Genomic DNA, 57,671 nt, shown 5'->3' with positions numbered 1-57,671 from the left:
GCTGGCGGCATGCCGCTGCACGGCAAAACTGCCCTCGTGGGTACGCACATGTTTCCAGGTTAAGTTGTCGATCACTTCACCCAGCGCATCGTCATCGCTGTGCTCGACCTTGTAGCCATCGAGCTCGGGATGACACAGCCGGGCCTCGCCGTCGGTTCCCACCACCGGCACCAGCTCATCGACCAGACGCACGCGCTGCAACGTTTTACCCAGCGCGGCGCCGCCGGCCATCAACAGCGCATTGGCCGCGACATTTTCGGCCACGCCAAACAGGTGGTTCAAGGCACCTTCCCGGTCGCCGATCTGCCAGTCCTCGTACCCCTCATAGACCTCCTTGACGATATCCAGCGCCGCCACGCCCAGCATGGCAAGGCCAAGCCCGGGCACGAACAGTGCGGCCAGATTGAGCAGGCCCAGGCCTGCGTTCCGATAGCCTTCAAGGCGCTCACTGCGGCTGCGCCGGTCCTCATCGTCGGTCGGTACCGCCAGCACTCGTGCATCGGCCAGGATCTTCCCTACCTGGTCCTGGCGCAGACGGACGAACAGCTCACCCTCGACCTCCAGGTTTCGCCCGTCCAGTTCGAGGGGAGTCTTGTCGGCCAGCAAGCCCGCAAGCACCCGTTCGAAGGCAATTCGATCGGACTGGGCGAGGAAGCGCTGAAAGAATGCCGGGTAACCGGGCTGGCGAAACCGTCGGGCAAGCGCCTGATACAAGGCGCCCCACGAGGAATGCCGGCTGACTGCGCCCTGGGGGTCGCCCGGGATCCAGGCGATCACGCCGTCCAGCGCCGCGTCTGGCGCGGGGCTTCGGCGCACTTCCAGGGTGACCACGCCGATCACCCGCTTGCCCAGAAGATAGAGCTGACGGGCAATCAAGACCGTGGGCTCGGCGGGTACCAACGGCGTCTGCGCAAGCAGCGGTCGCAGCTGGCGGCCGCTCAAGGCATCCAGTTGCCCTTTGCCCAGCGCCAGTTGCACGGCGGCATCGAAGTTGGCGCGCTGTACCGCTTCGAGCTGTTGCTCGACACGTTGCCGGGCAGCGGCGTCCTCCGGCTCGAAGTGCGTCTTGAGATAGCGCTGGTACTGGCCGCCGACATCGAGCCGACGGCACAACCAGGCGTATTGCTCAGGCTTGAACGCCTCGATCACGTCGCCCAGATCATCGGTCAGCCGGGTATCGGCATGGAACGCCTTGGCATCCAGTTCATCCTCGCTGAAATTGTGCAGTGCAGCAGCCAGCAGAGTCTGCTCGGAACGGTGTGTCCGCCAGGTCAGCGGCAAGCTGGCCACAGCAGGAACGACCACCTCGCGCCAGACGCTCAGAAGCTTGGCGCCACGCACATCGATCTGTTCATCGGTGATCAGCGTCATGGCATCGTCGAGCAGATTCTCGGCAAAGTCCTCCAGCGGCGTGATCACCCCGAGCAGCTGTTGCAGGTGGTGTTGGACTTGCTGCTGAAGCACAAGGGCCTGCTGCAGCGTAACGCGTTGCTCCTGGGACAAGCCGGCAAGCCAGGGCGGCATTCGTTGGGTGATAAGTGTATCGACGGTGACATGGGGAATGAAGGGATTGTGCATGGTGTCCTCCGAGAGCTAGAGGTCCGCAGGACACCATGCCTACCACGGCTACAGGGCCTATATAACGCTTGGCTGTCCTCAGCCGGGATGACGCTGCCAAGCCGAGTAGGTCAATTCGAAGATCAATGCCCGCTGTGCCTGCTCACGCGCCTGGGCGACCTGATCGATGGCCGCCAGGTACTCACCGTCCGTAAGGTCGTCAGTGGCCTCGAGCAACGCCTCCAGGCGCTCGTGGAAGGGTCGATCGACCGCCTCGAACTGCGCGCCACAGGTGCCCCGCAGGTGCACCTGCCAGAACTCGCGGTGAGTAAGGGACTCGACCAGGCGCGGTCCTCGCTCGGCCACCAGCACCTGGGCGCGGACCTGGCTGAGCTGCTGTGCCGTCACCCCGGCGCTGCTGGCGTAGCGCATGCCCTCTGGTTGCGCGGGCAGGCTCAAGGGTTCGGCCAGCCCGACGCGATAGGCCATGCGCACCTCGACGTCGTCAACGAACGCGCCACGCTGCCATCGGTCCTCGATATCCAGCGTTGCCAGGCGCTCCACCTCATCCAGGCGGAACAAGTCACGCCCCAGGCGCAGCAAGTCCCGTTCGGCCCTGGCGCCGGTCACGCCCTGGGTGCGCTGGTGCACCAACGCCAGCACTTCCAGGTGGCTGAAGTTGAGCGCCACGCTGTCGCTGCAACTGCGCGGCCGTGCCGCCAGCTCGAACACCGCCTGGCGCAACTGGCTGTCCTGTTCGCAGGCCTCGATCACACGCCAGACACGCTGGCGCAACTCGACCGGCTGATCGCGAAAATCGGCCGCGCCGCGCAGGTCGCTGAGCAGCCTGAGCAATCCGGAACTGAAAGGTTGCTGGGCCAGGTTGTCCCATTGCCCCTGGCGTACGCCGCGAATCGAATGCTCCAGTCCCTCCAGCCATACGTCGCGCGCGCCCGTTTCGGGCTGGAAGTGGCGAAACAACCGATGCAAGAGCCCCTGCTCACCTTGCAGGAAGGTTTCCAGGCGAGCGAGGCTGGCGGCCGACAGGGGATTGTCGTGCAACGCGATGCGTTCCAGGCGTCGCCTTGGCAGCTCGAACAACGCGCTGTCCAGATCGACGATCAGATTGTCGCGCAGATCCGCATATTCAAGCCCACCCAGCCTCGGCAGGCTTGGCGGCACCAGGGTGAGCCCGGTGGCACGCAGATGGACCTGACGCAAGCGGCTCAGTGGGGCAAGCGTCGGCATCTGCTCGATAGGATTGCGATTGAGGTTGAGTACTTCGAGCTGGCTCAGCCGACTGATCGCGAGATCGGCCTGATCGTTCCAGCGAATCTGGTTTCCAGAGACGTCGAGTTCGGCCAGCTGGCTCAGCTCGCCAATGGCGTCTGGCAGCGCGGTCAGATGGTTGCCGCTGAGATCGAGCCGACGCAGGCCGGAAAATCGCCGCAGCCAATCACCGCTGATTTCTGCAAGTTCAAGGTGCTGCAAGACCAGGTGCCGTACATGCGCGAAATCGACCCCTTCGGGCAGTGCCGGCAGCGAATGCAGCAACTCGCCTTCGAGCAGTAGCGCATAGCCGCCTTGCACCACCGGTATTTGCCGGCGCCAACAACGCAACAGCCGGGCGGCGATTCGATGACGAGCCTGGGCCTGCTGCGCGTCAGCTGCCGTGCGCTGCCAATCCGTCAGCGCCGAGCGCAGCCCCTGTACCTGCTGATGCAACGCGTTCATGTGGCTCCAGAGGTTGTCGCCGGCGAGCAGGCGCTCGGTGATGTAAGCCTGCAACTGGGCGTCATCGAGCGTCGGAAACACCTGCCGAATACCCTGCGCCAGCGCCTGGCGACTGGACTCGCCGCGACCGCTCAACGGGTACCCGAGACGCCCGTCGCCCCAACGCAGTGGCGGTCGCACACCGGTACCCACCGCTGCCTGGCCGATCCAGCCAGCGGCTTGATCGCGACGGATCGAGGCCTGGTGGAGCAGGTATTGACCCAGCGCCTGCGCGCTGGCGGCATGCTCGCCAAGCTGGGTGCTCTGCGTCGTTTGCAGGTGCCTCGACAATGCCTGAAGCAAGCTGTCGCCGGGCGAGGCCTCGGCAAGCCCCTGGCCTGTCGCATCGGCGGCCAGGTACCCCTCCGGTCGCTTGAGGATCAAGCGTATCTGCCCGGACGTTGCGCCACAGTGAGCCAGTAACGCGCCGCCCTTGAAACCGTCACGAATTTCCACTCGCACATCGACCGCCCAGGGCGCCAGATGGTCGAGCAGCGCCAAGGTCAATCGTTCGCTGTCCTGGTTGAGCGAGCGACCCTGCAACATGCCCTCGCAGGCCTGGTCCAGGCGGCTGTCACGCAGTTGCCAGCGCGCCTGCTCCGCCAAGGCGAGTGGCACTTTGCGCTCAGTGCGCAGGGTACGCAGCTCGGAACCCGTGGCCCCTCGAAGCAGGGCGTGGGCGGCACGCCGTGTGAGGCTGGGGAAGTCACGTCGCAACACCGATTCGCCTGCCAGCGCAGGCAGATCGAGCGCCAGCCCGTACTGAAGTGCCTCTGCGCTCAATGCTGGCCAGCGGGCACGCAGGCGCAAGCGCTCCAGGCTGTCGAGCAGGCGCGCAGGGGGTTCGGCCTGCTCGAGCAACAAGCGCCGCAGTCGGGCGACGTCGAAGCCTGTGACCTGCAACAGCGCCTGTGCCTCGGCATCAGTGATCTCGATCAGCTCGCCCCCCAGACGCCTGCACAACTCAACTGGCGTATCCCAGCTTTGCGGCACCTCGAGGGCATGCCACCACACCTCCACCCCATTGCTTTCGAGTGACGGCGCATGGGCCCCGGCGCGATGCGGATGCCTGATGCGCCAAGGCTCGCCAGGCCTTGTGCGCACGACCGCGTAGCGCCCCTGCTGCAAGGTCAGTGAACGCCGGTCCCCCTCACCCACCAGACGCCCGGGCACATGGCCTTCATCGGGCAATCGATAGTCGCTCAAGGTACCGTCACATAGCTTCACACGCCCGTGCTCGGTAACCACCGGGCGCAGCCCGTCGACGAAGGCACTGCGCACCAGCAGCGAGCTCAGCAGTTGTTCGGAGCCGGTATTCAGGGCCCCCATGGCCAAGCCCTCGGCGACGCCGAACAGATGGCCCAGTGCCGCTTCGCGATCACCCAGTTGCCAGGCCTCATACCCTTCGTAGACTTCATGGACCACCTGCAAAGCGGCGATGCCCAGCAACACCTCGCCCAGCCCCGGCACGAACAATGCCGCCAGCCCCAGCAGGTCGAGGCCGGCCCCCAGATAGCCCTGCAAGCGCCGATCACGGGCCTGGCGATCCTCGTCATCGGTGGGCACGGCCAGCACGCGGGCATCGTCCAGCAGCTTGCGCACCTGCACTTGGCGCAGGTAGCCGAACAGCGTGCCTTGCACCTCACGTGCCCGCCCATCCAGGCGCAGCACCGGCGCGTTGCGATCAGCCTGCCGGCGTGCACCAAGGCTCAGCTCGAACGCCAGGCGCTCGGGCTCATCGATGAAGCGCAGGATGAAGCGTGCATAGTCGGCGTCGCGCAGGCGCTGGCCGAGGATCTGGTAGAGCGACTCCCAGGTATCGGCGCTCAGCAGCGCGCCTTGGGGGTCATCCGGCAGCCAGGCGATGACGCCCAGCGTGTCGACACCGCGGCGCACCTCATATGCCGCCACGCCGTGAAGCGGGCGCCCCAGCAGGTACAACTGACGCAGCCCCAGCACCTCGGCGGTGGTCGCCACGACCGGCTGCTTCGAAAACAACGGCAGCCAGCGCAGGTAAGCGGTGTCGTCGATGTCCCCCTTCAGGTGGGCCAGACGCACCGCCACCTCAAGGCCGGCGCGCAGTTGCTCCTCCATCAGCCGATTGACCAGGATCCGCGCGTAACCACCCGACTCGCCCGGCACATCGACGGGGCGCAGGCGCTGCTTGAGATAGGTCTGGTAGCGGCCTCCCAGATCCAGCCGGCGACAGAGCGCGGCGAAAGAGCTGGCCGCCAACGCCACCGGATTGCCAGCGCCATCGAGCACGCGCGACCCGGTGCCAAGCCCTCCGTCCTGCGCTTCACTCTCCGAGAAGTTGTGTAACGCGGCGGCCAGCAGACTCTGGGTTTGCTGGTGGGTACTGATCGGCAAAGGAAGACTGGCAGGCACCACGGGTTGCACTTCGGTCCAGACCCGCAGCAATCGGCAGGCACGCACGTCCAGGGACAGGCCGCTGGCCTCGCGCAAGGCCTCCACCAGCAGCGGTTCGGCGAATGCATCGATCGCCTGCAACACACCCAGTTGCTGATCAAGCGCATGCTGCGCGCGCTGTTGAGCCTGCAGGCTCTGGTGCAGCGCCCGCCGATGGGTCGTGGAGGCGCGGGTCAACCACGCCGGCAATGTCTGCGCGAGCAGCGCGTCGTTCGAAACGGGTGACGGGAATAAGTGGGGCATGATGTCCTCTGCGTGATTGCAACCAGGAAGCAGAACATCACCCCACCGTCGATCCCGTGCGCTACATACTGCTGGCAACCGCCGCGTCGGTCAGTTGCCGGCGCAATGCCGCCTGGGCGGCCTCATGCTCGCGCACGACCGGCTCGATCGCCTCCAGGTAAGCCTGCTCCGGCCCGTTTGCGGCCTCGTGCCAAAGCTGCTCCAGACGCGCGTGGAACGGCGCGCTGACCTCGTCGAAACGCTCGGCGTACTGCGTGCGCAAATGATCTGTCCAGAAATCCCTGCCCTGCAACGACTCGCTCAGTGCCTGTGGAGTTTCCGCCGCCAGCACCGTGTGCAACGCCTGGTCGATCTGCGCGGCGCTGACCGCGCGGCTCTGTTCGTAACGCACGGCCTGCGGCTGATCGGGCAAGCCGAGTCGTTGTGCAAGACGGGTTCGATAGGCCAGGAACACCTCGACGTCATCCGGTGCCGCTGGCCTGGCATCGCCCGGCAGGTTGCCCCAGGCACGCTCGGCTTCCTGGTAATGCGTGCTGGCGATGCGTTGCACCTGATCGAGACGGAACAAGGCCCTGCCCTCCTGCAACAGCTCCCGCTCGACAGTTGCCCTGTCTCGACCAGCCGTGCGCACCGTGATGCGTACGCGCACTTCCAGGGCCGCGAGGATCAGCAAAACCTGATCGGCACAGCTGCGCGGGCCGGCGGCCTGCTGAAAGACCGCCTGGCGGATCTGCCCGTTCTGCTCGCAACGCCTGACGATCTGCCAGATCCGCGCCCTCAAGGGCGCGGGCCTGCGGCGAAACTCCAGCGAGTGAGCAAGGTCCGCCAGCAGACGAAAGAAGTCATCCGAGCCAGGGGCGGCACGCAGGCGCTCCCAGCGGCCCAGGCGCGCCGCCCGCTCTGCCCCGGAAAGCTCACCCAGCCAGCGATCGCGCACGGCAGGGTCGGCTTCGGCATGCGGCCGTTGCGCTGACTCGGGTGCTTGCAAGGCCTCGGACAGGCGCCGGGCGCTATCCGGCTGCAGCGGGTTGTCATGCAGGGCAAGACGCTGCAGACGTTGGCGCGGCAAGCTGAGCAACTCGTCATTCAGGCTCTGGATGCGGTTGTCACGGTAATCGGCGCTTTCCAGCAACGCTGGACGACCTGCCGGGCCGGGCAGCGCCGGCAACGCGCAACCGCGCAGCGAGTACTCCCGCAGCCTGTGCATGCTACCCAACGCGGGCTGGCGCCCGAGCGGGTTGCGACTCAAGTCCAGACGACGCAGGCTGGCCAGCCCCTGCAGGCGCCGATTGCCCGCTGGGTCCAGGACGATACGGTTGTCACCCAGGCGCAGATCCTCCAGCTGCGTCAGCTCGCCAAGCCCCTCCGGGAATGCCGTCAGCAGGTTGTGCCGCAGGTTCAGCAGGCGCAGGTTCGGAAAATGCCCGAGGAAGCCTGCCGGCAAGGCGTCCAGCGCCATGTTTCGCAGCGTCAGCTCGGTGATGTGCGCGAAGGCCAAGCCCTCTGGCAACAGCGGCAGACCGCCGAGCACTTCGCCGTCGAGCGACAAGCGATGCCCGCCTTGCGCGGCTGTCGACGACTTGCGCCGCCAGCAGCGGCGGATGATGTCGCCGACGCGGCGCCGGCGCAGCATTCGCGCAGCGCCCACAGGCTCTCGGCTCCAGCCGTCGAGCGCGGCCCTGAGGGCATCGAGCTGCCGCCGCAGTTCGGCCACTTGCTGCCACAGGTCGATACCCTGCTGGCGCAGACTGGCCCGATACGCTTGCAGCTCGGCGTCGTCCAGTGTCGGGAATACCTGCCGCACACCCCGCATCCAGGCTTGCCGGGCGCTTTCGCCGCGACCGCTCAGCGGGTAGCCAAGGCGTCCGTCGCCAAGCCTCATGGGCGGGCGCAGGCCGGCCCCGACCGGCGCCAGGCCGATACCCCGGGCCGCCAGCCCGCGATGCCTGGCGGCGTGCCGCGCCAGCGCATCGAGCATCTCCCCGTGGCTGCCCAATTGCTCCCGCTGGTCGCTGTCGAGCCAGTGCCAGAGGGCCTTGCCAAGATCGTCCGTTTCTTGCGATGCCGGCAGCGGCGCAGCGTGCTGATCAAAGCAGCGATAGCCGCGCTCACCGCGCACGACCAACCGGAGTTGCCCCGCCTCGAGGGCTCCCGTATGGGCCAGAAGGTTTCCACTGACGCTCGCATCACGTATTTCGATGCGCACTGACGGGGTCACAGGTGCCAGGTCTTCGAGCATCGTCAAGGCCAGCCGCTCAGCATCCACACCGGGCACCCCAGCCCGCAACGCCGCACAGGCTCGGTTCAGTCGCCCGTCGCGCAGCAGCCAGCGCGCCTGCTCGGCAAGCGCCAGGGGTACCCGCTGTGTTTCGAGCAGGCTCGCCAGCTGCGCGCCAGAAGCACTGCGCACAACCTCCGCCGCCGCCCGCTGTGTCAGCCCGGGGAAGTCGCGCAGCAGTAGCTGTTCGATGGCGTCCGGCTCGGCTTGCTGCGCCCGCAGTTGCAGCTCGAACGCCTCGCCTTGCAGCGCCGGGAAACGCTGGTGCAAACGCAGAAGGGCCAAGGCATCGAGCAGCAGCGATGGCGCTGCAGAACCTTCCAGGGCCAGTCGACGCAGTTGATCGGTGCGCAGCCCCGTGTCCTGCGCCACGGCATCCGCTTCTGCATCAGTCAGCGAACCCAGCTCGGCACCCAGGCTACGCAGCAGAGGCCCCGGCGCCGGCCCATGGCGTGCGGCTTCGAGCTCATGCTGCAAGCCCGACAGCCTCACCCCTTGCGAGGGCGTCAGTACCGGCGACAGGCCATCGACGAACGGGCGACGCGGCAACAGCTTGCCGAGCGCATGACCGGCGGCCCCCACGGCGAGGCCGCCCGCGATCAGCCCTGCAACATCGAACAGATGCTCCAGTGCACCAGCACGGTCGCCCACCTGCCAGTCCTCATAGCCTTGGTAGATATCCTGGGTGAGCTGCACTGCAGTCACCCCCAGCATCACGACACCCAGCGCTGGGACGAACAGGCTGACCACCCCCAGCAGGTCCAGGCCCGCTTCGGCGTACTCGCGTATCCGCCGATCACGCGCGGCGCGGTCTTCATCGCCTGTAGGAACCGCCATTACCCGAGCATCATCGAGAAACTTGGCAAGCTGGCCTGCCGCCAGATGCTCGAACAGATCCCCTTCGCTCGCGGTGTGGCGCCCGTCCAGTTCGGCAGGCGTGAGCGGGCCGGCGGTGGCCAGGGCCGCGAGCAATGCACGGTCGAAGGCAACCCGGTCGCGTTCGGCGATGAAGCGCTTGAAGAACGAGCGGTAAGCGGGGTTGGCCAGGCGTCCCGCCAAGGCGGTATACAGCGCGGTCCACGAGGGGTGCCAGGTGCACGGGCTCAGCGGATCGTCCGCGATCCAGCTGAGGACACCCTCGAACTCGCCGGCCCGGCGCACCTCCACGATGGCCAGGCCAATCACACGCATGCCCAGCAGGCGCAGCTCGTGCGGCCGAGGCTGAAGTTCGCCTGGCTCGTGCAATGACGCCCAGTGCGCCAGGGCGGTGTCACCCAGCCGTCCACGCAGGTGTTCAAGGTACACCGCAGCCTGCAGATTGGCCTTGAGCACCTCGGCGAACAGCGCTTGGGCCGAGGTACTGGCCTGACCGTCCGCCAAGCCGGCGTGCAGGTGGGCCTGATACTGCGCGCCAAGATCGAGCTCGCGGCAAACCCGTGCGAATTCGGCGGGGCTCAGTGGCAATGGCGAGCCTGTGGCATCGAGCACATCACTGTGTGCGGAGAACTGCTCGTGCGCTGCAAAGTTGTGCAGCGCCGCACTCAGGAGCGACTGGCGCGACTCCAGGCGGTGATAGCGCAAGGGCTGACGACCGGGTATCGGATGCGGCTCAGGCAACAGCGCCACACGCCGCAACTGGCTGCGTCGCACGTCCAGGCGCTTGCCGACCAGCTGATACAGGCGCTCGATCAGCAACCGCTCGGCAAATGCCTCAAGTGGCTCGATAGCCTGCAAGCGCCGACGCAAGCGGGCCTGGGCCTGTTCCTGGGCCAGCAGGGCGGCCCGCAGGCGTGCCTGCTGCTCAGGCGTGGCGCTGGTCAACCAGGCGGGTAGTTGCCGGGCGATCAGCGTATCAATGGAATCGTCTGGAAAATCGGTCATGGGGCACCTGTGGTGGGAAGTACAGGTGCCAGCCAATCAGCAAGGCGGCGTACGCTGGCGGTAATGCTACATGGCGCCACGCCGTGCATGAGCCTGGCCAGCCATGCTCTGCTTGCAACATTTCGATGCAGTTGCATGACGCAAAGCGCCACCGGCATCGTTAAAATGCGCGCCTGGCGTGTGCTGCGTGCGCCCGGGAGCCTTCCCGAATACGGAGAACATTCATTTGTTTTCCGTGAGATCCGTCCATGTTGCACGCATGCCAGCATTTCCCATGGCCTGTCCCGTTCCGTGTCTGCACGGTATGGGGTTTCGCGCCGTTTTACCCATCCTTCTTCTCGTCCATCGCCGCAGTGGCCCGTAACCTTCGGAGCCAGCACCTCGCCGTGCCCGTCGTTCGCCGCGCCCCTGCTCTGGCGAGGGCGACGCCATGAACGAGGAACCCCGCATGAATGCACCTCTCACCTCCCTCCAGCAGCGCTCCGTGCTGCGCCGCCTGCTGACCAGCGAAGCGGCCGGCGGCGTCCTGCTGATGATCACCGCCGCCCTCGCGATCATTCTGGCCAACAGCCCCGGCGTCGATGCCTACCAGCACCTGCTGCACTGGCAGGTAGGCCCCACCCTGACCGACAAGCTCGGCCCGATGACCGTCCACCACTGGGTCAATGACGGCCTGATGGCCGTGTTCTTCCTGCTGGTGGGCCTGGAAATCAAGCGCGAGCTGGTCGACGGCCGCCTGGCCAGCTGGGAGCAACGCCGCCTGCCGGCCTTGCCGGCGCTGATGGGCATGGCGGCACCGGCGCTGATCTACCTGGCGGTGTCGAACGGCCAGCCAGGGCTGGCCAGCGGCTGGGCGATCCCTGCCGCCACCGACATCGCCTTCGCCGTCGGCGCCCTGGCGCTGCTCGGCCGCCATGCGCCGCTTTCGCTGAAAGTGATGCTGGTGTCGGTGGCGATCATCGACGACATGGGCGCGGTGGCGATCATCGCGGTGTTCTACACCTCGTCCATCGACCTGCTGGCGCTGGCCGGTTCCGGCGCTGTGGTGGCCTTGCTGCTGACCTTGAACCGCCTGCGCGTGGTCGCGTTGTGGCCGTACCTGCTGGCCATCGTCGCGCTGTGGTACTTCACCCTGCTGTCAGGGGTGCATGCCACCATCGCCGGTGTGGTCGGTGCGTTGCTGATCCCCTACAGCGCTGGCGCAGGCCAGCCGCTCGGGGCCAGCCCGTTGCTGCGGCTCGAGCATGCGCTGGCGCCATGGGTGGCGTTCCTGATCGTGCCGGCGTTCGGCTTTGCCAATGCCGGTGTGTCCTTCGGCAACCTGGGGCTGGCCGAGCTCTTCGCCCCGCTGCCCCTGGCGATTGCCCTGGGCCTGTTGCTGGGCAAACAACTCGGCGTGTTCGGCGGCGTGCTGCTGGCGGTCAGGACCGGCCTGGCCAGCAAGCCCCAGGGCGCCAGCTGGCTGCAGATCTACGGCGTGGCCATGCTCTGCGGCATCGGTTTCACCATGAGCCTGTTCATCGGTGAACTGGCGTTTCCAGGCCAGCCGGAGACAGTCGACGCGGCGAAGATCGGCATCCTGTTGGGGTCATTGCTGTCGGCGGTGATCGGCTGCCTGATTCTGCGCTTTGCGCCGAAGCCTGCCTGAGGGGCCGTGCGCCAGGGGACAGCGCCGCGCCCACCTGCCGGGTACGCGTCAGCCGGTCACTACGCGCCGCGCGTCCCGGCGTACCGCCTGCGGCGGCACGCCGAATCCGCGCATGAACACCTCGCGCATGTGCCGGCGGTCCCGGAAGCCGGTTTCCCTGGCCACCACATCCAGGCTGTGCCGGCTCTGCTCGATCATCACCCGGGCGGCCTCCAGGCGCAGGCTTTCCACGGCCTTGGCCGGTGATTGGCCGGTTTCGGCGGTAAACACACGGGTGAATTGCCGGGCGCTCAAGTGCGCGACCTCGGCAAGCTCCTCCACGCTCAGCGGCCGACTGAGGTGCTTGCGGGCGTAGTCCAGCGCGCTCTGGATACGGTCTGATTTGGGCGACAGCGACAGCAGCTCGGAATGCTGGGATTGCCCGCCGGAACGGCGCTGGTGCATGACCAGCTTGTGCGCCACCGATCGGGCCAGCTCGGCCCCCAGGTCCTTCTCGACCATGCCCAACGCCATGTCCAGGGCGGCGGTCATGCCGGCGGAGGTCCAGATCGGGCCATCAACGATGAAAATCCGGTCTTCCTCCACGTCCACCTGCGGGTACAGCTCGCGCAGCCTGGGCGCGTAAGCCCAGTGGGTGGTTGCGCGCCGGCCGTCCAGCACGCCGGCCTGAGCCAGCACGAAGCAGCCGGTGCACAGGCCGGCGGTGCGACGCGCACCGTCGACGAAGCCACGCACGCTGGCCAGCACCGCGTCTTCGGGCGGTGTCAGTGGCGTCAGCGTACCGGTGACCATCCAGGTGTCGGCCAGGCCCGGCGCGCCCAGGGGCAGCGTGTCGATATACATCCCCAGGGAGGAGCGCACCGTACCGCCATCGATGGAGAAGTTCTGGATCCGGTAGACCTCTTCGCCCGCCACGATGTTGGCGAACTCGAACACGGCTTGCGTCGCCAGGGACATGACCTGGAAGCCTTCGGTAATCAGGTAGCCGACCCGGTGCATCGTGAAGCGCCTCTGGTTGATGTCTTTAAACCATACCCTATGCGTCATTTAAGACACAGGTCGCATTCTGCATCATGGCACCACACCCCAGCAACGGAGCATCACCATGACGCAGCAATTCAAAGGCACCGCGCTCATCACAGGCGCTTCCTCCGGCATCGGTTCGATCTACGCAGAGCGCCTGGCCCGCCGCGGCTACGACCTGGTACTGGTGGCGCGCAACCGCGAGCGGCTGAACGCCCTCGCCGACCGGCTCACCAGCGAAACCCGGCAGAACGTCGAAGTATTCCCGGCCGACCTGGCCAACCCCGACGACCTGGCCAGGGTCGAGCGCAAGCTGCGCGAAGATGCCAGCATCAACGTGCTGGTGAACAACGCGGGCATCGGCACCCACACCAGCCTGCTGGAGAGCGACGTCGAGCGCATGGCCGAGATGATCAGCCTCAATGTCACCGCCCTCACCCGCCTCACTTACGCGGCCGTGCCTGGTTTCGCCGCCCGCCAGCAAGGCGCAGTCATCAACATCTCGTCCATCGTCAGCCTGGCACCAGAGCTGCTCAACGGCGTGTACGGCGGCAGCAAGGCCTATGTCACGGCATTTACCCAGGCGCTGAACCAGGAGCTGGCGGGCAAGGGCGTGCAGGTCCAGGCGGTATTGCCTGGGGCCACCGCGACCGACTTCTGGCAGATCGGCGGCTTGCCGCTGGAGAACCTCGACCCCGCCATCGTGATGTCGGCCGAGGACCTGGTGGATGGCGCGCTGCAGGATTTCGACAACGGCGTGCTGATCTCCCTGCCGTCGCTGCACGACCTGCAAGCCTTCAACCAGTACCAGGCCAGCCGCCAGGCCCTGTTCGACAAGCTGTCCAGCAACCGGCTCGCCCCGCGCTACAGTGCCAAGTGAACCCTTCGAAGGAGAGCGCTACATGACTCACCTCTTGGCCAGGCCCCTGCCGCTGCTCGTACTGCCCGGCAAGGCGTGGCCATGTGAAGCGCCCGACCACGACGCGTCAAACCATTTTCACTCCGGGCAACTACGTCTTGCGCGTTTCAGGCTGTTTAGCGTCTGAATCGACTCCCAGCACTTGCCCCCACTTTTTCAACACCCTAGAGGAAGCGCCAATGAAGGCCGTCGTTTACACCCAACCCGCTTTGCCGATCCAGGATCCGCAATCGCTGTACGACGCGGAACTGCCCAAGCCAAAACCCGGTGCACGGGACCTGCTGGTCGAAGTCCAGGCCATCGCCGTCAACCCGGTCGATACCAAGATCCGCGCCAGCCGCGGGGGTGAACACCCGCAAGTGCTGGGCTGGGATGCCGTTGGTGTCGTCCGCGAGGTCGGCGACCAAGTGACGTTGTTCCAGCCGGGTGATGAAGTGTTCTACGCCGGGGCCATCGACCGCCCTGGCAGCTACAGCGAATTCCACGTTGTCGACGAACGCATCGTCGGGCACAAGCCCCGCAGCCTGGACAACGCCAGCGCCGCCGCCCTGCCCCTCACGTCAATTACCGCGTGGGAGCTGCTGTTCGACCGCCTGGGCGTCGAGGAAAACGGTGGCAAGGGCCAGTGCCTGTTGGTGGTAGGGGCTGCCGGCGGGGTGGGCTCGATCCTGGTCCAGCTCGCCAGCAAGCTCACGCAGTTGACTGTGATCGGCACAGCGTCCAGGCCTGAGACCCAGGCGTGGGTCAAGGACCTGGGCGCCCACCATGTCATCGATCACAGCGCATCGCTCGCGCTTCAGCTGGACGCGCTCAAGCTGAACCAGATCGACTACGTCATCAGCCTGACCCACACCGACACCTACCTGCCGCAACTGGTGGAAGTGCTTCGCCCACAAGGCAAGCTGGCGTTGATCGACGACCCGCTGCAGCTCGATGTGATGGCGCTCAAGCGCAAGTCGCTTTCGCTGCACTGGGAGCTCATGTTCACCCGTTCGCTGTACAAGACCGAGGACATGATCAAGCAGCACCAGTTGCTCGATCGCGTTGCGCAGCTGGTCGACGATGGCGTGCTCAAGACAACCCTGGGCGAGCATTACGGCACTATCAACGCCGAGCACCTCAAGCGCGCTCACGCCATGATCGAAAGTGGCAAGGCACGCGGGAAGATAGTGCTGGAAGGGTTCTGATTAGCGGACAGGGCTCGATCGCGGACGTGAAAGGTCCGGATTCTGCAGGTTTGCGGTGCTTTTTCGCAGGAACGAAAAAAGGGCCTTTCGGCCCTTTCTTCGACGATTTACAGACTTCCATGGAATTCTGTAGATCTATATTTGGAGCGGGAAACGAGACTCGAACTCGCGACCCCGACCTTGGCAAGGTCGTGCTCTACCAACTGAGCTATTCCCGCGTCGTGATGGGGGCCATTCTAGCGATTTGTAGAACGGCGTCAACCCCTTGATTCAAAAAAGTTTTATTTCTGCTCAGAACCTTCGCGCAGGTGCGGCCAGGCGGCGATCAGGTAGTGCACCATCGACCACAGGGTCAGGCCGGCGGCCACCAGCAGCAGGCCGTAGCCCAGCGCCACCCAGAAGGTCATGGCCGGCGGGTTGGCCAGCAGGATCACCAGCGCCAGCATCTGCGCGGCGGTTTTCCATTTGCCCAGGCTCGACACCGCCACATGCGCCCTCGCCCCCAGCTCGGCCATCCACTCGCGCAGCGCCGAAACCACGATCTCGCGGCCGATGATCACCGCCGCCGGCAGCGTGAGCCAGAAGTTGGCGTGCACCTGCACCAGCAGCACCAGCGCCACGGCAACCATCAGCTTGTCCGCCACCGGGTCGAGGAAGGCGCCGAACGGTGTGCTCTGCTGCAGCCGACGGGCCAGGTAGCCGTCCAGCCAGTCGGTGGCGGCGGCGATGGCGAACACCGTGCTGGCGGCCATGTAGCTCCAGTGATAGGGCACATAGAACAGCAGGATGAAGATCGGAATGAGCAGGACGCGTAGAACGGTGAGCAGGTTTGGAATATTCATCGGTACGACTGGCTGCGAGTTGAGCCCGGCATTCTACTCGCTATGCAGGCTGGCATAAATCGACTCGGCAAGCTTTTTACTGATGCCGGGGGCCTTGGCGATCTCGTCGATACTGGCGCGGTTGAGCTCCTGCAGGCCGCCGAAATGTTTCAGCAGCTCGCGCCGGCGCTTGGGCCCCACCCCGGCCACGTCTTCAAGGCTGGAGGTGCGGCGGGCCTTGCCGCGCCTGGCGCGGTGGCCGGTGATGGCGAAACGGTGGGCTTCGTCGCGGATCTGCTGGATCAGGTGCAGCGCCGGGTTGTCGCCCTTGAGGGTGAACTCGTGGGCCACGTCGTTCAGGTACAGGGTTTCGAAACCGGCCTTGCGGGTCACGCCCTTGGCCACGCCGAGCAGGGTGAGGTCGGCGAAGCCCAGTTCCTGCATCACGTCGCGGGCCATGTTCAACTGGCCCTTGCCGCCGTCCACCAGCAGCACGTCGGGCAGCTTGCCCTCGCCGTCCTTGATGCGCCCGTAGCGGCGCAACAGGGCCTGGTGCATGGCGGCGTAGTCGTCGCCGGCGGTGACACCTTCGATGTTGAAGCGGCGGTAGTCGGACTTGAGCGGGCCTTCGGGGCCGAACACCACGCACGAGGCCACGGTGGCCTCGCCGCTGGAGTGGCTGATGTCGTAGCACTCCAGGCGCTGCGGGACTTCATCCAGGTCCAGCACCTGGGCCAGTGCCTCGAAGCGTGCGGCCATGTGCTGGCGGTTGGCCAGGCGGGCGTTGAGCGCTTGTTCGGCGTTGGTCACCGCCAACTGCTGCCAGCGCGCACGGGTACCGCGCACCCGGTGGCTGATGCAGAGCTCGCGGCCACGCAGGGTCTGTACGGCTTCACTGATTGCGGCGAAATCCTCGTGCACCACATTGACGATCAGCTCGCCCGGCAGTTCGCGCTCGGCATTGCCCAGGTAGTACTGGGAAAGGAACGCGGCCATGACCTCGGCCACCTCCTCCTCGATGCCCACCTGGGGGAAGAAGTTCTTGCTGCCCAGCACCCGCCCGCCGCGCACGCTGATCAGGTGCACGCAGGCGCCGCCGGGGTTGACGAAGGCCGCCACCACATCCACGTCGCCGGAGCCGCCTTCCATGTACTGCTGGTCCTGGACCCGGCGCAGCAGCGCGATCTGGTCACGCAGCTCGGCGGCCTTTTCGAAGTTCAGGACCATGGCGGCCTTTTCCATCTCGGCATTGAGCTCGTTGCCCAGTTGCTGGCTTCGCCCTTCGAGGAACATCACCGAGTGCCGCACGTCCTCGGCATACTCGGCCGGCTCGACCAGGCCCACGCAAGGCGCCTTGCAGCGTTTGATCTGGTACTGCAGGCAGGGCCGGGTGCGGTTGGCGTAATAGCTGTCCTCGCACTGGCGCACCGAGAAGGCCTTCTGCAACAGGCTCAGGCTTTCGCGAATGGCGCCGGCGCTGGGGTAAGGGCCGAAGTAGCGGCCCTTGGCTTTCTTGGCACCACGGTGGATGCCCAGGCGCGGGAATTCACCGTCGGAGAGGAACACATAGGGGTAGGACTTATCGTCGCGCAGCAGAATGTTGTAAGGCGGCCGCCACTCCTTGATCAGTGTCTGCTCAAGCAGCAGCGCTTCGGTCTCATTGGCGGTGATGGTGGTCTCGACCTGGGCGATGCGCCCCACCAGTGCGGCAGTTTTGGGCGCCAGGCCGGTCTTGCGGAAATAGCTGGCCAAACGCTTCTTGAGGTTCTTGGCCTTGCCCACGTAGAGCAGCCGCGCCTCGCTGTCGAACATCTGGTACACGCCCGGGCGACCACTGCAGGTCGCCAGGAACGCGCTGGCATCAAAAGGTTGTGACATGGGTGTGCTTAAAGACTTGCGTCGACCATACCGTGGCGAACGGCCAGCAAGGTCAGTTCGACGTCGCTGGTAACCGAGAGTTTTTCGAAGATTCGATAACGGTAAGTATTGACGGTCTTGGGGGACAGACACAACTTGTCAGAGATGATCTGCACTTTCTGGCAACCGACGATCATCAGGGCGATCTGGATTTCCCGCTCCGACAGCGTATCGAACGGCGAGCCCTGGGGTTGGAACGACTTGAGCGCCAGTTGCTGGGCAATCTGCGGACTGATGTAACGCTGGCCGGCAAACGCCAGGCGGATGGCCTGGACCATTTCGTCGAGCCCGGCGCCCTTGGTCAGGTAGCCGGCGGCACCCGCCTGCATCAGGCGAGTGGGGAACGGGTCTTCCTCGCACACGGTTACCGCCACCACTTTGGTGTCCGGCTGGCTGCGCAACAATTTGCGGGTTGCTTCAAGGCCGCCGATCCCTGGCATTTTCACGTCCATCAGAACCACGTCCGGCTTGAGCTCGCGGGCAAGCTTGAGGGCGGACTCACCCGAGTCCGCCTCCCCCACCACTTGCAGGCCATCGATGTCGGCCAGCATGCGCGTAATGCCGGTACGCACCAGATCGTGATCGTCGACCACCAGGACCCTAATCAAGCAGACACCTCATTAGTGGGGCGATTGGATCCCGCCACCTTAACAAAATTTTTCACAAGCAACCTAGCGTAAAGCGTCATGAAAATAGGCGTTACGCTCAGGTGGGCGCATCCGCACTACCTCAGCGCTTGTAGCTTCTCCAGCCAGACGGTGCAGCAGGTGCCAGACAGCCGCCTGATCGGCTTGCGGCAAACGGCGGAAGGCACCGAGCAGACGGTCTTCGTCGGCGGTGAGACAATCCAGTGGCGCCGGGGTCGGCACACCGGTCAACACATACAGCGCATCGACTCCCCTGGCCGCGACCGCGGCAAGGTAGTCCATCCGTGGCGTACGTTCGCCGCTCTCGTATTTGCCCTGGGCATTGGGCTCGACACCCCCTACGTCACCGAACACGCGCTGGGTCAGCCCCAAGCGTTCGCGTTCCTCTCTCAGGCGCGGGCCGAATCCACTCATCTGTTTGCCTCCTCTGCATCTGTTCGGCTCGAGCGCGTCCAGCACCCGAGTGAATGCGCTTGCATTCGTCCGGCACTATGCCAATTGGATCCAATTCTGGCAAGCAAAGGGAGCTAGATTGCCCCTGAAAAGGGTTGCGCCAATCATTTGCAGCATGTTCAAACGCGCCCCAATACACGTACCAACCTCACTATAAACACACCGTCAACTATTAAATCTGCCAGTTGCCAGCCTTCTATATGCGCAGCACATTAAAGTGGCAAACTCAACCAGGAGCCCTCGCATGAAAATGCGCAAATATCCAAACATCGAAGCACTTCTTGAAGACGTTAAAGGAAGAAAACAGCAATATTTCGATGGAACCTTTAAAGCGGACTTAAGCCATACGACCAAACCACCCCAGGAGGTAGATTTCAAAGAAGGCCACATGTTGCCCTTTGCTCTTCTTGGTTATTTTGGCCCCCCTAATGATCGGCGCGTAGTCGCGCTTTGGAACCTCAACAGTGAGGAGATGGCCGCAGGCACCTATGAATTGGGCCCAGATAAAAAATACCAAGGCGCACTGCAAGTTGGCGCAAACAATCCCTTTAACGCCCACGAGGGGACATTGACCATCAATGAAACCTCACCAACAAGTCGCACAGGGAGGTTTAACTTCAAAGCGGGAGAATACGAAGTCGACGGCACCTTCAAGGTCACCGTACAATCAATCGTTGCATTCTGACAAAACACTCATCCTCCCCCGCTTCGAGGAATCCCCGGCGCCGATATAGTTGTTGCGCCGGGTTGCCCTTGAACACCATCAAACGCAACATTGGCAAATGCCGCTGCTGGGCGCAGGCTGCCAACGCCTCCAGCACCCACCCCCCCACTCCACGCCCGCGATGCTCGGGCAACAGATGCAGTTCGCGTATGTACAACGCCTGGCGATCCTGACTGAGGCTGCAAAAACCCAGCACCTGCCCGCCCTCCACCACCAGCCACTGCTCGCGCCAGCCCCAGGCCTGGTCGAAGGCCTCCTCGATCCACAGCAGGTCGAATTCACGGTAGTAAGGCAGCATCGCCCGGCGGGTCAGGTCGCGGGCAAAGGTGAGGTGTTCATCAGTGGCGGGAATCAGTGCAAGAGTCATGGTGGGATTGGATCGAGTTCCGAGGTTCGCATTGTGCCATTGGGTCCATCGCCGGCAAGCCTGCCCCTAAGGGGCATAGCACACCGGCGAACTGCCCGGCCCGCGCCGCTGCCGTTCATCCTCCAGCCAGTCGGCGAGCACCCGGGCATTGTTGTGTTCGGTGTCCTTGCCGGCGTACAGCAGCGTCAGGTCGCCGTTGTCCGCCAAGTCCAGCAACGGGTACCAATGCTCGGGATGAGCGGCCAGCTCATGATGGTAACGCCGGGTGAACGCGGCGAAATCCAGTTCGCCGGCATGGAACGCCTTGCGCAGTTCGTCGGAAGGTGCAGCCTCGCGCAACCACTGACCCTGCAGGTCCTCCTTGCGCTTGTTGCGCGGCCACAGCCGGTCGACCAGCACACGCTGGCCATCGCAGGCTTCAATCGGGTCGTACACACGCTTGCAGCGGATCATTCGGGGCTCGCTTGGCAATTCGCCGATGCCTCCTAGACTAGAAGTTCCTTTGATCGAGGTCACTCCCCGGTAACAGATTGTTTCTAGGATGGGATACCTCGCCTCGTGCCTCTAAGCACACCGGAGCCCACCCATGACAACCCCCTTGATGGTCAGCCAGGACGCGCTGGTCAAGCTGGATTCTCGCCCTCAGCTGTCCCACCGCCCTGGCCGCGCCACTCTGGTGCTGTTCTTCGGCCTGCTGCTGGCCGGCCTGGCCTATACCTTCTGGAGCCTCAAGCAAGATGTCAGCGCCAGCGGCACCGTGATCACCACGGTCACGCCGTTCCTGTTGCTGGGCCTGGCCTTGCTGATCGCCCTGGGCTTCGAATTCGTCAACGGTTTCCATGACACCGCCAACGCCGTGGCCACGGTGATCTACACCCATTCGCTGCCAGCGCCGGTGGCGGTGGTGTGGTCAGGGCTGTGCAATTTTCTCGGTGTGCTGCTTTCCAGCGGCGCGGTGGCTTTCGGCATCATCGCCCTGCTGCCGGTCGAGCTGATCCTGCAGGTCGGGTCGGGCGCCGGTTTCGCCATGGTCTTCGCCCTGCTGCTGGCGGCGATCATCTGGAACCTCGGCACCTGGTGGCTGGGCCTGCCGGCCTCTTCCTCGCACACGCTGATCGGCTCGATCATCGGCGTGGGCGTGGCCAACGCACTGATGCACGGGCGCGACGGTACCAGCGGGGTGGACTGGGGCCAGGCGAGCAAGGTCGGCTATGCCCTGCTGTTTTCGCCGTTGATCGGTTTCGCCTGCGCTGCCCTGCTACTGCTGGCCCTGCGCGCGCTGGTCAAACGCCAGGAGCTGTACCAGGCGCCCGAGGGCCAGACCCCGCCACCCTGGTGGATCCGCGGTGTGCTCATCCTCACCTGCACCGGCGTATCGTTCGCCCACGGCTCCAACGACGGGCAGAAAGGCATGGGCCTGATCATGCTGATCCTGGTCGGTACCCTGCCGATGGCCTACGCCCTGAACAAGACCATGCCCAGCGAACAGGCCCTGCAATTCTCGGCGGTGGCCGAAGTGACCCGCCAGGCGCTGGTGCGTAGCGCCCCGCAGGCGGCCCCGGCCGACCCTCGACAGACCCTGACCACTTTCATCGGCCAGCCCAAGGCCAACCCCGAACTGGTACCGGCCCTGGCCGCGCTGACCGGCATGATCGGCGAAGAGGTCAAGGGCTATGGCTCGCTCAACCGTGTGCCGGCCGAAGCCATGGCCAACGTGCGCAACGACATGTACCTGACCAGCGAAGCCATCCGCCTGATCGACAAGAACACGCTGGTGGCGTTCGACGCCGACACCGCCCGCCATGTGCAACTGTTCAAGCGCCAGCTGGACGATGCCACCCGTTACATCCCCCTATGGGTCAAAGTGGCGGTGGCCATCGCCCTGGGCCTGGGCACCATGGTCGGCTGGCGGCGCATCGTGGTGACGGTGGGTGAAAAGATCGGCAAGACCCACCTGAGCTATGCCCAGGGCGCGTCGGCGGAAGTGGTGGCGATGTGCACCATTGGCGCGGCGGACATGTTCGGGCTACCGGTGTCGACCACCCATGTGTTGAGCTCGGGGGTGGCCGGGACCATGGTTGCCAATGGCTCGGGGATCCAGAAGCGCACCCTGGTCAACCTGCTGATGGCCTGGGTGCTGACCCTGCCGGCGGCGATGGTGCTGGCGGGGACGCTGTACTGGCTTCTGAATCAGATTCTCTAGGTTGAAAGAGTGAGCCTGTGGGAGCGGGTTTACCCGCGAATGCGATGGCGAACCCGCCAAAGCCTTCGCGAGTAAACCCGCTCCCACAGGTTCAGTGATGCCCAATCAACCGGGGATTTTCAGGCCACGCTGAACGGCAGGCCGTTCGAGGAAGCTGGCCAGCACCCGCTGCACCTCCTTGAACTCATCGAAGCCCACCAGGTCACGGGCGTTGTAGCGTTCCACCAGGTTGCGCACCCAAGGGAAGATGGCAATGTCGGCAATGCTGTATTCGTCGACCATCCATTCACGGCCTTGCAGGTGCCGGTCCAGCACGCCCAGCAAACGCTTCGACTCGTTGACGTAACGATCGCGTGGGCGCTTGTCCTCGTAGTCCTTGCCAGCAAAGAAATGGAAGAAGCCCACCTGGCCGAACATCGGCCCGATGCCGCCCATCTGGAACATCAACCACTGGATCGTCTGGTAGCGCTGGGCCGGGTCCTGGCTGAGCAACTGGCCGCTTTTTTCCGCCAGGTACTGCAGGATCGCGCCGGATTCGAACAACGCCAGCGGTTTGCCGCCCGGGCCATCAGGATCGAGAATCGCCGGGATCTTGTTGTTGGCGCTCAGTGAAATGAATTCGGGGCTCAGTTGGTCATCGCTGTCGAAGCTGACCTTGTGCGGCTCGTAGGCCAGGCCGATTTCCTCCAGCATGATCGACACCTTGACGCCATTGGGCGTGGGCAGCGAATACAGCTGCAGGCGCTCGGGGTGTTGCGCCGGCCACTTGCGGGTGATGGGGAATGCGCTCAGATCGGTCATGCTCGGTCCCTGCAATCATCGAAACGATCACTTTAGGGACAGCGCTGCGGTTTGACCATCGCAGCGTGCCGGATGGCGCAGCCAAAGGGCTGCGCCGGCTGCACATCAGAAGCGTGGCGCGACAGCCTCGGCGCCCCTGGAGATCACCACCTCGACGCGTCGGTTGAGCTGGCGTGACTGCGCCGTGGCGTTACTGGCCACCGGGTAGTCCTTGCCATAACCGGCGCTTTTGATGCGCTGCGCAGCAACACCCTGACGGCGCAGCGCGTTGGCCACCGCGTCAGCCCGCTGCTCGGACAGTCGCTGGTTGAGGGCATCGCTGCCGGTGGCGTCGGTGAAACCCTCTACCAGCACGTTGCGCTCAGGGTTTGCCTGCAGGTACGCAGCCAGTTCCTGAATGTTGTGCTGGCTGCGGCCGTTCAGCTCGGCCATGCCGGTCTGGAACAGCACATCACCGAAGGTCACCACATCGCCGCGTACACTCGGCTTGGCCTTGAGCGCGTTGAGCTGTGCGGTGCGTGCATCCAGGCGGGCCTGGGTTCGCTCGAGCTCGACACGTTTGAGCGCAGCATCGGTGTTGCGCAGGTCGATGGTCTGTTGAGCAAACTCGATCTGCCGAGCGGCCAGCATGGCCAGACGCTCGACCTCGGCGGACTTGCGGTCCTTGAGCGAGGCCAACTCGGCCTTGCCCAGGGCGGTGTAGGCGTCCTGGGTTTCCAGCGCGGCGAGACGGCTTGCCTCGGGTTTGCCTTGCAACACCGAATAGGCTTCGCGAGCTTCAAGCAATGCGGGATTTTCCGGCGTGGTGCCGCAGCCGGCCAGCATCAGACCAAGGAGCGACATAGCGGGCAGCAGGTAGGCTTTGGACATGGTCACTTCCTTCAATGAACGGATTTGGCAGTTGGGCTGTCAGGAGCATCAAGGATCTCCTGCTTGAGCACTTCGATCCCCTTGCGGGCGACCTCCAACTGCTCTTTGGCCTTGAGCGCCTGGGCCTTGCGCTCGGCTACTCGCGCGTCTGCCCTCGCCCCTTCGGCCAGGGTGCGGGCCTGTTCGAACTTCTTCTCCCCCAAGGCCCGGTCCAGGGCGCTCATCTTGTCCTGGGCGGCGCGCATCTCCACCGGGGCATATTGGGTGGCTTCGGCGGCGACGGCGCGGTTGACCGCATTGCGGGCCAGTTCGATCTGCTCATTGGGAACAGTCACGCTGGCGCAGCCGCTCATGATCATGAGCAGGCCAACAAGCGGCAAGGTCTTGCAGTTGAAACGCATGGAATAGGCTCCTTTGATGCGCTCGCGAATCTGTGGCTACCGGCGTCGGTGACCACAGGCAGTTGATGAACAGACAGCCTGATCTGGAAGCGACGCAAGACTATTGCCACGAAGCCGACGGCCAAATAGGACTTTTCCCAACTACCCTGTCGGCTTTTTCAACAACTGCTTCGGCGTAGGCCCTATGCCTGACGGCAAAACGCCTGAACGGCGCACGCCCACGTTTGGGGCGAGCGCCGTTCAGGCGTCTACTGGCAAAAATGCTGGGTGAACGGCCTGTTGTCAGGCCTGGCCGTGTGCCTTGAGCTTGAGCTTTTCGGTGTCCACCCGCACGAACACCGAGTCGGCGGTGACAGTCAGGACATCACCCGCCCAGACCTCGCAGATGACCCGCGTCTTGCGGCCGACTTCGCCCTCCACGCGGGCCTTGAGCAACAGCTCCACGCCCATTGGGGTCGGTTTCAGGTAATTGAGCCCGAGGCTGCCGGTGACGCAATCGATACGCGGCAGGCTGCCCGCCTCGCGGCCCTCGGCGCGGTAGTGGTAGGCCATTGCGGTCCAGTTGGAGTGGCAGTCGACCAGCATGGCCAGCAAGCCGCCGTAGACCAGGCCGGGCCAGCCGATGAAGGTTTGATCCGGTGCATGCCGGCACAACAGGTGGATGCCGTCGGCATCCCAGTGGCTTTGCAGGTGCAGGCCGGAGGGGTGGGCGCTACCACAGCCGTAGCAAGTGCCGTCGGGTGCGGCGAGGGCCTGGAGGGAAAGCATCTGATCGTTCATACGCAGCCTGTGCTTGTTGGAATGGGGGCGCGAAACGCCCCCATTAAAACAGAAACATCAGGCCGTCTGCGCCACTGCACTGCCGCGCTTCTGGGTCAGCGAAACCAGCAGGATGAACAAGGTCACACCTGCGGTCATCAGCGTTTCATAGCGGTACGCATCGCTGAACAGCATGTAACCCAGGACCATCACGATGGTGCCGATCACCAGCCAGGTCAGCCACGGGAACAGCCACATCTTCAGCTCCAGCGGCCGCCCTTCACGCTCGGCACGGGCACGCATGCGCAGCTGCGAAACGGCGATCACCAGGTACACCAGCAAAGCGATGGCGCCGGTGGTCGAGAGCAGGAAGCCGAACACCTTGCCGGGGAACACATAGTTGACCAGGCAGCCAGCGAAGCCTGCCAGGGTCGAGAGGATCACCGCCACGGTCGGCACGCCAGCACCCGAGATACGCTTGGTCATGCTCAGCGCCTGGCCACGGGCGCCCAGGGAGTACAGCATCCGCGAAGCGGTGTAGAGGCCGGAGTTCATGCAACTGGTCACTGCCACCAACACCACCAGGTCAACCAGCAGCTTGGCCCCGGGCACATTGAGCACCTCGAGCACGCGCTGGAACGAACCCACGGCTTTCAAGGCTGGGTCGTTCCAGGCAACCAGCGACACCACCAGGAAGATCGACGCCAGGTAGAAGATGGCGATGCGGTACACCACCAGGTTGGTGGCGCGGCGGATCTTGTCTTTCGGGTTGGCGGTCTCGTCGGCGGCGATGGTGACGATCTCGGCGCCGAAGAACGAGAAGATGGTGATCAGCACGCCACCCAGCACGGTGCCGAAGCCGTTGGGCATGAAGCCACCGTGGTCCCACAGGCGGCTCACCCCGGAGACCTCGGCCAGCGGCCAGAAGCCGAACACAGCCAGGCTGCAGACCACGATGAAGGCAATGATCGCAACCACTTTCACCAGCGCGAACCAGTATTCGAAAGCACCGAAGTTCTTCACGCTGATCAGGTTGGTGCCCGACAGCACGACCATGATCAGGAAGGCGAACAGCCAGGACGGCACCCCGGGGAAGTAGGTGTGCAGGATGTCGGCGCCGGCAATGGCCTCGACCGGGATGATCAGCACCCAGAACCACCAGTACAGCCAGCCGATGGTAAAGCCGGCCCAAGGGCCGATGGCTTCGCTGGCATAGGTGGAGAACGAACCGCTGTTGGGGTTGGCGATGGCCATTTCGCCGAGCATGCGCATCACCAGCAGCACCAGCAGGCCGGTCATGGCGTAGGAGATGAGGATGGCCGGGCCGGCGGTGGCGATGGCGTTGGAGGAGCCGATGAACAGCCCGGCGCCGATGATGCCGGCGATGGAAATCATCGAGACCTGACGGGAAGTCAGGCCGTGTTGCAGGGAACGCTGTTTCTTATTGTTTGACGATGCCATGGGGAACCCTCGAATGGGTCGGCCGTTGCAAGGACGGCTGAAAGTTGGAGCAGAATTCAGTAAGTCGCAGGTGCTCGTTGTTGTTCTTGTAAAACGCCGGTCGTGGTTTTGCCCTCCTCTTTGCACTACCGGTTGTCATCGTTGATCCAGGTCAGTATTAATCTATAGGGACGGGTCAACAAACGACCTTTTCGAAGCACATCATTCTGTTAAGGAATGAATTCCTTCCTTTTTTGCCGGGTAGCGCCTTTGCCATGTCCAAACGCCTGATGCCATCCACCACCGCCCTGCAATGCTTCGAGGCCGCCGCCCGCCACCTGAGCTTCACCCGCGCCGCGCAGGAACTGCACCTGACCCAGAGCGCGGTCAGCAAGCAGGTGGCGCAGCTCGAGGACATGCTCGCCCACCCGCTGTTCCAGCGCATTCGCCGGCGCCTGCACCTCACCCCGGCGGGGGCGCTGTACCTCACCGAGGTGAACAAGATCCTCACCCAGATCGACATCTCCAGCCGCTACATCCTCAGCTACGGCGACGAGACCGAGGTGCTGCGCATCGCCACCCAGCCGACCTTCGGCGCACGCTGGCTGGTGCCCCGGCTCAAGGGTTTTGGCGAGCGGCACCCGCGCATCCACCTGGACATCCGCAACGAACTGGAGCCGTTCGACCTGGTGCAGGCCAAGGCCGACGTGGCGTTTTTCTTTGGCCAGGGCACCTGGCCGGGGGCGACCTGCATCGAGCTGTTCAGCGAAGCCGTGGTGCCGGTGTGCGCGCCAGCGCTGTTGGCCCGGCAGCGCATCACCTGCGCCACGGCGCTGACCGAGCACCGTCTGCTGCAGTGCGCCTCGCGCCCTGAGGCCTGGCACGAGTGGTTCCTGGGGCTGGGGCTGCACAGCCAGAACAGCTACCACGGGCCACGTTTCGACACGTTCTACCTGTGCATTCGCGCCGCCATCGCCGGCTGCGGGATTGCCCTGATCCCGCGTTACCTGGTGGCCGAGGAGCTGAGCGAAGGCAAGCTGGTGGTGGCCTGGGACCATCCGGTGCCCAGCAATGGCCGGCACTTCATGGCGCATGCCGAGCATGCGGCCGAGGTGCCGAAGGTACGGGCCTTCGTGCAATGGATTCGCGAGCGGGTGGCCGAGGGGGATTAGGGCCAATCGCGGGGCAAGCCCGCTCCCACGCCTTGAATTGTTCACAGCGTGGGAGCGAGCTTGCCCCGCGATCGCTTACATCACGAATTCATGGAATGATCGCAATCCGATAATTCGTTTGCGGAATATATCCCCGGCACGCTTCGATAGTCAGTAATTCGAACAACAGGCCGCGTGCACATGAATCAGGAAAGTATCAGCCAGTCCATCGCCATCGTTCACCCGATTACACTTTCCCATGGCCGTAATGCCGAAGTGTGGGATACCGACGGCAAACGTTATATCGACTTTGTCGGCGGCATTGGCGTGCTCAACCTGGGCCACTGCAACCCGGCAGTGGTCGAGGCGATCCAGTTGCAGGCCACGCGTCTGACCCACTATGCGTTCAACGCCGCCCCCCATGGCCCGTACCTGGAGCTGATGGAGCGCTTGCGCCAGTTCGTGCCGGTCAGTTACCCCTTGGCAGGCATGCTCACCAACAGCGGCGCGGAGGCGGCGGAAAATGCCCTGAAGGTCGCCCGTGGCGCCACCGGCAAGCGCGCCATCATCGCCTTCGACGGCGGCTTCCATGGCCGCACCCTGGCCACCCTCAACCTCAACGGCAAGGTCGCGCCCTACAAGCAACGCGTGGGCGAACTGCCCGGCCCGGTCTACCACCTGCCCTACCCCAGTGCCGACACCGGCGTCACCTGCGAGCAGGCGCTCAAGGCCATGGAGCGGCTGTTCAGCGTTGAGCTGGCGGTGGAGGACGTGGCGGCATTCATCTTCGAGCCGGTGCAGGGCGAAGGCGGCTTCCTCGCCCTGGACCCGGCATTTGCCCAGGCGCTGCGGCGCTTCTGCGACGAGCACGGGATCCTGATCATCATCGACGAGATCCAGTCGGGCTTCGGCCGTACCGGGCAACGCTTTGCATTCCCTCGCCTGGGCATAGAGCCCGACTTGCTGCTGCTGGCCAAGAGCATCGCTGGCGGCATGCCGCTGGGCGCGGTGGTCGGTCGCAGGGAAATCATCGATGCGCTGCCCAAGGGCGGGCTGGGTGGCACCTACTCGGGCAACCCGATCGCCTGTGCAGCGGCACTGGCGAGCCTGGCGCAGATGACCGATGCCAACCTCGCCACCTGGGGCGAGCGCCAGGAACAGGCCATCGTCGCGCGCCATGCGCGCTGGAAAACCTCAGGGGTGTGCGCTGCGCTCGGGCGCCTGACCGGCACCGGCGCCATGCGCGGCATCGAACTGCTCAATGCCGACGGCAGCCCGGCGCCAGCGGCGCTGGCCAAGGTGCTGGAAGCGGCGCGTAGCAAGGGCCTGCTGCTGATGCCAAGCGGCAAGGCGCGGCACATCATCCGCCTGCTGGCACCGCTGACCATCGAGCCACAGGTGCTCGAGGAAGGGCTGGATATCCTCGAGCAGTGCCTGACGGAACTCGGCTGAGGCTTACAGCCCGAGTTCTTCGGGGGTAGGCATGTCGCATTCGAAGGCGATCCAGCCGCCTTCGAGTTCGGCGTGGCCGTTGACGATCAGGCCGTAGTAGCTCAGGCCGTTCTCCAGGGTGACGCAGATGTGCGTGGCGCCTTTTTCGGGGGCCGCGAGCGTGCCGACGAAATGCACTTTCTTCAGCACCTCGGTCACCGCCTCGAGGCCCACGCGCATGTTGGTGTTTTCCGAGGCCTCGGTGTCGCCCCCACGGTCTTCGGCGCTGACGGTCACGGTGGCGATGTAGGGGTACTTGGTGCTCAAGCGGGGTTACCTCAACAGGTGTATTAGGCGTATGGGCGCGTAGAGTACGGCAGGCGGCCCTTGTTGTCTCTAATGGCCTCTTCGCGGGTAAATCGGGGCGCCGAACCGCCGCTCCCACAGCGATACGACATCCCTGTGGGAGCGGGTTGACCCGCGAAGAGGCCTGGCCTGCAACAGGTGATCTGGATGCCCCGATCTGTTAGGGTGCCCGCCGATGCACGCCACACCACGCGAGGATACCGAGTGAGCGCAGAACTTCCCCTGATCGCCGACCTGTTCGAGGTCGACAAACGCCTGACCCTCAAGCCCGTCGTGGACTTCAACAGCTACCTGCGCAACGCCTTCGCCGACGGCGCCTGCCGCTGCCATCGCTGCGTAGAGGGCAACGGCGACGAAAGCAGCTACAGCCACCGCCACACCTTCGAACTGGAAGGCCGCACGGTGAATCGCCGCTTCGCCAACACCGCCGGCAGTGACGTGCTGCTGGTGCTGAAGAAAGCCTGGCTGTCCTACACCAAGAACGACCTGGTCACCGTCGGCACTCTGGACATGACCACCCTCAAGTCCTTCACCGAGGCCAGCCTGCACGCCCGCCTGCTGGCCCTGCTGCCGGCCAGCGGCCTGGCCCGGGAAGTCGACGGCCAGTGGCAGTTGCAAGTGCTCGCCGACTGACGGCCTGCCACGGCAGGATTCTCCCGCTCTGCTAAGTTGGGAGAACCCTCACCCGCAGGTGACCCGCCATGGCCCGCACGACCCCCATCGAGCTGTACCGCAATATCGGCATCGTCGCCCACGTCGATGCCGGCAAGACCACCACCACCGAGCGGATCCTGTTCTACACCGGGGTCAACCACAAGATGGGCGAGGTGCACGACGGCGCCGCGACCATGGACTGGATGGCCCAGGAGCAGGAGCGCGGCATCACCATCACCTCGGCGGCCACCACCGCGTTCTGGCAAGGCTCGACCAAGCAGTTCGAGCACAAGTACCGCTTCAACATCATCGACACCCCCGGCCACGTCGACTTCACCATCGAGGTGGAGCGCTCGTTGCGCGTGCTCGATGGCGCGGTGGTGGTGTTCAGCGGCGCTGATGGCGTCGAGCCGCAGTCCGAGACCGTCTGGCGCCAGGCCAACAAGTACCATGTGCCGCGCCTGGCCTATATCAACAAGATGGACCGGCAAGGCGCCGACTTTCTGCGCGTGGTGAAGCAGATCGACCAGCGCCTGGGCCACCACCCGGTGCCGATCCAGTTGGCCATCGGCAGCGAGGAGAACTTCATCGGCCAGATCGACCTGGTGAAGATGAAGGCCATCTACTGGAACGACGCCGACAACGGCACCAGTTACCGCGAAGAAGCGATCCCCGCGGAGCTGCAGGCCCTGGCCGACGAATGGCGGGCCCACATGATCGAGGCGGCGGCGGATGCCAGCGAAGAGCTGACCCTGAAGTTCCTCGACGGCGAGGAGTTCACCACCGAGGAAATCAAGGCAGCCCTGCGCAAACGCACCATCGCCAATGAAATCGTGCCGACCATCCTCGGCTCGTCGTTCAAGAACAAGGGCGTGCCATTGATGCTCGACGCGGTGATCGACTACCTGCCCGCCCCGTCCGAAATCCCGGCGATCAAGGGCACCGACCCGGACGATGAAGAGAAGCACCTTGAACGCCACGCTGACGACAAGGAGCCGTTCTCGGCCCTGGCCTTCAAGATCGCCACCGACCCGTTCGTCGGCACCCTGACCTTCGCCCGGGTGTATTCGGGGGTGCTCAGCTCCGGCAATGCGGTGCTCAACTCGGTCAAGGGCAAGAAGGAACGCATCGGCCGCATGGTGCAGATGCACGCCAACCAGCGTGCCGAGATCAAGGATGTGTGCGCCGGCGACATCGCCGCGCTGATCGGCATGAAGGACGTGACCACCGGCGACACCCTGTGCGACATGGACAAGCCGATCATCCTCGAACGCATGGACTTCCCTGACCCGGTGATCTCCCAGGCGGTCGAACCCAAAACCAAGGGCGACCAGGAAAAAATGGGCATCGCCCTGAGCAAGCTGGCCCAGGAAGACCCGTCGTTCCGGGTCAAGACCGATGAGGAAACCGGGCAGACCATCATCTCCGGCATGGGTGAGCTGCACCTGGACATCATCATCGACAGGATGCGCCGCGAGTTCAACGTCGAGGCCAACATCGGCAAGCCGCAGGTGGCCTACCGCGAGAAGATCCGCAACACCTGCGAGATCGAAGGCCGCTTCGTGCGCCAGTCCGGCGGGCGCGGCCAGTATGGCCACTGCTGGATTCGCTTTGCCCCGGGCGACGAGGGCAAGGAAGGGCTGGAGTTCATCAACGAGATCGTCGGCGGCGTGGTGCCACGTGAATACATCCCGGCAATCCAGAAAGGCATCGAGGAGCAGATGAAGAACGGCGTGCTGGCCGGCTACCCGCTGATCAGCCTGAAGGCGGCGGTGTTCGACGGCTCGTACCACGATGTCGACTCCAACGAGATGGCCTACAAGATCGCCGCCTCGATGGCCACCAAGCAGTTGTCGCAGAAAGGCGGCGCGGTGTTGCTCGAGCCGGTGATGAAGGTCGAGGTGGTGACGCCCGAGGAGTATCAGGGCGACATCATGGGCGACCTGAGCCGGCGCCGCGGGATGATCCAGGACGGTGACGAGACCCCGGCCGGCAAGGTCATCCGGGCCGAGGTGCCACTGGGCGAGATGTTCGGCTACGCCACCTCGATGCGCTCGATGACCCAGGGCCGGGCCAGCTACACCATGGAGTTCACCCGCTATGCCGAGGCACCGGCGAGCATTGCCGACAGCATCGTGAAGAAGAGCCGCGGAGAGTCCTGAGGCGAGTGCTGCGCACTCGATTTACCCGCGAATGCGTCAGGTCAGGCAGCGCTGCTTGTCAGTGCTGCTCACCCGCCCGCTTCAGCAGCTTCTTGCAACGCTCGGACAGATGCACCACCCGCAACTGCTTCCCAGCCTTGGCATACCGCTCGCGCAAGGTCTTGAGCGCCGCGATCGCCGAATAATCGACAAAGCTCAAATGCTGACAATCCAAGGTCACCTGGGCCGGATCACCGACCGGGTCGAACTGATTGAGAAACGGCGTGGTCGAGGCGAAGAACAGCGTCCCATGCACCTGGTAATGCTTGTCGCCCGCCGCATCCACATGGCTGTCGGCGTACAGCTCACGCGCATGCTGCCAGGCGAAGTTGATCGCGGCGATGACGATACCGAACATCACCGCCATGGCCAGGTCGGTGAACACCGTCACTACCGTTACCGCAACGATCGCCAGCACATCGCTCGCCGGCACTTTGCGCAGCACCCGCAACGAGGCCCAGGCGAAGGTCTGCTGGGCCACCACGAACATCACCCCGACCAGAGCCGCCAGCGGAATACGCTCGATCAACGGCGAAAGGAACAGCACGAACAGCAGGATCATCACCCCAGCCACCACCCCCGACAGCCGCCCACGGCCGTTGGAGCTGAGGTTGATCACGGTCTGGCCGATCATCGCGCAGCCGCCCATGCCGCCGCACAGGCCCGAGACCATGTTGGCCGCCCCCAACGCCACGCACTCGCGGTCCGGGTAGCCACGGCTCTCGGTGACTTCGTCGGTGAGGTTGAGGGTAAGCAGGGTTTCCAGCAGGCCGACCATGGCCATCAGCAGCGCATAGGGCGCGATGATCTTCAGTGTCTCGAGGTTCCACGGCACGTCCGGCAAGGCCAGTTGCGGCAAGCCGCCGGCAATGTGCGCCATGTCGCCGAGGGTGCGGGTGGGCAAGCCGAACAGGTACACCAGCAGGCCGACGCCGAGGATCGCCACCAACGCCGGTGGCACCGCGCGGGTCAGTTTGGGCAGTATGTAGACCACCAGCATGGTCAGGGCCACCAGGCCGATCATCAGGTACAGCGGCGTGCCACTGAGCCAGCGCTCACCCTCTTTGAAGTGCTCCAACTGGGCCAGGGCGATGACGATGGCCAGGCCATTGACGAAACCGAGCATGACCGGGTACGGCACCAGGCGCACCAGCTTGCCCAGGCGCAGCACGCCGAACAGGATCATCACCACCCCGCCCAGCAGGACCGTGGCCAGCAGGTATTGGGCGCCGTGCTGCACCACCAAAGCGACGATCACCACCGCCATCGAGCCGGCGGCGCCGGAGATCATCCCCGGGCGGCCGCCGAACAGCGCGGTCAGGGTACAGATGATGAACGCGCCGTACAGGCCCATCAGCGGATTGAGGTGGGCCACCAGGGCAAAAGCGATGCACTCGGGCACCAGGGCGAACGAGGTGGTGAGGCCGGCGAGCAGGTCGGCGCGTAGGCGAGCGGGTTTCATGGGGGGCCTGTACAGGAAGTTAAGGCAGCACGCCCCTGCCCTGTGGGAGCAGGTTTACCCGCGAATGCGATGGGGCATTCCCTGACGCTTTCGCGGGTAAACCCGCTCCCACAGGACATGTGTTGCCTTGAGGGGCGAGACTGAAATTTGGGGGCGATGTTACGTAAATTGACTGACAGCGGCCAGCAACAGCCGCAACCTTTCACACCCCTGTGATCCAGGCCCGGCAAGATGCCGACAAATTTGCCATCATGTTCACTCCACCCGCGGAGATCATGGACATGCCGCTACGCCCCCTCCTTGCCTCGCTGCTGCTGGCCGCCAGCCTGACCGCCCAGGCCGCCACCGAGGTCATCCCCCTGCAACACCGCAGCAGCGCCGAGCTGCTGCCCGCCGCCCAGTCGTTCCTGGGCAAGGACGGTAGCGTCAGCTCCTTCGAGGACAAGCTGATCGTCAATGCCAGCCAGGAACGCATCGACGACCTGCGCACCCTGCTGCAACAACTGGATACCGCGCCCAAGCGCCTGCTGATCAGCGTCGACAACAACGACAGCAACTTCCAGGACAACCGCGGCAATGCGCGGGTAATCCAATACGGCACGGCCAACCGCGAAGGCGGCCTGCAGCAGATCCAGGCCAGTGAAGGGCAACCGGCGCTGATCCAGGTCGGCCAGAGCATCCCCATCACCAGCACCTCCACCGACGGCTACGGGCGTATCCAGAGCGACACGCAATACCGCAATGTCACCCAGGGTTTCTACGTCACCCCACGCCTGACCGGTGACACCGTACGCCTGCAAATCAGCACCAATAACGACCGAATGAGCCAGGAACGTGCCGATGTAGTGAAAGTGCAAAGCACCGACACAACGGTCACCGGCAGGTTGGGTGAATGGATCACACTGGCAGGCTACAACCAGGACAGCCAGGCCGAGCGCAGTGCGTCAAGCCTCAGCTACAGCACCCAGCGTGGGGAAAATATGACTTTGCGTGTCAAAGTCGACCTTCTTGACTGATCCCAGGCAATTCAAGGCCTCGACCAAAGGCCTTGAAACTGACCAGCAAGTCGCATTAGACCAAAGATGTAGTAACCAGAAAAAAGCACTACAAAATCGTTGACAGGCACTTTTTGGCAAAGGCATGATGGCCTCGCTCCCGCTAATCAGAGGCCCTGGCAAGGGTCTTCGGAGCGCCCTGCACACCACCAGCGCAGGCGCTTCGTGTCCATACGGCCCACAAGGCGGTTCGACGGGATTGCGACTGCAACGAAGAAGTTGTCCCGAGGGACGGAAGCGCATCACCGCAGTCATCAGCAATCGCGTAGCACCGCAGCACGGCATCCACGAGCCAACCTGCAGCGCACGCCTTCGCCCGGCCTGCACACCCTTCCCCCTTCGAGCCTTCTGCGTTCGCCGCCGCACTCCCCCGAACAGGACAGCCGCCCGGCCCTCTGAGCCGCGTTTGTCGAGCATCAGCACAATTACACTCAAGATCGATGCGACGAGGTTTATTTCCATGGCACTGACACGCGAACAGCAAATTGCAGCCCTCGAGAAAGACTGGGCCGAAAACCCGCGCTGGAAAGGCGTGACCCGTACCTACACCGCCGCTGATGTCGTTCGCCTGCGTGGCTCGCTGCAACCGGAGCACACCCTGGCTCGCCAGGGCGCAGAGAAACTGTGGAAGCTGGTCACCCAAGGTGCCCACCCGTCCTTCCGCCCAGAAAAAGATTTCGTCAACTGCATGGGCGCCCTGACCGGTGGCCAGGCAGTGCAGCAAGTCAAAGCCGGCATCCAGGCCATCTACCTGTCCGGCTGGCAGGTTGCCGCCGACAACAACTCGGCCGAATCGATGTACCCCGACCAGTCGCTGTACCCGGTCGACTCGGTGCCGACCGTGGTCAAGCGCATCAACAACTCGTTCCGTCGCGCCGACCAGATCCAGTGGAAAGCCGGCAAGAACCCAGGCGACGAGGGCTACATCGACTACTTCGCGCCGATCGTGGCTGACGCCGAAGCCGGTTTCGGCGGCGTACTGAACGCCTACGAACTGATGAAGAACATGATCGAAGCGGGCGCCGCCGGCGTGCACTTCGAAGACCAGCTGGCCTCGGTGAAAAAATGCGGCCACATGGGCGGCAAGGTACTGGTACCGACCCAGGAAGCCGTACAGAAGCTGGTGGCTGCCCGCCTGGCCGCCGACGTTGCCGGTGTACCGACCATCATCCTGGCCCGTACCGACGCCAACGCCGCCGACCTGCTGACCAGCGACTGCGACCCGTACGACCAGCCGTTCGTGATCGGCGACCGTACCCGTGAAGGCTTCTACAAGGTCCGCGCCGGCCTCGACCAGGCCATCTCCCGCGGCCTGGCCTACGCGCCGTATGCCGACCTGATCTGGTGCGAAACCGCCAAGCCGGACCTGGACGAAGCCCGTCGCTTCGCCGAAGCGATCAAGAAGGAATACCCGGACCAGCTGCTGTCGTACAACTGCTCGCCTTCCTTCAACTGGAAGAAGAACCTGGACGACGCCACCATCGCCAAGTTCCAGCGCGAACTGTCGGCCATGGGCTACAAGCACCAGTTCATCACCCTGGCCGGCATCCACAACATGTGGCACGGCATGTTCAACCTGGCGCACGACTACGCCCGCAACGACATGACCGCCTACGTGAAGCTGCAGGAGCAGGAATTCGCCGATGCCAGCAAAGGCTACACCTTCGTGGCGCACCAGCAGGAAGTGGGCACCGGCTACTTCGACGACATGACCACCGTGATCCAGGGTGGCGCTTCGTCGGTGACCGCACTGACCGGTTCGACCGAGGAAGAGCAGTTCCACTGAGTTTGGTGAACTGTTGAGCAAGGCCCGGAATCCGCGAGGATCCCGGGCCTTCTTCATTTTCAGGCCAAGCACTACCCCCTGTAGGAGCGGCCTTGTGTCGCGAAAGGGCCGCTCCTACAGGGGTTGCGTCGTTTCAGCAAAGTTGCAGATCAGGTCTATCCTTGTGGCAGCCCAGCCAGCAAGGACCGCCCATGCCCCGTCCAAGCCACCTGATCCTGATCGCCGTCGCAGCCGCTGCCCTCTATCTATATGCACTGGCCTGCGACAACACCCTGCTCGGCCTGCTGGTCAAACCCATTCCGGTACTGGCCCTGATCGCCTGGCTGAGCACCACGCCCGCCACCCCCTACCGTCGCTGGATCATGCTCGGCCTGGCCTTCTCGGTACTCGGCGACATCCTCCTGGCCATCCCCCGCGACCTGTTCGTGTTCGGCCTGGCCGCGTTCCTGTGCGCTCACCTCGCCTACCTGCGCGGTTACTGCAGCCTGACCCAGCGCCCGGCCTATCCCTCACTGGCACTCGCACTGCTGGTAGGCGGCTCGCTGTTCGGCCTGCTCGCCAGCCACGGCCTGGGCCCACTGCTGATCCCGGTGGCGCTGTATGCCCTGGCGATCGGCTGCATGCTCTGGCGCGCCCTGGCCTGTGGTGGCGTCGCGGCACTGGGCGCTTGCGCCTTTGTATTCTCCGACAGCCTGATCGGCATCGACCGCTTCGTCAGCCCGTTTGCCGCCGCGCAATACCTGATCATCCTGCTCTACTGGCTCGGCCAGTGGCTGATCACCGCCTCGGTCATTCGTGCCCCAAGCTCCGAACCATTGACCCAGAGCGGTACGCGCGAGCTTGGAAGCTGTTAGAACGAGCATTTTTCGCATTTGCAAGTGGCGAGGCCGCCCAATGAACTTTGCAAGGCTCAGAACTGCTAAATCAATACAGCTCAATCCAAATGATATTAATTATCATTACACAACTAAGTCGTCATTACGCCGGGTAAGAAACATAATTAACAAAACCGCACGCAATGCCCGAAACTCAAGGGTTTCAGCCAGTTACGAACGGTTTTTGTTCTTAAACCTACGAATAAATTTGCAACGGAAATTTTACTTGCACCGGGTTTACCCATAAAATCAGCGCGATTGATTCAGCTGCGACATTTGGTCACTGCGCCTGCGACACCGCGTCGCCGCTCTACTTATTTCAGACTTCAGAGCTGGGTCTCTGTATAAGGATTTCTAGCATGTCCGATTCGGCAGGACTCATGGCCCACAACTGGGGCTTTGCCATCTTCCTCCTGGGTGTCGTCGGCCTGTGCGCCTTCATGCTCGGCCTGTCCAGCCTGCTCGGTAGCAAGGCCTGGGGTCGCGCCAAGAACGAACCCTTCGAATCCGGCATGCTGCCCGTCGGCAGCGCTCGCCTGCGCCTGTCCGCCAAATTCTATCTGGTCGCGATGCTGTTCGTGATCTTCGATATCGAAGCCCTCTTCCTGTATGCATGGTCTGTGTCCGTCCGCGAAAGCGGCTGGACCGGATTCGTCGAAGCACTCGTTTTCATAGCAATTCTGTTGGCAGGTCTTGTCTACCTATGGCGCGTCGGGGCGCTCGATTGGGCTCCCGAAGGTCGCCGCAAGCGGCAAGCGAAGCTGAAACAATGAGGCTTTGGCATGCAATACAATCTCACCAGAATCGATCCGGATGCGCCCAACGAGCAGTACCCGGTCGGTGAACGGGAAACCGTCACCGATCAGCTGCTAGAGGACCAGGTCCACAAGAACATCTACATGGGGAAACTCGAAGATGTGCTGCGTGGCGCGGTCAACTGGGGTCGCAAGAACTCCCTCTGGCCGTACAACTTCGGCCTGTCCTGCTGCTACGTGGAAATGACCACGGCCTTCACGGCGCCCCACGACATCGCCCGCTTCGGCGCCGAAGTCATCCGGGCCTCGCCGCGCCAGGCCGACTTCATGGTCATCGCCGGTACCTGCTTCGTGAAGATGGCGCCGATCATCCAGCGCCTGTACGAGCAGATGCTTGAGCCCAAGTGGGTCATCTCCATGGGTTCGTGCGCCAACTCCGGCGGCATGTACGACATCTACTCGGTCGTTCAAGGGGTCGACAAGTTCCTCCCCGTGGACGTGTACGTGCCTGGCTGCCCGCCGCGCCCCGAAGCATTCCTGCAAGGCTTGATGCTGCTGCAGGAGTCGATCGGCCAGGAGCGACGCCCGCTTTCCTGGGTTGTCGGCGATCAAGGCATTTACCGTGCCGAGATGCCTGCCCAGAAAGACCTGCGTCGCGAACAGCGTATCGCGGTAACCAACCTGCGCAGCCCCGACGAAGTCTGATCCAGCGACCTGCCGCCCGCTCCCCCAGGAGCCGGCGGCCTGGCTTCATTCTTAACGTTGACCCAAAGCGACCGAGACCATGACAGCGGACAACGCTATTTATATTCCGCCTTACAAGGCTGACGACCAGGATGTGGTCGTCGAACTGCACAACCGATTCGGCGCCGACGCTTTCGTCGCCCAGGAAACCCGCACCGGCATGCCGGTACTGTGGGTCAAGCGTGCCCAGCTCAAAGAAATCCTGACCTTCCTGCGCAACGTCGCCAAGCCGTACAGCATGCTGTACGACCTGCACGGCGTGGACGAGCGCCTGCGCACCCAGCGCCGCGGCCTGCCGGCTGCCGACTTCAGCGTGTTCTACCACCTGCTGTCGATCGAACGTAACAGCGACGTGATGATCAAGGTGTCGCTGAGCGAAGGCGACCTCAACCTGCCCACCGTCACCGGTATCTGGCCCAACGCCAACTGGTACGAGCGTGAAGTGTGGGACATGTTCGGCATCGACTTCGCCGGCCACCCGCACCTGACCCGCATCATGATGCCGCCGACCTGGGAAGGTCACCCGCTGCGCAAGGACTTCCCGGCCCGGGCCACCGAGTTCGACCCCTACAGCCTCACGCTCGCCAAGCAACAGCTTGAAGAAGAGTCGGCGCGCTTCAACCCCGAAGCCTGGGGCATGAAGCGTTCGGGCGCCAACGAAGACTACATGTTCCTCAACCTTGGCCCGAACCACCCGTCCGCCCACGGTGCCTTCCGTATCGTCCTGCAGCTGGACGGCGAAGAGATCGTCGACTGCGTCCCGGACATCGGCTACCACCACCGTGGCGCCGAGAAGATGGCCGAGCGCCAGTCCTGGCACAGCTTCATCCCCTACACCGACCGTATCGACTACCTCGGCGGGGTGATGAACAACCTGCCGTACGTAATGGCGGTAGAGAAGCTGGCCGGCATCCAGGTGCCGCAGAAAGTCGACGTGATTCGCATCATGCTCGCCGAGTTCTTCCGCATCACCAGCCACCTGCTGTTCCTGGGTACCTACATCCAGGACGTCGGCGCCATGACCCCGGTGTTCTTCACCTTCACCGACCGCCAGCGTGCCTACACCGTGATCGAGGCGATCACCGGTTTCCGCCTGCACCCGGCCTGGTACCGCATTGGTGGCGTGGCCCACGACCTGCCGCGCGGCTGGGACAAGCTGGTCAAGGACTTCGTCGAATGGCTGCCCAAGCGCCTGGACGAATACACCAAGGCTGCCCTGCAGAACAGCATCCTCAAAGGCCGTACCATCGGCGTCGCCGCCTACAACACCAAAGAGGCCCTGGAATGGGGCACCACCGGTGCCGGCCTGCGTGCCACCGGTTGCGACTTCGACCTGCGTAAAGCCCGCCCCTACTCCGGCTACGAGAACTTCGAGTTCGAAGTACCGCTGGCCCACAACGGCGATGCCTACGATCGCTGCATGGTCCGTGTCGAGGAGATGCGCCAGAGTATCCGCATCATCGACCAGTGCATGCGCAACATGCCGGAAGGCCCGTACAAGGCGGATCACCCGCTGACCACGCCGCCGCCGAAAGAGCGCACCCTGCAGCACATCGAGACCCTGATCACGCACTTCCTGCAAGTCTCGTGGGGCCCGGTCATGCCGGCCAACGAGTCGTTCCAGATGATCGAGGCGACCAAGGGCATCAACAGTTACTACCTGACGAGCGATGGCGGCACCATGAGCTACCGCACCCGAATCCGTACCCCGAGCTACCCGCACCTGCAGCAGATCCCTTCGGTGATCAAGGGCAGCATGGTCGCGGACCTGATCGCGTACCTGGGCAGTATCGACTTCGTTATGGCTGACGTGGACCGCTAAGCATGAATAGCACGCTTATCCAAACCGACCGTTTCGCCCTGAGCGAAACCGAGCGCTCGGCCATCGAGCACGAGATGCACCACTACGAGGACCCGCGCGCGGCGTCCATCGAAGCCCTCAAGATCGTCCAGAAAGAGCGTGGCTGGGTGCCGGACGGCGCCATCTACGCCATCGGCGAAGTGCTGGGCATCCCTGCCAGCGACGTCGAGGGTGTGGCCACCTTCTACAGCCAGATCTTCCGCCAGCCGGTTGGCCGCCACATCATCCGTGTGTGCGACAGCATGGTCTGCTACATCGGCGGCCACGAGTCCGTGGTCAGCCAGATCCAGAGCGAGCTGGGCATCGGCCTCGGCCAGACCACCTCCGACGGGCGTTTCACCCTGCTGCCGGTGTGCTGCCTGGGTAACTGCGACAAGGCCCCGGCGCTGATGATCGACGACGACACCTTTGGCGACGTGCAACCTGCCGGCGTCAGCAAGCTGCTGGAGGGTTACGTATGACCATCACTTCCTTCGGCCCGGCCAACCGCATTGCGCGCAGCGCCGAAACCCACCCGCTGACCTGGCGCCTGCGTGACGACGGCGAGCCGGTCTGGCTGGCCGAGTACGAGTCCAAGAACGGCTATGCCGCCGCGCGCAAGGCGCTGGCCGACATGTCCGCCGACGACATCGTGCAGAGCGTCAAGGACTCCGGCCTCAAGGGCCGTGGCGGCGCAGGCTTCCCCACTGGCGTGAAGTGGGGCCTGATGCCCAAAGACGAATCCATGAACATCCGCTACCTGCTGTGCAACGCGGATGAAATGGAGCCCAACACCTGGAAAGACCGCATGCTGATGGAGCAACAGCCCCATCTGCTGGTCGAAGGCATGCTGATCAGCGCCCGCGCGCTGAAGGCCTACCGCGGTTACATCTTCCTGCGTGGCGAATACACCACCGCGGCGAAGAACCTCAACCGCGCCATCGATGAAGCCAAGGCCGCGGGCCTTCTGGGCAAGAACATCCTCGGTTCGGGCTTCGACTTCGAGCTGTTCGTGCACACCGGTGCCGGGCGCTACATCTGCGGTGAAGAAACCGCGCTGATCAACTCCCTCGAAGGCCGCCGCGCCAACCCGCGCTCCAAGCCGCCCTTCCCTGCCGCCGTCGGCGTGTGGGGCAAGCCGACCTGCGTGAACAACGTCGAGACCCTGTGCAACGTGCCGGCCATCGTCGCCAACGGCAACGACTGGTACAAGTCGCTGGCCCGTGAAGGCAGCGAAGACCACGGCACCAAGCTGATGGGCTTCTCCGGCAAGGTGAAGAACCCTGGCCTGTGGGAGCTGCCGTTCGGCGTCACCGCCCGCGAGCTGTTCGAAGACTACGCCGGTGGCATGCGCGACGGCTTCAAGCTCAAGTGCTGGCAGCCAGGCGGCGCCGGTACCGGCTTCCTGCTGCCCGAGCACCTCGATGCGCAGATGTACGCCGGTGGCATCGCCAAGGTCGGCACCCGTATGGGTACGGGCCTGGCCATGGCGGTGGACGACAGCGTCAACATGGTTTCGCTGCTGCGCAACATGGAAGAGTTCTTCGCCCGCGAATCGTGCGGCTGGTGCACCCCATGCCGTGACGGCCTGCCGTGGAGCGTGAAGATGCTGCGCGCCCTGGAGAATGGCCAGGGCCGCGCCGAAGACATCGAGACCCTGCTGGGTCTGGTCAACTTCCTCGGCCCAGGCCGCACCTTCTGTGCTCACGCACCAGGTGCCGTCGAGCCATTGGGCAGTGCCATCAAATACTTCCGGTCCGAGTTCGAGGCCGGTGTCGCCCCAGCATCCGCTGCCGACACCCTGCGCCCTAACCTGGCCAAGCCGATCGTGGTCGGCGCATAACAAGATGAATAAGCGGGTGGTCCGTGCCACCCGCCAGCTTGCCGACAGGCCCGATTCATTCGTGGCGTGCCGCAGGCTCACCGATTTCCATTAGCCACGCCCGCTCACGCGGGCCAACGAAGAACTTTGAACAATGGCCACTATCCACGTAGACGGCAAAGCGCTCGAAGTCAACGGTGCGGACAACCTGTTACAGGCGTGTCTGTCACTCGGCCTCGACATCCCCTATTTCTGCTGGCACCCGGCGCTCGGTAGCGTCGGCGCCTGCCGGCAGTGCGCGGTCAAGCAGTACACCGACGAGAACGACACCCGTGGTCGTATCGTCATGTCCTGCATGACCCCTGCCTCCGACGGCACCTGGATCTCCATCGACGATGAAGAGTCCAAGGCGTTCCGCGCCAGCGTCGTCGAATGGCTGATGACCAACCACCCGCACGACTGCCCGGTGTGCGAGGAAGGCGGTCACTGCCACCTGCAGGACATGACGGTAATGACCGGCCACAACGAGCGCCGCTACCGTTTCACCAAGCGTACCCACCAGAACCAGGACCTCGGCCCGTTCATCGCCCACGAGATGAACCGCTGCATCGCCTGCTACCGCTGCGTGCGCTACTACAAGGACTACGCCGGCGGCACCGACCTGGGTGTGTACGGCGCCCACGACAACGTGTACTTCGGTCGCGTTGAAGACGGCGTGCTGGAAAGCGAGTTCTCCGGCAACCTCACCGAGGTCTGCCCGACCGGTGTGTTCACCGACAAGACCCACTCCGAGCGCTACAACCGCAAGTGGGACATGCAGTTTGCTCCAAGCATCTGCCATGGCTGCTCCAGCGGTTGCAACATCAGCCCGGGTGAGCGCTACGGCGAACTGCGCCGCATCGAGAACCGTTTCAACGGCTCGGTGAACCAGTACTTCCTGTGCGACCGTGGCCGCTTCGGCTATGGCTACGTCAACCGCAGCGACCGCCCACGCCAGCCGCTGCTGGCCGACGGTACCAAGCTGTCGCTGGACGCCGCCCTGGACAAGGCCGCCGACCTGCTGCGCGGCCGCACCATCGTTGGTATCGGCTCGCCACGCGCCAGCCTCGAAAGCAACTACGGCCTGCGCGAGCTGGTCGGCGCCGAGTACTTCTACTCGGGTATGGAAGCCGGTGAACTGGCCCGTGTGCGCCTGGCGCTGAACGTGCTGAACAACAGCCCGCTGCCGGTGCCGACCCTGCGCGACATCGAAGACCACGACGCAGTGTTCGTGCTCGGTGAAGACCTCACCCAAACTGCCGCCCGTGTCGCCCTGGCCGTACGCCAGGCCACCAAGGGCAAGGCCGAAGCCATGGCCGACGCCATGCGCGTACAGCCTTGGCTCGACGCTGCGGTGAAGAACATCGGCCAGCACGCGCTGTACCCGCTGTTCATCGCTTCCTTGGCTGAAACCAAGCTGGACGACGTTGCCGAAGAGTGTGTACACGCCGCTCCCGCCGACCTGGCCCGCATCGGTTTCGCCGTGGCCCACGCCATCGACCCGAGCGCCCCGGCCGTCGAAGGCCTGGACAGCGAGGCCAAGGCCCTGGCCCAGCGTATCGCCGACGCCCTGGTCGCTGCCCAGCGCCCACTGATCGTCGCCGGTACTTCGTTGGCCGACCCGGCGCTGATCGAAGCCGCCGCCAACATCGCCAAGGCCCTCAAGCTGCGCGAGAAGAACGGCTCGCTGAGCCTGGTCGTGCCTGAGGCCAACAGCCTCGGCATGGCGATGATGGGCGGTGAGTCCATCGACGCCGCGCTGGACGCGGTGATCAGCGGCAAGGCCGACGCCATCGTCGTGCTGGAAAACGACCTGTACGCCCGCGTACCGGCCGCCAAGGTCGATGCAGCCCTGGCTGCCGCCAAGGTGGTGATCGTTGCCGACCACTCCAAAACCGCCACTGTCGACCGTGCCCACCTGGTACTGCCAGCCGCCTCGTTCGCCGAAGGCGACGGTACCCTGGTCAGCCAGGAAGGCCGTGCCCAGCGCTTCTTCCAGGTGTTCGACCCGCAGTACCTGGACAGCAGCATCCAGATCCACGAAGGCTGGCGCTGGATGCACGCCCTGCGTGCCACCCTGCTCAACAAGCCGGTGGACTGGACCCAGCTGGATCACGTCACCAGCGCCTGCGCCGAAGCCGCCCCGCAACTGGCCGGCATCGTCAACGCCGCACCGAGCGCCGCGTTCCGCATCAAGGGCATGAAGCTGGCCCGTGAGCCGCTGCGCTACTCGGGCCGTACCGCCATGCGCGCCAACATCAGCGTGCACGAGCCGCGTACCCCACAGGACAAGGACACCGCGTTCGCCTTCTCCATGGAAGGCTACTCGGGTTCGGCCGAACCGCGTCAGCAGGTGCCGTTCGCCTGGTCGCCGGGCTGGAACTCGCCGCAAGCCTGGAACAAGTTCCAGGACGAGGTCGGTGGCCACCTGCGTGCCGGTGACCCGGGCGTGCGCCTGATCGAATCCCAAGGCGACCGCCTGAGCTGGTTCACCGCCATCCCTGGCGCGTTCAACCCGGCCCGTGGCACCTGGACCGCCGTGCCGTTCTTCCACCTGTTCGGCAGCGAAGAGAGCTCCTCGCGCGCCGCCCCGGTGCAGGAGCGCATCCCGGCCGCCTACGTCGGCCTGGCCAAGTCCGAAGCCGATCGCCTGGGCGTCAACGACGGCGCGATGCTGAGCCTGAACGTGGCCGGTGTGTCGCTGCGCTTGCCGCTGCGTATCAATGAAGAGCTGGGCGCTGGCCTGGTTGCGTTGCCCAAAGGCCTGGCCGGCATTCCGCCCGCCATCTTCGGTGCATCCGTCGAAGGCCTGCAGGAGGCAGCACAATGAGCTGGTTCACCCCCGAAGTGATCGACGTGATCATTCAGGTCGTCAAGGCCATCGTGGTGCTGCTGGCCGTGGTGGTCTGCGGCGCGCTGCTCAGCTTCGTCGAGCGTCGCCTGCTGGGCTGGTGGCAGGACCGCTACGGTCCGAACCGCGTCGGCCCGTTCGGCATGTTCCAGATCGCTGCCGACATGCTGAAGATGTTCTTCAAGGAAGACTGGAACCCGCCCTTCGTCGACAAGATGATCTTTACCCTGGCGCCGGTCGTGGCCATGAGTGCCCTGCTGATCGGCTTCTCGATCATCCCGATCACCCCGGGCTGGGGCGTGGCCGACCTGAACATCGGTCTGCTGTTCTTCTTCGCCATGGCCGGCCTGTCGGTCTACGCTGTACTGTTCGCCGGCTGGTCGTCGAACAACAAGTACGCCCTGCTGGGCAGCTTGCGTGCTTCGGCGCAGACCGTCTCGTACGAGGTGTTCCTGGGCCTGGCGCTGATGGGCGTGGTGGTGCAGGTGGGTTCGTTCAACATGCGCGACATCGTTGAATACCAGGCCCAGAACCTGTGGTTCATCATTCCGCAGTTCTTCGGCTTCTGTACCTTCTTCATCGCTGGCGTCGCCGTGACTCACCGTCACCCGTTCGACCAGCCGGAAGCGGAACAGGAACTGGCCGACGGCTACCACATCGAATACGCCGGCATGAAATGGGGCATGTTCTTCGTTGGTGAATACATCGGCATCATCCTGATCTCGGCGCTGCTGGTCACCCTGTTCTTCGGTGGCTGGCACGGTCCGTTCGACCTGCTGCCGCAGCTGCCGTTCTTCTGGTTCGCCCTGAAGACCGCGTTCTTCATCATGCTGTTCATCCTGCTGCGCGCCTCGATCCCGCGCCCACGCTATGACCAGGTGATGGACTTCAGTTGGAAGTTCTGCCTGCCGCTGACCCTGATCAATTTGCTGGTGACCGCTGCGATCGTGCTCTACAACACGCCAGCCGTCGCGGCCCAGTGAGGATTTGACCCATGTTCAAGTATATCGGCGACATCGTTAAGGGCACCGGCACTCAGCTGCGCAGCCTGGTGATGGTGTTCTCCCACGGGTTCCGCAAGCGCGACACCCTGCAGTACCCCGAAGAACCCGTGTACCTGCCGCCGCGCTACCGCGGCCGCATCGTCCTCACCCGCGACCCCGACGGCGAGGAACGCTGCGTAGCGTGCAACCTCTGCGCGGTGGCCTGCCCGGTCGGCTGCATTTCGCTGCAGAAGGCCGAGACCGAGGACGGTCGTTGGTACCCCGAGTTCTTCCGCATCAACTTCTCGCGTTGCATCTTCTGCGGCCTGTGTGAAGAAGCGTGCCCGACCACCGCGATCCAGCTCACCCCGGATTTCGAAATGGCCGAGTTCAAGCGTCAGGACCTGGTGTACGAGAAAGAAGATCTGCTGATCTCCGGCCCCGGCAAGAACCCTGACTACAACTTCTACCGTGTTGCCGGTATGGCCATCGCTGGCAAGCCGAAAGGCTCTGCGCAGAACGAAGCCGAGCCGATCAACGTGAAGAGCTTGCTCCCATAAGGACAGAAAGATGGAATTCGCTTTCTACTTCGCATCCGGTGTCGCCGTTGTCTCCACGCTTCGCGTGGTGACCGGCACCAACCCGGTGCACGCCCTGCTCTACCTGATCATCTCGCTGATTTCCGTGGCGATGATCTTCTTCTCCCTCGGTGCGCCGTTCGCCGGCGCCCTGGAAGTGATCGCCTACGCCGGCGCCATCATGGTGCTGTTCGTGTTCGTGGTGATGATGCTCAACCTCGGGCCGGCCTCGGTCGCCCAGGAACGCGGCTGGCTCAAGCCCGGCATCTGGGCGGGGCCGGTGATCCTCGCCGCCCTGCTGCTGCTGGAGCTGCTGTACGTGCTGTTCGTCAGCCCGTCGGGCGCCGCCATCAGCGGTACCACCGTCAGCGCCAAGGAAGTCGGCATCAGCCTGTTCGGGCCGTACCTGCTGGTGGTCGAACTGGCTTCGATGCTGCTGCTCGCGGCAGCCGTCACCGCCTTCCACCTGGGCCGCAACGAGGCGAAGGAGTAAATCATGGGTGCTATCCCTCTCGAGCATGGTCTGGCGGTCGCCGGCATCCTGTTCTGCTTAGGTCTGGTTGGCCTGATGGTCCGCCGCAACATCCTCTTCGTGCTCATGAGCCTGGAAGTCATGATGAACGCCTCTGCCCTGGCGTTCATCGTCGCCGGTGCCCGTTGGGTCCAGCCCGACGGCCAGGTGATGTTCATTCTGGTGATCAGCCTGGCAGCCGCCGAGGCCAGCATTGGCCTGGCGATCCTGCTGCAGCTGTATCGCCGCTTCCACACTCTCGACATCGATGCTGCCAGTGAGATGCGCGGATGAACCTTATCTTCCTGACGTTCGTATTCCCCCTGATCGGCTTCCTGCTGCTGTCGTTCTCCCGTGGGCGGTTCTCGGAGAACCTGTCCGCGCTGATCGGCGTCGGCTCGGTCGGTCTGTCGGCGGCCACCGCCGCCTACGTGATCTGGCAGTTCAACGTCGCCCCGCCTGAGGGCGGTGCGTACAGCCAGCTGCTGTGGCAGTGGATGTCGGTGGACGGCTTCGCGCCGAACTTCACCCTGTACGTGGATGGCCTGTCGGTCACCATGCTGGGCGTGGTCACCGGTGTGGGCTTTCTGATCCACCTGTTCGCCTCCTGGTACATGCGTGGCGAAGCCGGTTACTCGCGCTTCTTCTCGTACACCAACCTGTTCATCGCCAGCATGCTGTTCCTGGTGCTGGGCGATAACCTGCTGTTCATCTACTTCGGCTGGGAAGGCGTGGGCCTGTGCTCGTACCTGTTGATCGGTTTCTACTACAGCAACCGCAACAACGGTAACGCGGCGCTCAAGGCGTTCATCGTCACCCGCATCGGCGACGTGTTCATGGCCATCGGCCTGTTCATCCTGTTCGCCCAGCTGGGCACGCTGAACGTGCAGGAACTGCTGGTGCTGGCACCGCAGAAGTTCCAGGCCGGTGACACCTGGATGGTCCTGGCCACCCTGATGCTGCTGGGTGGCGCGGTCGGTAAATCGGCCCAGCTGCCGCTGCAGACCTGGCTGGCCGACGCGATGGCGGGCCCGACCCCGGTTTCGGCACTGATCCACGCCGCAACCATGGTGACCGCGGGCGTGTACCTGATCGCCCGTACCAACGGCCTGTTCCTGCTGGCCCCGGACGTCCTGCATCTTGTGGGCGTGGTCGGTGGCGTGACCCTGGTGCTGGCCGGCTTCGCCGCGCTGGTGCAGACCGACATCAAGCGTATCCTCGCCTACTCGACCATGAGCCAGATCGGCTACATGTTCCTGGCCCTGGGCGTGGGTGCCTGGGACGCGGCGATCTTCCACCTGATGACCCACGCCTTCTTCAAGGCCCTGCTGTTCCTTGCCTCGGGTGCGGTGATCGTTGCCTGCCACCACGAGCAGGACATCTTCAAGATGGGCGGCCTGTGGAAGAAGCTGCCGCTGGCCTATGCCAGCTTCGTGGTCGGTGGCGCTGCACTGGCCGCCCTGCCGATCCTGACCGTGGGCTTCTACTCCAAGGACGAGATCCTCTGGGAAGCCTTCGCCAGCGGCAACACCGGCCTGCTGTACGCCGGCCTGGTCGGCGCGTTCATGACCTCGCTGTACACCTTCCGCCTGATCTTCATCGCCTTCCACGGCGAAGCCAAGACCGAAGCCCACGCCGGCCACGGCATCAGCCACTGGCTGCCGCTGGGTGTGCTGATCGTGCTGTCGACCTTCATCGGCGCCTGGATCCACCCACCACTGGCAGGCGTGCTGCCTGAGAGCGCCGGCCACGCCGGTGGCGAAGCCAAGCACTCGCTGGAGATCGCCTCGGGCGCCATCGCCATCGCCGGTATCCTGCTGTCGGCCCTGCTGTTCCTGGGCAAGCGTCGCTTTGTCAGCAGCATCGCCAACAGTGGTATCGGTCGCGTCCTGTCGGCCTGGTGGTTCGCCGCCTGGGGCTTCGACTGGATCTACGACAAGCTGTTCGTCAAACCTTACCTGCTGATCTGCCACATCCTGCGCAAGGACCCGGTGGACCGCAGCATCGGCCTGATCCCACGGATGGCTCGCGGCGGCAACGTCGCCATGAGCAAGACCGAGACCGGCCAGCTGCGTTGGTACACCGCCTCGATCGCCGTCGGCGCCGTGCTGGTGCTGGGCGCCGTGGTAGTGGCTGCGGTATGACTATGAAGAACCTTGCGACTTTGCCAAAGGAAACCAACCCGTCATGATTTTGCCTTGGCTGATCCTGATCCCCTTCATCGGCGGCCTCCTGTGCTGGCTGGGTGAGCGCTTCGGCGCCACCCTGCCCCGCTGGATCGCGCTGCTGACCATGTCCCTGCTGCTCGGCATCGGCCTGTGGCTGTGGGCTAACGGCGACTACACCCTGGCCCCGGCACCGGGCGCCGAACCGCACTGGGCCCTCGAATACAAGTTCGAGTGGATCAAGCGCTTCGGCATCAGCGTGCACCTGGCCCTGGACGGCCTGTCGCTGCTGATGATCCTGCTGACCGGCCTGCTCGGCGTGCTGTCGGTACTGTGCTCGTGGAAAGAGATCCAGCGCCACGTCGGCTTCTTCCACCTCAACCTGATGTGGATCCTCGGCGGCGTGGTCGGTGTGTTCCTGGCCCTGGACCTGTTCCTGTTCTTCTTCTTCTGGGAAATGATGCTGGTGCCGATGTACTTCCTCATCGCGCTCTGGGGTCACAGTTCGTCGGACGGCAAGAAGACCCGGATCTACGCGGCGACCAAGTTCTTCATCTTCACCCAGGCCAGCGGCCTGATCATGCTGGTGGCGATCCTTGGCCTGGTGCTGGTCAACTACAACACCACCGGTGTGCTGACCTTCAACTACAGCGACCTGCTCAAGGCCGAACTGCCGGCTGGCGTGGAATACGTACTTATGCTGGGCTTCTTCATCGCCTTCGCGGTGAAGCTGCCGGTGGTGCCGTTCCACTCCTGGCTGCCTGACGCTCACGCCCAGGCACCGACCGCAGGTTCCGTGGACCTGGCGGGTATCTTGCTGAAGACCGCGGCCTACGGCCTGCTGCGCTTCGCCCTGCCGCTGTTCCCGAATGCCTCGGCCGAGTTTGCGCCGATCGCCATGACCCTGGGCCTGATCGGTATCTTCTACGGTGCCTTCCTGGCCTTCGCGCAAACCGACATCAAGCGCCTGATCGCCTTCTCCAGCGTCTCGCACATGGGCTTCGTGCTGATCGGCATCTACTCCGGCAGCCAGCAGGCCCTGCAAGGCGCGGTGATCCAGATGCTGGCCCACGGCCTGTCGGCCGCCGCGCTGTTCATCCTGTCCGGCCAGCTGTACGAGCGCCTGCACACCCGTGACATGCGCCAGATGGGTGGCCTGTGGCACCGCATCGCCTACCTGCCGGCCATCAGCCTGTTCTTCGCCGCTGCGTCGCTGGGCCTGCCAGGCACCGGCAACTTCGTCGGTGAGTTCCTGATCCTGATCGGCAGCTTCGCCCACGTACCGTGGATCACCGTGATCGCCACCACCGGTCTGGTGTTCGGTTCGGTCTACTCGCTGATCATGATCCACCGCGCCTACTTCGGCCCGGCCAAGGCCGACACCGTACTGGCCGGCATGGACACCCGCGAGATGGTCATGGTGCTGGGCCTGGCTGGCCTGCTGATCCTGCTGGGCGTGTATCCGCAGCCGTTCCTCGACACCTCTGCCGCCACCATGAGCGGTGTGCAGCAGTGGCTCGGTTCCGCTTTCACTCAACTCGCTTCGGCCCGGTAAGAGCGCTATGGAATTCACCACTCAACACTTCATCGCATTGGCGCCGATGCTGATCACCACCATCACCACGGTGGTGGTGATGCTGGCGATCGCCTGGAAGCGCAACCACTCGCAGACTTTCCTGCTGTCCACCGTGGGCCTGAACCTGGCCCTGCTGTCGATCCTGCCGGCACTCAAGGTTGCACCGCTGGCAGTCACCTCGCTGGTCACCATCGACAAGTTCGCCTGCCTGTACATGGCCATCGTGCTGGTGGCGACGCTGGCCTGCGTGACCCTCGCCCACGCTTATCTGGGCGAAGGCTCCAAGGGCTTCCCGGGCAACCGTGAAGAGCTTTACCTGCTGCTGCTGATGTCGGCACTGGGCGGCCTGGTGCTGGTCAGCGCCAACCACCTGGCCGGCCTGTTCATCGGCCTGGAGCTGCTGTCGGTGCCGGTCTACGGCCTGGTCGCGTATGCGTTCTTCAACAAGCGTTCGCTGGAAGCCGGCATCAAGTACATGGTGCTGTCGGCCGCCGGTTCCGCCTTCCTGCTGTTCGGCATGGCCCTGCTGTACGCCGACGCCGGCAGCCTGACCTTCGACCAGCTGGGCAAGGCCCTGGCCGCCACCAGCATGCCAAGCCTGCTGGCCCAGCTGGGCCTGGGCATGATGCTGGTCGGCCTGGCGTTCAAGCTGTCGCTGGTGCCGTTCCACCTGTGGACCCCGGACGTGTACGAAGGCGCCCCGGCGCCGGTGGCCGCGTTCCTGGCCACCGCCAGCAAGGTCGCGGTGTTCGCCGTGGTCGTGCGCCTGTTCATGCTCTCCCCTGCCGCCAGCAGCGGCGTGCTGAGCACCGTACTGGCGGTCATCGCCGTGGCCTCGATCCTGATCGGCAACCTGCTGGCGCTGACCCAGAGCAACCTCAAGCGCCTGCTCGGTTACTCGTCCATCGCCCACTTCGGCTACCTGGTCATCGCCCTGGTTGCCAGCAAGGGCCTGGCCATGGAAGCCATGGGTGTTTACCTGGTCACCTACGTGATCACCAGCCTCGGCGCCTTCGGCGTGATCACCCTGATGTCCTCGCCGTACGCCGGCCGTGACGCCGACGCCCTGTACGAGTACCGCGGCCTGTTCTGGCGCCGTCCGTACCTGACCGCGGTACTGACCGTGATGATGCTGTCGCTGGCCGGTATCCCGCTGACTGCGGGCTTCATCGGCAAGTTCTACATCATCGCCACCGGTGTCGAGTCGCAGCTGTGGTGGCTGGTCGGCGCCCTGGTGCTGGGCAGTGCCATCGGCGTGTACTACTACCTGCGCGTCATGGTCACCCTGTACCTGGTCGAGCCGAACCTGCGTCGCCACGACGCCCCGCTGAAGTGGGAACAGCGCACCGGCGGCGTGATGCTGCTGGCCATCGCCATTCTCGCTTTCGTGCTGGGTGTGTACCCGCAGCCACTGCTGGAAATGGTGCAACAGGCTGGCCTGCAACTGATCGGTTGATCGGCTGGACGATGTGAAAGAAACCCCGCCTCGGCGGGGTTTCTTTTTGCCTGAAGGAAATCACGGGCTTCTTCGCGGGTAAACCCGCTCCCACAGGTTCACCACTTACCTTGCAATCAGTGGTGATCCTGTGGGAGCGGCGGTGCGCCGCTGCGATTTACCCGCGAAGAAGCGACTGCGGTTTACAGATCGACCACTGTGCTTCGTCTGCCTTTTGCAGCGTCAGACTCCCGCACTCGATCTGGAACCTCGCCCCATGCGCCCCACCCTGCCCTACTCCCTGCTGGCCCTGTTCGTCGCCGGCACCACCCAGGCCGCCAACCGCGTCGAACTCGACCAGGTGCTGATCCAGGGCCAGCAGCAATCCGAACTGGAAGCCGCCGCCGAGCGTCTGCACGAAATCCCCGGCGCCAGCAACCTGGTGGACATGGACAAGGTGGGCCAGGGCCGGGTGGCCAGCAACCAGGACGTGCTCGCCTACCAGCCCGGGGTGTTCGCCCAGTCGGCCGGCAACGACGGCATCAAGCTGTCGATCCGCGGTTCGGGCATCAACCGTGCGCCCGGCGCCCACGGTTCCGGCGTCTACACCATGTTCGACGGCCTGCCGCTGACCGGCCCGGGTGGCACCCCCTATGAACTGTTCGAGCCACTGTGGCTGAGCCGCGCCGAAGTGCTGCGCGGCGCCAACGGCTTCGACCAGGGCTCGCTGGCCCTCGGCGGCGCGATCAACTACGTCACCCATACCGGCTACGATGCCGCGCCCTTGCAGGTGCGCTACGAGGTCGGCAGCCGTGGCTACCAGCACCGGCATGTCAGCAGCGGCCAGGTGCTGGGCAACCTCGACTACTACGTGGCCCTGACCGACTCGGAGTACGACGGTTACCAGGCGCACAGCAGTGGCAGCGCCAAGGGCATCGCCGCCAACCTTGGCTACCGCTTCAACCCGAACCTGGAAACGCGCTTCTACCTGCGCTACCGCGAAACCGAGAACGAGCTTGCCGGGCGCCTGACCAAGGACCAGATCAAGCACCACCCGCGCGCGGCCAACGCCGCCTACCTGGCCCGAGACGACAGCCGCCCGCAGCCGGGCAGCACCTGGGTGGGCAACAAGACCACCTTCTTCCTCGACGACGATTCGCGCCTGGAGGCCGGGCTGGTCTATCACGACTTCCCCATGGACCTGCGCGAAGGCCCGATGCGCCTGAAGGTCGCCTACACCGATGTCAGCGGCACCCTGAACTACGTGCGTCGCGACACCTTGTTCGGCCACGAGAGCAAGACCACGGTCGGCTGGCGCACCACCAAGCACCTGCCCAACAGCGGTGCCTCGCAGTTCGCCCGCAGCGGCGGCGACAACTTCGGCGCCCGCAGCCGCGACTTCAGCTACCAGGGCTCGGACACCGTGCTGCATGTGGGCAACGACCTCGAACTGATCCCCGACCTGTGGCTGACCACCGGGCTTGCAGCGATCTACACCCGCCGCGAGAGCGATGTGAGCTACCCCGCCACGGGCGGCAAGGTCAGCCAGCACGACTGGGACTACGCGCCGCGCGTGGGCCTGCGCTACGACATCCGCCCGGACCTGCAGGTGTACGGCAACCTCAGCCGTTCGGTGGAGCCGCCGCACCCGTGGTCGCTGATCTGGAGCTCGACCTCGGCGACCCAGCCGATCGAGATGCAGAACCAGACCGCCACCACCCTGGAACTGGGCGCACGCGGCGATTCGGCGCTGGGCCGTTGGGACCTGGCCTGGTACTACGCGCAGGTTCGCCATGAACTGCTGGCCGTGGAGATCGTGCAAGGGGCACTGCCCAAGGAGTTCAACGCCAGCCCCACGGTGCACCAGGGCGTCGAAGCCGGCCTGGACAGCACGCTCTGGGAACAACCCGGCACTGGCAAGTTGAGCCTGCGCCAGGCCTACACCTTCAGCGACTTCCACTACCGCGACGACGACAAGTTCGGCGACAACCGCCTGCCCGGCATCCCCATGCACTACTACCAGGCCGAACTGCGCTACGACTGGCCGAGCGGTTTCTACGCCGGGGTAAATACGCAGATGGCCTCCAAGGTGCAGGTGGACTATGCCAACAGCTACCCCGCCGACGCCTACGCCCTGCTCGGCGCGCGGCTGGGCTGGGATTCGCCGAAACGTGACTGGCAGACCTGGCTGGACCTGCGCAACCTGACCGACAAGCGCTATGCGGCGACGGTGACGCCGGGGTATGACGATGGCGGCAAGGATGTCGCCCGTTCGACGCCGGGGGAAGGCTTCGGTGTGTATGCGGGGGTGTCGTACAGCTTCCGATAAACAGTTTGGAGCTGCGATGCAGCCCATTCGCGGGTAAACCCGCTCCCACAGGTTTCGTGCAGTTCCCTGTGGGAGCGGGTTTACCCGCGAATGGCCCTTTCAGGACGGCAACTGTACCTGCGGCTTGGTCGAGGCAAAGATCGCCCAGCTGGACACGAACAACGCCGCGATCAACGGCCCGATCACAAAGCCATTGAGCCCGAATACCGCCAGCCCGCCCAAGGTGGACACCAGCACCAGGTAGTCCGGCATGCGCGTGTCCTTGCCCACCAGGATCGGCCGCAACAGGTTGTCCACCAGCCCGATCACCAGTACCCCGAAGGCAGTCAGCACGATGCCCTGCCAGGTCGCCCCGGTCAGGATGAAATAGGCCGCCACCGGCGCCCAGACGATCCCCGCGCCCACCGCCGGCAGCAGCGACAGGAACGCCATCAGCACCGCCCAGATCAGCGCACTGGGGATATCCAGCACCCAGAAGATCAACCCGCCCAATGCGCCCTGGGTAATCGCCACCAGCAGGTTGCCCTTGACCGTGGCCCGTACCACGCGCTTGAACTTCAGCTGCAAACGGCGCTTCTGCTGCTCGGGCAGCGGTACGGCCTGGCGTACCTTGCGCGCCACCTCTGCGCCCTCGCGCAGGAAGAAGTACAGCAAGTACAGCATGATGCCGAAGCTCACCAGGAACTCGAAGGTGCCCTGCCCGAAGCTGAACGCCTGGCCTGCGAGGAACTGGCTGCCTTGGGTGGCCCACTTGGTGATCTTGTCGCGCAGGCCGTCGAGGTTGCCCATGCCCATGCGGTCCAGGGCATGCTGGGCATAGTTCGGGAGCATGTCCTTGCCGCGTTCGATATAGCCGGCAATGTCCAGTTGGCCGCTCTCCACGCGCTGGTACAGCGCCGCGCCCTCCTGCACCAGCAGCATGCTGATGATGATCACCGGCAGCACCGCGATCAGCAGGCAGACCACCAGGGCCAGTGACGTCGCCAGGTTGCGCCGCCCGCCCAGGCGCAGCAGCAGACGACGCTGCAAGGGCGCGAAGAGGATGCCCAGCACCACCGCCCAGAAGATTGCGCCGAAGTACGGCAAGAGAATCCAGATGAAGGCAATGGTCACCAGCGCCAGCAGCGCAGTCAGGGCCTTGTTCTGCAACACGGTCTCGTTCATGGGCATTCCTCAGGGGCTCAACACTTTAGTGCGCGCCATAACGGCAAAAGTGCCGTTGATCCAGATCAATACCGCCGCAGCGCCGCCGCCGTAGCATCCGCGCCTTTTGCCCCTGGTGCGCACCCATGACCTCACCCGCCAAGCCCGAACTGCTCGCCCCCGCCGGCACCCTGAAGACCATGCGCTATGCCTTCGCCTATGGCGCCGACGCGGTGTACGCCGGCCAGCCGCGCTACAGCCTGCGGGTGCGCAACAACGAATTCGACCACGCCAACCTGGCACGCGGCATCCAGGAGGCCCAGGCCCAGGGCAAGCGTTTCTACGTGGTGGTCAACATCGCCCCGCACAATGCCAAGCTCAAGACCTTCCTCAGGGACCTGGCGCCGGTGATCGCAATGGGCCCGGACGCGCTGATCATGTCCGACCCGGGGCTGATCATGCTGGTGCGCCAGCACTTCCCGCAGATGGCCATCCACCTCTCGGTGCAGGCCAACACGGTGAACTGGGCCAGCGTGCAGTTCTGGCAGCAGATGGGGCTGACGCGGGTGATCCTGTCGCGGGAGCTGTCGCTGGAAGAGATCGAAGAGATCCGCCAGCAGGTGCCGCAGATGGAACTGGAAGTGTTCGTCCACGGCGCGTTGTGCATGGCGTACTCCGGGCGCTGCCTGCTGTCGGGCTACCTGAACAAGCGCGACGCCAACCAGGGCTCATGCACCAATGCCTGCCGCTGGAAGTACCAGGCCACCCCGGCCACCGAGAACGCCACCGGCGATATCGTGCGTGAATTCGAACCGACCCTGGGGCTGGGTGCGCCCACCGACCAGGTGTTCCTGCTGCAGGAGAGCAACCGCCCGGGCGAAGAGATGCCGGCCTTCGAGGACGAGCACGGCACCTACATCATGAACGCCAAGGACCTGCGCGCCATCCAGCATGTCGAGCGCCTGGCGCAGATGGGCGTGCACTCGCTGAAGATCGAGGGCCGCACCAAGTCGCACTTCTACTGTGCCCGTGCGGTGCAGTCATACCGTCAGGCCATCGACGACGCGGTGGCCGGAAGGCCGTTCGACCGAGGCCTGATGGGCAACCTCGAATCCCTCGCCCAGCGCGGCTACACCGAGGGGTTCCTGCGCCGCCACGTGCACGACGAGTACCAGAACTACCAGCGCGGCAATTCGGTGTCCGAGCGCCAGCAATTCGTGGGCGAGCTGACTGGCGTGCGGGTTGACGGCCTGGCCGAAGTGAAAGTGAAGAACCGCTTCGCCGTGGGCGACCACCTGGAGCTGATGACTCCGCGTGGCAACTACCACTTCGACCTGCACCGCCTGCACGACCGCCAGCAGCAGGCAATCGAAGTGGCACCCGGCGATGGCCACGTGGTGTACCTGCCGATCCCCGAGCAGGTGTCGCTGGAGTTCGGCCTGCTGATGCGTGACCTGGACAACGCCGAGGCGCCTGCCTGACAAATCTGTAATGCACGCATCAGGTGACTGACAGGCGCTGGCGGCGAGGATCGTGGCTCATCTTCGGGCTGTTTGCAGGCCATCGCGGGGCAAGCC

Annotated in this window: 45 protein-coding genes and 1 tRNA gene (1 of these 46 running past the window's edge); 27 read left to right on the top strand and 19 right to left on the bottom strand. The window is 64.3% G+C overall.

The genetic code is table 11. From position 1 onward, the window contains the following. The 3 genes from ABE459_RS07940 to ABE459_RS07930 all read right to left on the bottom strand — a co-directional run. Positions 1–1,578, bottom strand: the 5' portion of a protein-coding gene (locus ABE459_RS07940; protein WP_323828646.1) for an NEL-type E3 ubiquitin ligase domain-containing protein. It extends 2,760 nt beyond the left edge of the window; 1,578 of the gene's 4,338 nt are visible here — the first part of the coding sequence; the start codon lies at positions 1,576–1,578; the stop codon falls past the left edge of the window. A 78-nt stretch (positions 1,579–1,656) separates the two neighbouring features. Next, complete coding sequence (locus tag ABE459_RS07935; protein WP_323828643.1) at positions 1,657–6,003, bottom strand: NEL-type E3 ubiquitin ligase domain-containing protein; 4,347 nt, start codon at positions 6,001–6,003, stop codon at positions 1,657–1,659. A 61-nt stretch (positions 6,004–6,064) separates the two neighbouring features. After that, positions 6,065–10,162 carry an NEL-type E3 ubiquitin ligase domain-containing protein gene (locus ABE459_RS07930; RefSeq protein ID WP_323828641.1) on the bottom strand — a complete coding sequence of 1,366 codons (4,098 nt, stop codon included), beginning with the start codon at positions 10,160–10,162 and terminating at the stop codon, positions 6,065–6,067. A gap of 448 nt (positions 10,163–10,610) precedes the next feature. On the opposite strand from ABE459_RS07930, the gene nhaA reads away from it, so the two are divergent. Further along, positions 10,611–11,810, top strand: coding sequence for a Na+/H+ antiporter NhaA (gene nhaA / locus ABE459_RS07925; protein ID WP_323828639.1), 1,200 nt, complete (start codon positions 10,611–10,613; stop codon positions 11,808–11,810). A gap of 48 nt (positions 11,811–11,858) precedes the next feature. On the opposite strand, the gene ABE459_RS07920 is transcribed toward nhaA, so the two are convergent. After that, complete coding sequence (locus ABE459_RS07920; RefSeq protein ID WP_258642432.1) at positions 11,859–12,809, bottom strand: GlxA family transcriptional regulator; 951 nt, start codon at positions 12,807–12,809, stop codon at positions 11,859–11,861. 106 nt (positions 12,810–12,915) lie between these two features. Here ABE459_RS07920 and ABE459_RS07915 point away from each other — a divergent pair, with 106 nt between their 5' ends. Beyond that, complete coding sequence (locus ABE459_RS07915; RefSeq protein ID WP_323828637.1) at positions 12,916–13,713, top strand: SDR family oxidoreductase; 798 nt, start codon at positions 12,916–12,918, stop codon at positions 13,711–13,713. Between the two features lie 218 nt (positions 13,714–13,931). Next, positions 13,932–14,939 (top strand): zinc-binding alcohol dehydrogenase family protein, encoded by a 1,008-nt coding sequence (locus ABE459_RS07910; protein ID WP_323828635.1) that lies wholly within the window; start codon positions 13,932–13,934, stop codon positions 14,937–14,939. 142 nt (positions 14,940–15,081) lie between these two features. Here ABE459_RS07910 and ABE459_RS07905 read toward each other — a convergent pair. The 5 genes from ABE459_RS07905 to ABE459_RS07885 all read right to left on the bottom strand — a co-directional run bounded on the left by ABE459_RS07905 (position 15,082) and on the right by ABE459_RS07885 (position 18,738). Next, positions 15,082–15,157 (bottom strand) — tRNA-Gly (locus ABE459_RS07905). Positions 15,158–15,220: 63 nt separating this feature from the next. Then, entirely contained in the window at positions 15,221–15,781 is a 561-nt protein-coding gene (gene pgsA, locus ABE459_RS07900; protein WP_323828633.1) for a CDP-diacylglycerol--glycerol-3-phosphate 3-phosphatidyltransferase, read from the bottom strand. A gap of 33 nt (positions 15,782–15,814) precedes the next feature. Then, the gene (gene uvrC, locus ABE459_RS07895; protein WP_258704751.1) at positions 15,815–17,638 is read right to left on the bottom strand and encodes an excinuclease ABC subunit UvrC; all 1,824 of its coding nucleotides are present in this window, start codon (positions 17,636–17,638) and stop codon (positions 15,815–15,817) included. Positions 17,639–17,646: 8 nt separating this feature from the next. After that, positions 17,647–18,285 (bottom strand): UvrY/SirA/GacA family response regulator transcription factor, encoded by a 639-nt coding sequence (gene uvrY, locus ABE459_RS07890; protein WP_110993916.1) that lies wholly within the window; start codon positions 18,283–18,285, stop codon positions 17,647–17,649. 63 nt (positions 18,286–18,348) lie between these two features. Further along, the gene (locus ABE459_RS07885; protein WP_323828631.1) at positions 18,349–18,738 is read right to left on the bottom strand and encodes a helix-turn-helix domain-containing protein; all 390 of its coding nucleotides are present in this window, start codon (positions 18,736–18,738) and stop codon (positions 18,349–18,351) included. A 283-nt stretch (positions 18,739–19,021) separates the two neighbouring features. On the opposite strand from ABE459_RS07885, the gene ABE459_RS07880 reads away from it, so the two are divergent. Continuing rightward, on the top strand, positions 19,022–19,462 hold the full coding sequence (locus ABE459_RS07880; RefSeq protein WP_323828629.1) for a hypothetical protein: 441 nt from the start codon (positions 19,022–19,024) through the stop codon (positions 19,460–19,462). Here the strand turns inward: ABE459_RS07880 and ABE459_RS07875 are convergent. Together ABE459_RS07875 and ABE459_RS07870 are read right to left on the bottom strand one after the other, a co-directional pair. Further along, positions 19,434–19,868 carry a GNAT family N-acetyltransferase gene (locus ABE459_RS07875; RefSeq protein WP_258642440.1) on the bottom strand — a complete coding sequence of 145 codons (435 nt, stop codon included), beginning with the start codon at positions 19,866–19,868 and terminating at the stop codon, positions 19,434–19,436. The genes ABE459_RS07880 and ABE459_RS07875 overlap by 29 nt on opposite strands. A gap of 66 nt (positions 19,869–19,934) precedes the next feature. Further along, a complete protein-coding gene (locus ABE459_RS07870; RefSeq protein ID WP_323828627.1) occupies positions 19,935–20,321 on the bottom strand; it encodes a DUF488 family protein in 387 nt (128 codons plus the stop codon). A gap of 133 nt (positions 20,322–20,454) precedes the next feature. Between ABE459_RS07870 and ABE459_RS07865 the strand changes: the two genes are divergently transcribed. Then, entirely contained in the window at positions 20,455–22,071 is a 1,617-nt protein-coding gene (locus ABE459_RS07865; protein ID WP_323828625.1) for an inorganic phosphate transporter, read from the top strand. A 105-nt stretch (positions 22,072–22,176) separates the two neighbouring features. Here ABE459_RS07865 and ABE459_RS07860 read toward each other — a convergent pair whose 3' ends face one another. From ABE459_RS07860 to ABE459_RS07840, 5 genes are all read right to left on the bottom strand, one after another. Then, positions 22,177–22,872 (bottom strand): glutathione S-transferase N-terminal domain-containing protein, encoded by a 696-nt coding sequence (locus ABE459_RS07860; RefSeq protein WP_323828623.1) that lies wholly within the window; start codon positions 22,870–22,872, stop codon positions 22,177–22,179. Between the two features lie 105 nt (positions 22,873–22,977). After that, positions 22,978–23,742, bottom strand: coding sequence for an OmpA family protein (locus ABE459_RS07855; protein ID WP_323828621.1), 765 nt, complete (start codon positions 23,740–23,742; stop codon positions 22,978–22,980). Between the two features lie 11 nt (positions 23,743–23,753). Then, complete coding sequence (locus tag ABE459_RS07850) at positions 23,754–24,143, bottom strand: DUF4398 domain-containing protein (RefSeq protein ID WP_125859377.1); 390 nt, start codon at positions 24,141–24,143, stop codon at positions 23,754–23,756. A 282-nt stretch (positions 24,144–24,425) separates the two neighbouring features. Next, positions 24,426–24,923, bottom strand: a complete 498-nt coding sequence (locus ABE459_RS07845) for a hotdog domain-containing protein (protein ID WP_125464778.1) — start codon at positions 24,921–24,923, stop codon at positions 24,426–24,428. Positions 24,924–24,980: 57 nt separating this feature from the next. Beyond that, positions 24,981–26,363, bottom strand: coding sequence for an amino acid permease (locus tag ABE459_RS07840; protein WP_323828619.1), 1,383 nt, complete (start codon positions 26,361–26,363; stop codon positions 24,981–24,983). 254 nt (positions 26,364–26,617) lie between these two features. Here ABE459_RS07840 and gcvA point away from each other — a divergent pair, with 254 nt between their 5' ends. Next, positions 26,618–27,514, top strand: coding sequence for a transcriptional regulator GcvA (gcvA, locus tag ABE459_RS07835; protein WP_125859379.1), 897 nt, complete (start codon positions 26,618–26,620; stop codon positions 27,512–27,514). Between the two features lie 180 nt (positions 27,515–27,694). Beyond that, on the top strand, positions 27,695–28,945 hold the full coding sequence (locus ABE459_RS07830; protein ID WP_323828617.1) for an aspartate aminotransferase family protein: 1,251 nt from the start codon (positions 27,695–27,697) through the stop codon (positions 28,943–28,945). A 3-nt stretch (positions 28,946–28,948) separates the two neighbouring features. Here ABE459_RS07830 and ABE459_RS07825 read toward each other — a convergent pair whose 3' ends face one another. Beyond that, on the bottom strand, positions 28,949–29,251 hold the full coding sequence (locus tag ABE459_RS07825; protein ID WP_232884823.1) for a hypothetical protein: 303 nt from the start codon (positions 29,249–29,251) through the stop codon (positions 28,949–28,951). A gap of 243 nt (positions 29,252–29,494) precedes the next feature. On the opposite strand from ABE459_RS07825, the gene ABE459_RS07820 reads away from it, so the two are divergent. Continuing rightward, complete coding sequence (locus tag ABE459_RS07820) at positions 29,495–29,923, top strand: hypothetical protein (protein WP_125464783.1); 429 nt, start codon at positions 29,495–29,497, stop codon at positions 29,921–29,923. 68 nt (positions 29,924–29,991) lie between these two features. Next, entirely contained in the window at positions 29,992–32,106 is a 2,115-nt protein-coding gene (fusA, locus tag ABE459_RS07815; protein WP_323828614.1) for an elongation factor G, read from the top strand. A gap of 58 nt (positions 32,107–32,164) precedes the next feature. Here the strand turns inward: fusA and ABE459_RS07810 are convergent, their stop codons facing one another. Continuing rightward, a complete protein-coding gene (locus tag ABE459_RS07810) occupies positions 32,165–33,607 on the bottom strand; it encodes a SulP family inorganic anion transporter (RefSeq protein ID WP_125464785.1) in 1,443 nt (480 codons plus the stop codon). A 251-nt stretch (positions 33,608–33,858) separates the two neighbouring features. Between ABE459_RS07810 and ABE459_RS07805 the strand changes: the two genes are divergently transcribed. The 17 genes from ABE459_RS07805 to ABE459_RS07725 all read left to right on the top strand — a co-directional run bounded on the left by ABE459_RS07805 (position 33,859) and on the right by ABE459_RS07725 (position 54,951). After that, a complete protein-coding gene (locus tag ABE459_RS07805) occupies positions 33,859–34,623 on the top strand; it encodes a secretin N-terminal domain-containing protein (RefSeq protein WP_258704759.1) in 765 nt (254 codons plus the stop codon). A 499-nt stretch (positions 34,624–35,122) separates the two neighbouring features. After that, the gene (gene aceA, locus ABE459_RS07800; protein WP_023630475.1) at positions 35,123–36,448 is read left to right on the top strand and encodes an isocitrate lyase; all 1,326 of its coding nucleotides are present in this window, start codon (positions 35,123–35,125) and stop codon (positions 36,446–36,448) included. 191 nt (positions 36,449–36,639) lie between these two features. Continuing rightward, positions 36,640–37,302 (top strand): lysoplasmalogenase, encoded by a 663-nt coding sequence (locus ABE459_RS07795; protein ID WP_258704760.1) that lies wholly within the window; start codon positions 36,640–36,642, stop codon positions 37,300–37,302. A 380-nt stretch (positions 37,303–37,682) separates the two neighbouring features. After that, a complete protein-coding gene (locus ABE459_RS07790; protein WP_110993934.1) occupies positions 37,683–38,096 on the top strand; it encodes an NADH-quinone oxidoreductase subunit A in 414 nt (137 codons plus the stop codon). A 9-nt stretch (positions 38,097–38,105) separates the two neighbouring features. Continuing rightward, positions 38,106–38,783 (top strand): NADH-quinone oxidoreductase subunit B, encoded by a 678-nt coding sequence (locus ABE459_RS07785; RefSeq protein ID WP_008096180.1) that lies wholly within the window; start codon positions 38,106–38,108, stop codon positions 38,781–38,783. A gap of 79 nt (positions 38,784–38,862) precedes the next feature. Further along, on the top strand, positions 38,863–40,644 hold the full coding sequence (gene nuoC, locus ABE459_RS07780; RefSeq protein WP_125464788.1) for an NADH-quinone oxidoreductase subunit C/D: 1,782 nt from the start codon (positions 38,863–38,865) through the stop codon (positions 40,642–40,644). A gap of 2 nt (positions 40,645–40,646) precedes the next feature. After that, positions 40,647–41,144, top strand: coding sequence for an NADH-quinone oxidoreductase subunit NuoE (gene nuoE, locus ABE459_RS07775; RefSeq protein WP_323828605.1), 498 nt, complete (start codon positions 40,647–40,649; stop codon positions 41,142–41,144). Then, complete coding sequence (gene nuoF / locus ABE459_RS07770; protein ID WP_125464789.1) at positions 41,141–42,505, top strand: NADH-quinone oxidoreductase subunit NuoF; 1,365 nt, start codon at positions 41,141–41,143, stop codon at positions 42,503–42,505. The genes nuoE and nuoF overlap by 4 nt, the downstream gene beginning before the upstream one ends. Positions 42,506–42,638: 133 nt before the next feature. Beyond that, entirely contained in the window at positions 42,639–45,353 is a 2,715-nt protein-coding gene (gene nuoG / locus ABE459_RS07765; RefSeq protein WP_125464790.1) for an NADH-quinone oxidoreductase subunit NuoG, read from the top strand. After that, positions 45,350–46,357: an NADH-quinone oxidoreductase subunit NuoH gene (nuoH, locus tag ABE459_RS07760; protein WP_110993938.1), complete on the top strand. Its 1,008-nt coding sequence runs from the start codon at positions 45,350–45,352 to the stop codon at positions 46,355–46,357. Before nuoG ends, nuoH begins: the two co-directional genes overlap by 4 nt. Before the next feature lie 11 nt (positions 46,358–46,368). Continuing rightward, positions 46,369–46,917 carry an NADH-quinone oxidoreductase subunit NuoI gene (nuoI, locus tag ABE459_RS07755; protein WP_011534620.1) on the top strand — a complete coding sequence of 183 codons (549 nt, stop codon included), beginning with the start codon at positions 46,369–46,371 and terminating at the stop codon, positions 46,915–46,917. A 10-nt stretch (positions 46,918–46,927) separates the two neighbouring features. Next, complete coding sequence (gene nuoJ, locus ABE459_RS07750; RefSeq protein WP_110993939.1) at positions 46,928–47,428, top strand: NADH-quinone oxidoreductase subunit J; 501 nt, start codon at positions 46,928–46,930, stop codon at positions 47,426–47,428. Between the two features lie 3 nt (positions 47,429–47,431). Beyond that, positions 47,432–47,740 carry an NADH-quinone oxidoreductase subunit NuoK gene (nuoK, locus tag ABE459_RS07745; RefSeq protein WP_008096201.1) on the top strand — a complete coding sequence of 103 codons (309 nt, stop codon included), beginning with the start codon at positions 47,432–47,434 and terminating at the stop codon, positions 47,738–47,740. Further along, entirely contained in the window at positions 47,737–49,590 is a 1,854-nt protein-coding gene (gene nuoL / locus ABE459_RS07740) for an NADH-quinone oxidoreductase subunit L (protein WP_110993940.1), read from the top strand. Before nuoK ends, nuoL begins: the two co-directional genes overlap by 4 nt. 43 nt (positions 49,591–49,633) lie before the next feature. Further along, positions 49,634–51,166 carry an NADH-quinone oxidoreductase subunit M gene (gene nuoM, locus ABE459_RS07735; RefSeq protein WP_110993941.1) on the top strand — a complete coding sequence of 511 codons (1,533 nt, stop codon included), beginning with the start codon at positions 49,634–49,636 and terminating at the stop codon, positions 51,164–51,166. A 7-nt stretch (positions 51,167–51,173) separates the two neighbouring features. Then, positions 51,174–52,643: an NADH-quinone oxidoreductase subunit NuoN gene (gene nuoN, locus ABE459_RS07730; RefSeq protein ID WP_110993942.1), complete on the top strand. Its 1,470-nt coding sequence runs from the start codon at positions 51,174–51,176 to the stop codon at positions 52,641–52,643. 256 nt (positions 52,644–52,899) lie between these two features. Further along, positions 52,900–54,951 carry a TonB-dependent receptor gene (locus ABE459_RS07725; RefSeq protein WP_323828586.1) on the top strand — a complete coding sequence of 684 codons (2,052 nt, stop codon included), beginning with the start codon at positions 52,900–52,902 and terminating at the stop codon, positions 54,949–54,951. A 99-nt stretch (positions 54,952–55,050) separates the two neighbouring features. Here ABE459_RS07725 and ABE459_RS07720 read toward each other — a convergent pair whose 3' ends face one another. Next, positions 55,051–56,115, bottom strand: a complete 1,065-nt coding sequence (locus ABE459_RS07720; protein WP_125464792.1) for an AI-2E family transporter — start codon at positions 56,113–56,115, stop codon at positions 55,051–55,053. 125 nt (positions 56,116–56,240) lie between these two features. Between ABE459_RS07720 and yegQ the strand changes: the two genes are divergently transcribed. After that, positions 56,241–57,575 (top strand): tRNA 5-hydroxyuridine modification protein YegQ, encoded by a 1,335-nt coding sequence (gene yegQ, locus ABE459_RS07715; protein ID WP_125464793.1) that lies wholly within the window; start codon positions 56,241–56,243, stop codon positions 57,573–57,575. Positions 57,576–57,671: the final 96 nt, after the last annotated feature.

It is taken from the genome of Pseudomonas sp. TWI923 (assembly GCF_039673365.1).
Classification (GTDB): domain Bacteria; phylum Pseudomonadota; class Gammaproteobacteria; order Pseudomonadales; family Pseudomonadaceae; genus Aquipseudomonas; species Aquipseudomonas sichuanensis.
The sequence above is the reverse complement of the archived record's forward strand: the minus strand, read 5'-3'. Positions and strand labels throughout refer to the sequence as shown.

What these genes read in the sequence shown, in the direction of transcription:
- nuoF (WP_125464789.1), top strand. Translation starts at nt 41,141, where the DNA reads ATGACCATCACTTCCTTCGGCCCGGCCAACCGCATTGCGCGCAGCGCC.
- ABE459_RS07785 (WP_008096180.1), top strand. Translation starts at nt 38,106, where the DNA reads ATGCAATACAATCTCACCAGAATCGATCCGGATGCGCCCAACGAGCAG.
- ABE459_RS07855 (WP_323828621.1), bottom strand. Translation starts at nt 23,742, where the DNA reads ATGTCCAAAGCCTACCTGCTGCCCGCTATGTCGCTCCTTGGTCTGATG.
- nhaA (WP_323828639.1), top strand. Translation starts at nt 10,611, where the DNA reads ATGAATGCACCTCTCACCTCCCTCCAGCAGCGCTCCGTGCTGCGCCGC.
- ABE459_RS07885 (WP_323828631.1), bottom strand. Translation starts at nt 18,738, where the DNA reads ATGAGTGGATTCGGCCCGCGCCTGAGAGAGGAACGCGAACGCTTGGGG.
- ABE459_RS07805 (WP_258704759.1), top strand. Translation starts at nt 33,859, where the DNA reads ATGTTCACTCCACCCGCGGAGATCATGGACATGCCGCTACGCCCCCTC.
- nuoH (WP_110993938.1), top strand. Translation starts at nt 45,350, where the DNA reads ATGAGCTGGTTCACCCCCGAAGTGATCGACGTGATCATTCAGGTCGTC.
- nuoK (WP_008096201.1), top strand. Translation starts at nt 47,432, where the DNA reads ATGGGTGCTATCCCTCTCGAGCATGGTCTGGCGGTCGCCGGCATCCTG.
- ABE459_RS07910 (WP_323828635.1), top strand. Translation starts at nt 13,932, where the DNA reads ATGAAGGCCGTCGTTTACACCCAACCCGCTTTGCCGATCCAGGATCCG.
- ABE459_RS07870 (WP_323828627.1), bottom strand. Translation starts at nt 20,321, where the DNA reads ATGATCCGCTGCAAGCGTGTGTACGACCCGATTGAAGCCTGCGATGGC.
- ABE459_RS07920 (WP_258642432.1), bottom strand. Translation starts at nt 12,809, where the DNA reads ATGCACCGGGTCGGCTACCTGATTACCGAAGGCTTCCAGGTCATGTCC.
- ABE459_RS07840 (WP_323828619.1), bottom strand. Translation starts at nt 26,363, where the DNA reads ATGGCATCGTCAAACAATAAGAAACAGCGTTCCCTGCAACACGGCCTG.
- nuoM (WP_110993941.1), top strand. Translation starts at nt 49,634, where the DNA reads ATGATTTTGCCTTGGCTGATCCTGATCCCCTTCATCGGCGGCCTCCTG.
- fusA (WP_323828614.1), top strand. Translation starts at nt 29,992, where the DNA reads ATGGCCCGCACGACCCCCATCGAGCTGTACCGCAATATCGGCATCGTC.
- nuoL (WP_110993940.1), top strand. Translation starts at nt 47,737, where the DNA reads ATGAACCTTATCTTCCTGACGTTCGTATTCCCCCTGATCGGCTTCCTG.
- ABE459_RS07930 (WP_323828641.1), bottom strand. Translation starts at nt 10,162, where the DNA reads ATGACCGATTTTCCAGACGATTCCATTGATACGCTGATCGCCCGGCAA.
- nuoC (WP_125464788.1), top strand. Translation starts at nt 38,863, where the DNA reads ATGACAGCGGACAACGCTATTTATATTCCGCCTTACAAGGCTGACGAC.
- ABE459_RS07880 (WP_323828629.1), top strand. Translation starts at nt 19,022, where the DNA reads ATGAAAATGCGCAAATATCCAAACATCGAAGCACTTCTTGAAGACGTT.
- ABE459_RS07830 (WP_323828617.1), top strand. Translation starts at nt 27,695, where the DNA reads ATGAATCAGGAAAGTATCAGCCAGTCCATCGCCATCGTTCACCCGATT.
- nuoG (WP_125464790.1), top strand. Translation starts at nt 42,639, where the DNA reads ATGGCCACTATCCACGTAGACGGCAAAGCGCTCGAAGTCAACGGTGCG.
- aceA (WP_023630475.1), top strand. Translation starts at nt 35,123, where the DNA reads ATGGCACTGACACGCGAACAGCAAATTGCAGCCCTCGAGAAAGACTGG.
- ABE459_RS07850 (WP_125859377.1), bottom strand. Translation starts at nt 24,143, where the DNA reads ATGCGTTTCAACTGCAAGACCTTGCCGCTTGTTGGCCTGCTCATGATC.
- gcvA (WP_125859379.1), top strand. Translation starts at nt 26,618, where the DNA reads ATGTCCAAACGCCTGATGCCATCCACCACCGCCCTGCAATGCTTCGAG.
- ABE459_RS07865 (WP_323828625.1), top strand. Translation starts at nt 20,455, where the DNA reads ATGACAACCCCCTTGATGGTCAGCCAGGACGCGCTGGTCAAGCTGGAT.
- nuoJ (WP_110993939.1), top strand. Translation starts at nt 46,928, where the DNA reads ATGGAATTCGCTTTCTACTTCGCATCCGGTGTCGCCGTTGTCTCCACG.
- nuoE (WP_323828605.1), top strand. Translation starts at nt 40,647, where the DNA reads ATGAATAGCACGCTTATCCAAACCGACCGTTTCGCCCTGAGCGAAACC.
- ABE459_RS07790 (WP_110993934.1), top strand. Translation starts at nt 37,683, where the DNA reads ATGTCCGATTCGGCAGGACTCATGGCCCACAACTGGGGCTTTGCCATC.
- uvrC (WP_258704751.1), bottom strand. Translation starts at nt 17,638, where the DNA reads ATGTCACAACCTTTTGATGCCAGCGCGTTCCTGGCGACCTGCAGTGGT.
- nuoN (WP_110993942.1), top strand. Translation starts at nt 51,174, where the DNA reads ATGGAATTCACCACTCAACACTTCATCGCATTGGCGCCGATGCTGATC.
- ABE459_RS07795 (WP_258704760.1), top strand. Translation starts at nt 36,640, where the DNA reads ATGCCCCGTCCAAGCCACCTGATCCTGATCGCCGTCGCAGCCGCTGCC.
- ABE459_RS07845 (WP_125464778.1), bottom strand. Translation starts at nt 24,923, where the DNA reads ATGAACGATCAGATGCTTTCCCTCCAGGCCCTCGCCGCACCCGACGGC.
- ABE459_RS07725 (WP_323828586.1), top strand. Translation starts at nt 52,900, where the DNA reads ATGCGCCCCACCCTGCCCTACTCCCTGCTGGCCCTGTTCGTCGCCGGC.
- pgsA (WP_323828633.1), bottom strand. Translation starts at nt 15,781, where the DNA reads ATGAATATTCCAAACCTGCTCACCGTTCTACGCGTCCTGCTCATTCCG.
- nuoI (WP_011534620.1), top strand. Translation starts at nt 46,369, where the DNA reads ATGTTCAAGTATATCGGCGACATCGTTAAGGGCACCGGCACTCAGCTG.
- ABE459_RS07860 (WP_323828623.1), bottom strand. Translation starts at nt 22,872, where the DNA reads ATGACCGATCTGAGCGCATTCCCCATCACCCGCAAGTGGCCGGCGCAA.
- ABE459_RS07720 (WP_125464792.1), bottom strand. Translation starts at nt 56,115, where the DNA reads ATGAACGAGACCGTGTTGCAGAACAAGGCCCTGACTGCGCTGCTGGCG.
- ABE459_RS07935 (WP_323828643.1), bottom strand. Translation starts at nt 6,003, where the DNA reads ATGCCCCACTTATTCCCGTCACCCGTTTCGAACGACGCGCTGCTCGCG.
- ABE459_RS07915 (WP_323828637.1), top strand. Translation starts at nt 12,916, where the DNA reads ATGACGCAGCAATTCAAAGGCACCGCGCTCATCACAGGCGCTTCCTCC.
- ABE459_RS07810 (WP_125464785.1), bottom strand. Translation starts at nt 33,607, where the DNA reads ATGAAACCCGCTCGCCTACGCGCCGACCTGCTCGCCGGCCTCACCACC.
- yegQ (WP_125464793.1), top strand. Translation starts at nt 56,241, where the DNA reads ATGACCTCACCCGCCAAGCCCGAACTGCTCGCCCCCGCCGGCACCCTG.
- ABE459_RS07875 (WP_258642440.1), bottom strand. Translation starts at nt 19,868, where the DNA reads ATGACTCTTGCACTGATTCCCGCCACTGATGAACACCTCACCTTTGCC.